The organism is Bacillus sp. J33, from assembly GCF_000518885.1.
Taxonomy (GTDB): Bacteria; Bacillota; Bacilli; order Bacillales; family Cytobacillaceae; genus Cytobacillus.
Window position 1 is genome coordinate 57,672 of the sequence record NZ_JAEL01000004.1, and the last position, 57,671, is coordinate 115,342.

The 57,671-nt window shown below is 40.6% G+C and carries 50 protein-coding genes and 6 pseudogenes (2 of these 56 cut by a window edge); 14 read left to right on the top strand and 42 right to left on the bottom strand.

Annotated features, from left to right (window positions below; all coding sequences use genetic code 11):
- The 3 genes in view from L634_RS0101195 to L634_RS0101205 are tightly spaced (at most 11 nt apart) and all read right to left on the bottom strand, a layout consistent with a single transcriptional unit that may run on beyond the window.
- Nucleotides 1-776, bottom strand: partial view of an ABC transporter permease gene (locus L634_RS0101195; protein ID WP_026580863.1) — the 5' portion only. The gene continues 682 nt to the left of window position 1, outside the view; the window shows 776 of its 1,458 coding nt (coding positions 1-776); it begins with the start codon at nt 774-776; the stop codon falls past the left edge of the window.
- A gap of 10 nt (nt 777-786) precedes the next feature.
- Complete coding sequence (locus L634_RS0101200; protein WP_232233681.1) at nt 787-1,665, bottom strand: peptidylprolyl isomerase; 879 nt, start codon at nt 1,663-1,665, stop codon at nt 787-789.
- Between the two features lie 11 nt (nt 1,666-1,676).
- Nucleotides 1,677-2,861: a S1C family serine protease gene (locus L634_RS0101205; protein WP_026580865.1), complete on the bottom strand. Its 1,185-nt coding sequence runs from the start codon at nt 2,859-2,861 to the stop codon at nt 1,677-1,679.
- Between the two features lie 544 nt (nt 2,862-3,405).
- Between L634_RS0101205 and L634_RS0101215 the strand changes: the two genes are divergently transcribed.
- Nucleotides 3,406-4,773 carry a PepSY-associated TM helix domain-containing protein gene (locus L634_RS0101215; protein ID WP_026580866.1) on the top strand — a complete coding sequence of 456 codons (1,368 nt, stop codon included), beginning with the start codon at nt 3,406-3,408 and terminating at the stop codon, nt 4,771-4,773.
- 26 nt (nt 4,774-4,799) lie between these two features.
- Nucleotides 4,800-5,270, top strand: a complete 471-nt coding sequence (locus L634_RS0101220; RefSeq protein WP_034261688.1) for a FixH family protein — start codon at nt 4,800-4,802, stop codon at nt 5,268-5,270.
- Between the two features lie 176 nt (nt 5,271-5,446).
- Here the strand turns inward: L634_RS0101220 and L634_RS0101225 are convergent, their stop codons facing one another.
- The 14 genes and pseudogenes from L634_RS0101225 to L634_RS0101285 all read right to left on the bottom strand — a co-directional run bounded on the left by L634_RS0101225 (nt 5,447) and on the right by L634_RS0101285 (nt 18,504).
- Entirely contained in the window at nt 5,447-6,094 is a 648-nt protein-coding gene (locus L634_RS0101225) for a GntR family transcriptional regulator (protein ID WP_026580868.1), read from the bottom strand.
- A 238-nt stretch (nt 6,095-6,332) separates the two neighbouring features.
- On the bottom strand, nt 6,333-7,082 hold the full coding sequence (locus tag L634_RS30345) for a tyrosine-protein phosphatase (RefSeq protein ID WP_051428134.1): 750 nt from the start codon (nt 7,080-7,082) through the stop codon (nt 6,333-6,335).
- A gap of 18 nt (nt 7,083-7,100) precedes the next feature.
- Complete coding sequence (locus L634_RS0101235) at nt 7,101-7,895, bottom strand: PhnE/PtxC family ABC transporter permease (RefSeq protein ID WP_026580869.1); 795 nt, start codon at nt 7,893-7,895, stop codon at nt 7,101-7,103.
- Nucleotides 7,896-7,919: 24 nt separating this feature from the next.
- On the bottom strand, nt 7,920-8,717 hold the full coding sequence (gene phnE / locus L634_RS0101240; protein WP_084028794.1) for a phosphonate ABC transporter, permease protein PhnE: 798 nt from the start codon (nt 8,715-8,717) through the stop codon (nt 7,920-7,922).
- Nucleotides 8,710-9,561, bottom strand: a complete 852-nt coding sequence (gene phnC, locus L634_RS30350; protein WP_084028795.1) for a phosphonate ABC transporter ATP-binding protein — start codon at nt 9,559-9,561, stop codon at nt 8,710-8,712. Before phnC ends, phnE begins: the two co-directional genes overlap by 8 nt.
- Nucleotides 9,558-10,493 (bottom strand): phosphate/phosphite/phosphonate ABC transporter substrate-binding protein, encoded by a 936-nt coding sequence (locus L634_RS0101250; protein ID WP_051428135.1) that lies wholly within the window; start codon nt 10,491-10,493, stop codon nt 9,558-9,560. The genes phnC and L634_RS0101250 overlap by 4 nt, the downstream gene beginning before the upstream one ends.
- A 681-nt stretch (nt 10,494-11,174) precedes the next feature.
- Nucleotides 11,175-11,411 carry a twin-arginine translocase TatA/TatE family subunit gene (gene tatA / locus L634_RS0101255; protein WP_026580872.1) on the bottom strand — a complete coding sequence of 79 codons (237 nt, stop codon included), beginning with the start codon at nt 11,409-11,411 and terminating at the stop codon, nt 11,175-11,177.
- A 73-nt stretch (nt 11,412-11,484) separates the two neighbouring features.
- A complete protein-coding gene (locus tag L634_RS0101260; protein WP_026580873.1) occupies nt 11,485-12,933 on the bottom strand; it encodes an alkaline phosphatase PhoX in 1,449 nt (482 codons plus the stop codon).
- A gap of 309 nt (nt 12,934-13,242) precedes the next feature.
- Complete coding sequence (locus L634_RS0101265; protein ID WP_026580874.1) at nt 13,243-13,641, bottom strand: (2Fe-2S) ferredoxin domain-containing protein; 399 nt, start codon at nt 13,639-13,641, stop codon at nt 13,243-13,245.
- A gap of 42 nt (nt 13,642-13,683) precedes the next feature.
- Nucleotides 13,684-14,115: a Fe-S cluster assembly sulfur transfer protein SufU gene (gene sufU, locus L634_RS0101270; RefSeq protein WP_026580875.1), complete on the bottom strand. Its 432-nt coding sequence runs from the start codon at nt 14,113-14,115 to the stop codon at nt 13,684-13,686.
- Between the two features lie 138 nt (nt 14,116-14,253).
- Nucleotides 14,254-14,448: pseudogene (locus tag L634_RS34100) on the bottom strand (SDR family NAD(P)-dependent oxidoreductase); the annotation flags it as partial.
- 170 nt (nt 14,449-14,618) lie between these two features.
- Nucleotides 14,619-15,473: a carbon-nitrogen hydrolase gene (locus L634_RS0101275; protein WP_026580876.1), complete on the bottom strand. Its 855-nt coding sequence runs from the start codon at nt 15,471-15,473 to the stop codon at nt 14,619-14,621.
- Entirely contained in the window at nt 15,466-17,136 is a 1,671-nt protein-coding gene (locus tag L634_RS30355) for an amidohydrolase (protein WP_051428136.1), read from the bottom strand. Before L634_RS30355 ends, L634_RS0101275 begins: the two co-directional genes overlap by 8 nt.
- Before the next feature lie 12 nt (nt 17,137-17,148).
- Nucleotides 17,149-18,504 (bottom strand): APC family permease, encoded by a 1,356-nt coding sequence (locus tag L634_RS0101285; RefSeq protein WP_026580877.1) that lies wholly within the window; start codon nt 18,502-18,504, stop codon nt 17,149-17,151.
- Between the two features lie 663 nt (nt 18,505-19,167).
- On the opposite strand from L634_RS0101285, the gene purU reads away from it, so the two are divergent.
- Nucleotides 19,168-20,067, top strand: coding sequence for a formyltetrahydrofolate deformylase (purU, locus tag L634_RS0101290; protein ID WP_026580878.1), 900 nt, complete (start codon nt 19,168-19,170; stop codon nt 20,065-20,067).
- 256 nt (nt 20,068-20,323) lie between these two features.
- Here purU and L634_RS34105 read toward each other — a convergent pair.
- Nucleotides 20,324-20,407 (bottom strand): annotated as a pseudogene (locus tag L634_RS34105) (cupin domain-containing protein); the annotation flags it as partial.
- A gap of 45 nt (nt 20,408-20,452) precedes the next feature.
- Between L634_RS34105 and L634_RS30360 the strand changes: the two are divergent.
- Nucleotides 20,453-21,015: pseudogene (locus L634_RS30360) on the top strand (IS110 family transposase); the annotation flags it as partial.
- Between the two features lie 156 nt (nt 21,016-21,171).
- Here L634_RS30360 and L634_RS0101300 read toward each other — a convergent pair.
- The 9 genes and pseudogenes from L634_RS0101300 to L634_RS34835 all read right to left on the bottom strand — a co-directional run.
- Complete coding sequence (locus L634_RS0101300) at nt 21,172-22,488, bottom strand: MATE family efflux transporter (RefSeq protein ID WP_026580880.1); 1,317 nt, start codon at nt 22,486-22,488, stop codon at nt 21,172-21,174.
- Between the two features lie 89 nt (nt 22,489-22,577).
- Entirely contained in the window at nt 22,578-23,390 is an 813-nt protein-coding gene (nikE, locus tag L634_RS0101305) for a nickel import ATP-binding protein NikE (RefSeq protein ID WP_026580881.1), read from the bottom strand.
- A gap of 14 nt (nt 23,391-23,404) precedes the next feature.
- A complete protein-coding gene (gene nikD, locus L634_RS0101310) occupies nt 23,405-24,232 on the bottom strand; it encodes a nickel import ATP-binding protein NikD (protein WP_026580882.1) in 828 nt (275 codons plus the stop codon).
- Between the two features lie 15 nt (nt 24,233-24,247).
- On the bottom strand, nt 24,248-25,081 hold the full coding sequence (gene nikC, locus L634_RS0101315; RefSeq protein WP_026580883.1) for a nickel ABC transporter permease subunit NikC: 834 nt from the start codon (nt 25,079-25,081) through the stop codon (nt 24,248-24,250).
- A complete protein-coding gene (gene nikB, locus L634_RS0101320) occupies nt 25,081-26,022 on the bottom strand; it encodes a nickel ABC transporter permease subunit NikB (protein WP_026580884.1) in 942 nt (313 codons plus the stop codon). Before nikB ends, nikC begins: the two co-directional genes overlap by 1 nt.
- A gap of 12 nt (nt 26,023-26,034) precedes the next feature.
- On the bottom strand, nt 26,035-27,660 hold the full coding sequence (nikA, locus tag L634_RS0101325) for a nickel ABC transporter substrate-binding protein (protein ID WP_026580885.1): 1,626 nt from the start codon (nt 27,658-27,660) through the stop codon (nt 26,035-26,037).
- A 220-nt stretch (nt 27,661-27,880) separates the two neighbouring features.
- Nucleotides 27,881-28,236, bottom strand: a pseudogene (locus L634_RS30365) (DUF2294 domain-containing protein).
- A gap of 180 nt (nt 28,237-28,416) precedes the next feature.
- Nucleotides 28,417-28,872, bottom strand: coding sequence for a VOC family protein (locus tag L634_RS0101335; protein WP_026580886.1), 456 nt, complete (start codon nt 28,870-28,872; stop codon nt 28,417-28,419).
- Between the two features lie 304 nt (nt 28,873-29,176).
- Nucleotides 29,177-29,371: pseudogene (locus L634_RS34835) on the bottom strand (DUF3888 domain-containing protein); the annotation flags it as partial.
- Nucleotides 29,372-29,933: 562 nt separating this feature from the next.
- On the opposite strand from L634_RS34835, the gene L634_RS34575 reads away from it, so the two are divergent.
- The 6 genes from L634_RS34575 (at nt 29,934) to L634_RS0101380 (ending at nt 35,499) form a co-directional block, all read left to right on the top strand.
- Nucleotides 29,934-30,326: a GerAB/ArcD/ProY family transporter gene (locus tag L634_RS34575; protein WP_026580887.1), complete on the top strand. Its 393-nt coding sequence runs from the start codon at nt 29,934-29,936 to the stop codon at nt 30,324-30,326.
- Nucleotides 30,326-30,664, top strand: coding sequence for a GerAB/ArcD/ProY family transporter (locus tag L634_RS34580; protein WP_026580888.1), 339 nt, complete (start codon nt 30,326-30,328; stop codon nt 30,662-30,664). Before L634_RS34575 ends, L634_RS34580 begins: the two co-directional genes overlap by 1 nt.
- 445 nt (nt 30,665-31,109) lie before the next feature.
- Nucleotides 31,110-31,343, top strand: a complete 234-nt coding sequence (locus L634_RS0101360) for a hypothetical protein (RefSeq protein WP_026580889.1) — start codon at nt 31,110-31,112, stop codon at nt 31,341-31,343.
- Nucleotides 31,344-31,363: 20 nt separating this feature from the next.
- Nucleotides 31,364-32,479 carry a GerAB/ArcD/ProY family transporter gene (locus tag L634_RS0101365; RefSeq protein ID WP_026580890.1) on the top strand — a complete coding sequence of 372 codons (1,116 nt, stop codon included), beginning with the start codon at nt 31,364-31,366 and terminating at the stop codon, nt 32,477-32,479.
- Nucleotides 32,480-33,532: 1,053 nt separating this feature from the next.
- Entirely contained in the window at nt 33,533-33,667 is a 135-nt protein-coding gene (locus tag L634_RS34585; protein WP_269521405.1) for a hypothetical protein, read from the top strand.
- Nucleotides 33,668-34,296: 629 nt separating this feature from the next.
- Entirely contained in the window at nt 34,297-35,499 is a 1,203-nt protein-coding gene (locus L634_RS0101380) for an MFS transporter (protein WP_026580891.1), read from the top strand.
- A 103-nt stretch (nt 35,500-35,602) separates the two neighbouring features.
- Here L634_RS0101380 and L634_RS32135 read toward each other — a convergent pair.
- From L634_RS32135 to L634_RS0101395, 3 genes and pseudogenes are all read right to left on the bottom strand, one after another.
- Nucleotides 35,603-35,842: pseudogene (locus L634_RS32135) on the bottom strand (DUF1259 domain-containing protein); the annotation flags it as partial.
- A 92-nt stretch (nt 35,843-35,934) separates the two neighbouring features.
- Nucleotides 35,935-36,480, bottom strand: coding sequence for a methylated-DNA--[protein]-cysteine S-methyltransferase (locus tag L634_RS0101390; RefSeq protein ID WP_034261691.1), 546 nt, complete (start codon nt 36,478-36,480; stop codon nt 35,935-35,937).
- The gene (locus tag L634_RS0101395; RefSeq protein ID WP_026580894.1) at nt 36,470-37,057 is read right to left on the bottom strand and encodes a bifunctional transcriptional activator/DNA repair enzyme AdaA; all 588 of its coding nucleotides are present in this window, start codon (nt 37,055-37,057) and stop codon (nt 36,470-36,472) included. The genes L634_RS0101390 and L634_RS0101395 overlap by 11 nt, the downstream gene beginning before the upstream one ends.
- A gap of 131 nt (nt 37,058-37,188) precedes the next feature.
- Here L634_RS0101395 and L634_RS0101400 point away from each other — a divergent pair, with 131 nt between their 5' ends.
- Nucleotides 37,189-38,118: a DNA-3-methyladenine glycosylase 2 gene (locus L634_RS0101400; protein WP_034261694.1), complete on the top strand. Its 930-nt coding sequence runs from the start codon at nt 37,189-37,191 to the stop codon at nt 38,116-38,118.
- A gap of 24 nt (nt 38,119-38,142) precedes the next feature.
- On the opposite strand, the gene L634_RS0101405 is transcribed toward L634_RS0101400, so the two are convergent.
- The 8 genes from L634_RS0101405 to L634_RS0101445 all read right to left on the bottom strand — a co-directional run bounded on the left by L634_RS0101405 (nt 38,143) and on the right by L634_RS0101445 (nt 48,850).
- On the bottom strand, nt 38,143-38,346 hold the full coding sequence (locus L634_RS0101405; RefSeq protein WP_026580896.1) for a hypothetical protein: 204 nt from the start codon (nt 38,344-38,346) through the stop codon (nt 38,143-38,145).
- 50 nt (nt 38,347-38,396) lie between these two features.
- Nucleotides 38,397-39,953 carry a vanadium-dependent haloperoxidase gene (locus L634_RS0101410; RefSeq protein WP_026580897.1) on the bottom strand — a complete coding sequence of 519 codons (1,557 nt, stop codon included), beginning with the start codon at nt 39,951-39,953 and terminating at the stop codon, nt 38,397-38,399.
- Between the two features lie 230 nt (nt 39,954-40,183).
- Nucleotides 40,184-41,428, bottom strand: coding sequence for an MFS transporter (locus L634_RS0101415; RefSeq protein ID WP_026580898.1), 1,245 nt, complete (start codon nt 41,426-41,428; stop codon nt 40,184-40,186).
- Nucleotides 41,429-42,337: 909 nt separating this feature from the next.
- The gene (locus tag L634_RS0101425) at nt 42,338-44,191 is read right to left on the bottom strand and encodes a nitrilase-related carbon-nitrogen hydrolase (RefSeq protein ID WP_232233683.1); all 1,854 of its coding nucleotides are present in this window, start codon (nt 44,189-44,191) and stop codon (nt 42,338-42,340) included.
- A 144-nt stretch (nt 44,192-44,335) separates the two neighbouring features.
- Nucleotides 44,336-45,661 carry a (Fe-S)-binding protein gene (locus L634_RS0101430; RefSeq protein WP_026580901.1) on the bottom strand — a complete coding sequence of 442 codons (1,326 nt, stop codon included), beginning with the start codon at nt 45,659-45,661 and terminating at the stop codon, nt 44,336-44,338.
- The gene (locus tag L634_RS0101435) at nt 45,654-47,072 is read right to left on the bottom strand and encodes an FAD-binding oxidoreductase (RefSeq protein ID WP_034261697.1); all 1,419 of its coding nucleotides are present in this window, start codon (nt 47,070-47,072) and stop codon (nt 45,654-45,656) included. Before L634_RS0101435 ends, L634_RS0101430 begins: the two co-directional genes overlap by 8 nt.
- Nucleotides 47,065-47,949, bottom strand: a complete 885-nt coding sequence (locus L634_RS0101440) for a DUF6282 family protein (RefSeq protein ID WP_026580903.1) — start codon at nt 47,947-47,949, stop codon at nt 47,065-47,067. The genes L634_RS0101435 and L634_RS0101440 overlap by 8 nt, the downstream gene beginning before the upstream one ends.
- Nucleotides 47,921-48,850 carry an alpha/beta hydrolase gene (locus tag L634_RS0101445; protein ID WP_026580904.1) on the bottom strand — a complete coding sequence of 310 codons (930 nt, stop codon included), beginning with the start codon at nt 48,848-48,850 and terminating at the stop codon, nt 47,921-47,923. The genes L634_RS0101440 and L634_RS0101445 overlap by 29 nt, the downstream gene beginning before the upstream one ends.
- 170 nt (nt 48,851-49,020) lie before the next feature.
- Here L634_RS0101445 and L634_RS30380 point away from each other — a divergent pair, with 170 nt between their 5' ends.
- Together L634_RS30380 and L634_RS0101455 are read left to right on the top strand one after the other, a co-directional pair.
- The gene (locus tag L634_RS30380; RefSeq protein WP_034261700.1) at nt 49,021-50,388 is read left to right on the top strand and encodes a sodium/glutamate symporter; all 1,368 of its coding nucleotides are present in this window, start codon (nt 49,021-49,023) and stop codon (nt 50,386-50,388) included.
- An 87-nt stretch (nt 50,389-50,475) separates the two neighbouring features.
- Entirely contained in the window at nt 50,476-51,207 is a 732-nt protein-coding gene (locus tag L634_RS0101455) for a FadR/GntR family transcriptional regulator (RefSeq protein ID WP_026580905.1), read from the top strand.
- 318 nt (nt 51,208-51,525) lie between these two features.
- Here the strand turns inward: L634_RS0101455 and L634_RS0101460 are convergent, their stop codons facing one another.
- Nucleotides 51,526-52,137 carry a YitT family protein gene (locus tag L634_RS0101460; protein WP_232233684.1) on the bottom strand — a complete coding sequence of 204 codons (612 nt, stop codon included), beginning with the start codon at nt 52,135-52,137 and terminating at the stop codon, nt 51,526-51,528.
- 79 nt (nt 52,138-52,216) lie between these two features.
- On the opposite strand from L634_RS0101460, the gene L634_RS0101465 reads away from it, so the two are divergent.
- Entirely contained in the window at nt 52,217-52,726 is a 510-nt protein-coding gene (locus L634_RS0101465) for a GNAT family N-acetyltransferase (protein WP_026580907.1), read from the top strand.
- Between the two features lie 550 nt (nt 52,727-53,276).
- Here the strand turns inward: L634_RS0101465 and L634_RS0101470 are convergent.
- The 3 genes from L634_RS0101470 to L634_RS0101485 form a co-directional block, all read right to left on the bottom strand.
- Entirely contained in the window at nt 53,277-54,794 is a 1,518-nt protein-coding gene (locus L634_RS0101470; RefSeq protein ID WP_026580908.1) for an alpha/beta hydrolase, read from the bottom strand.
- 309 nt (nt 54,795-55,103) lie between these two features.
- Nucleotides 55,104-56,984, bottom strand: coding sequence for a Xaa-Pro dipeptidyl-peptidase (locus tag L634_RS0101475; protein ID WP_026580909.1), 1,881 nt, complete (start codon nt 56,982-56,984; stop codon nt 55,104-55,106).
- Nucleotides 56,985-57,346: 362 nt separating this feature from the next.
- On the bottom strand, nt 57,347-57,671 hold the final stretch of the coding sequence (locus L634_RS0101485; protein ID WP_084028799.1) for a YeeE/YedE family protein. Its footprint extends 941 nt past the window's final position; only the last 325 of its 1,266 coding nucleotides appear in the window; its start codon lies beyond the right edge, outside the window — the gene reads right to left on this strand; its stop codon occupies nt 57,347-57,349.

Consider the following 57,671-nt stretch of genomic DNA (forward strand, 5'->3'; position numbering starts at 1 on the left):
AATGCAGCTGCCGCTGTATAGGGAACGTATAGCTTGTTATATGGGTTCAATGCCGTAAAATCCATTGCCTGATCAGGGCCCGCAGAAGCCGTTTGATAGATTCCGATAATTTCAAGCTCCAGCTCAGCAGTTTCATCCCGATTGCTCTTTACTGTAATCTTATCGCCAACAACCAATTCGTTTTCTTCTGCCAGCGTCTGTTCAATCAGGGTAACATTTTCTCCGATGTTCTCTTCTGTTATCCCGCTACCTTCGACAATGGCTGCTGTTCCATCCATGAATTCCGCAGCAGAGTCAGTAAACGCAACCCCTTGCAGGGTAACATCCCCCTGCATCATTCCACCCATTGCAGCTCTGCCGGGGCCTTGTCCTTCACTCTCTTCTCCTGCCGTTTCCTCTCCCGCTGAATCACTTTCGATTGGTTCAAAACCCTCAGCTAATCCTGTTGTAGAGGAATAAATATTATAGCCTTTGATTTGCTCATAGGATGTGAGTTCTTCCGCTGTTTCTACAGGTATTGGTGCAGGCTGGAAACGTACCCTTCCGCCTTCACCCTGCTGGGACATCGCCTGTTCTCGCATCTTCTCCATATCGACCTGCAGCGTAACATCAGCCCCAAGCTTCTGCCTTGCGAGATCGCCAGACTTCTTGGCCGCTGTCTGGATGGATAAGCCTGCCAGTACCAATACGCAAATCACCGTGAACACAAAAATCTGCAAAATGCTCTTCCCTTTGCGCGCCTTCACGCTTAAAAGTGCTCGCTTCAAAAAATTCATATCAGTTTCCTCAGCTCTCTAAATAGTTCTTAATCTCATATTCTTCAAACTTTTCTTCCAGCCATGCGGTATATTCTGTTTGCATTTCTGTTTCCAATAACCTATTTTGGATCTCTTCTTTTACATCCTCATAGACCGCTTCTTTGGCTTCTTTCTTTTCAACTACCTTTATGACATGGTAGCCATACTCCGTCTTGACAGGATCGCTGATTTTTCCTGGCTCCAGCGAGAAGGCGATCTCTTCAAACTCTTCGGCCATGTCTCCCTTGCCGAAAAACCCCAGATCTCCGCCCGCGTCCTTGTTGCTTTCATCTATGGAGTATTCAGCCGCCAATTCTGCAAAGTCCCCGCCATCATTCAGCTTCCCGATGACTTCTTTTGCCGTTTCCTCATCTTCTACTAAAATATGGCTCGCATTTACTTGTTCCTGCTGTGCAAAGCTGTCCTTGTTTTCCTCAAAATAGGCTTTCATATCCTCTTCTGTAATCTCGATTCTTGGTTCAAGCAGCTTTTTCGTTGCCAGATAGGATTCGATATCCTCTTCAAAGTCCGCCATGGTCAGGCCGCTCGTTTCAAGTGTCTGCTTTAAAGCTTCCTCACCGCCGTAGGACTCCGCATAAGCTGCTTTTTCTTCATCAATTTCCTCTTGTGTCACTTTTATGTTTTCCTTCTTTACTTCCTGTTCAATTACTTTGCCGGTGATCAGCGTGTCCAAAAGCTCCTGCCCGTACTGGGCGACGAGCCGCTCATGCAGCTCATCCTCGCTTATTTTTTCCCCGTTCACGGTGGCAACAGCATCCGCTTGTATAGTGAAAAAGATGGCTGCGGCTGCTCCAATTGTCAGCATACTGCCTAATACCCAAAATAGCATTTTCTTGTTTTTCATCATGTTCCCCTTTCCTAATTCGCTTTCTGATTGCTTGTCAGTGTAACCTCAGCTGTCTTTAATTCGCCTTCGCGGTAAAATTTAATTTTCACCTTATCCCCAATCGAAAAATCACTGTATAAATGCTTTCGCAAATCCCCGGAATTCTTAATTTCCTTGCCTCCTATGCTAATGAGAATATCCTCCACCTGAAGCCCGGCCTTGCCTGCTGCCGAATCCGGATCGATATTGGCTACAATCGCACCGCTTGTAACACCCTCAGGCAGATTACGCAGATATTGAGGAGGCACTTCGTCAAAGCTTGCCAGCCCCACTCCGAGATAAGGACGCACCACTTGTCCATTTTCAATCAGCTGATTCACAAGCGCTTTAACTTCATTGCTTGGAATGGCAAAACCAAGCCCTTCTACACCGTTCTCCGCGATCTTCAGGCTGTTGATCCCAACCAGCTGCCCTGCCGTATTAATCAGTGCCCCGCCGCTGTTTCCGGGATTTATGGCAGCATCGGTTTGTATGACATTCAAATTCCACTCTCCTGCAGAAGTGCTGACCTCAATGGACCTGTCAACCGCACTCACAATTCCCTGTGTAACCGTCCTTGATAGATCAAGGCCAAGCGGATTGCCGATTGCCAGCACCTGGTCACCAGCCCTTAGTTTGGAAGAATCACCGAACTCCATCACAGATGCGGAAACATCGCCTGTGATCTTTAACACGGCGATATCTGTCAGCGCATCGGTTCCGGCCAGTTCAGCCGTCACCTTTTCGCCGTCATGCAAGGTCACCTGAATCTCACTGGCATTTTGGATCACGTGATTATTCGTCACAATATAAGCAGTGTCGTTTGTCTTTTTAAAAATAACGCCCGAACCCGTACCGCTTTCTGCTGATTCACCCGATTGGCCGAACGGATTGTTCTGCTGCTGCATATTGACAACACCGACAATCGCTTTTGATGCCTGCTCAATGGTGTCCGCCAAGGAATTTGATGAAGCAGAAACAGGCGTCACATCCAGATTTGCTGAACTTTCAGTTTGTACATTTTCCTCCGTAACAGATGCCTGAGGAGCATCATCCTGGAAATACGTGACTGCTGTCAGCGTAAGCGCCGATCCCAGAACTCCAGCTGCGACTGCAGAAAAAAATCCTTTCCATTTCGGTTTTTTCTTAGCCCGGCTTTCTTCGTAAAAATCACTCATGATATTTACCTTCTTTCTTATATATTTCAATTTGAATCAGTCGTTAATTGCCTTACAAGTCATACTTTAATGGCCCAATGTGTCAGGAAAATGTCAAAGGAAAATATTTTTGCCCAAAAAATGGGCGAGCCTGCATTCAAGCGGCAAGACCAAAAGCGGAAGCACCTGATCATCCCATGACATCGAATCACACAAGAAATCCTCCTTATTGCCTCTCGCTTCTAATCTTGCAGGAAATCGCTAACGAAGCTTTTTACTTTTCAGTAATTTTTTGTCTTATGAACCCGGGGCTGGGTACCGGAGCTAGATGCAGATAACTTTCTTGATTGGATTTAATAACAAAAAATGCTTAGAGATTTTTTCTCTAAGCATTTTTAATCCTTTTATATATAGGCTGTGTTAAAGCTGCTTTGTTGATTTTAGCACCCTGTTGAATCACGAATTACTATACTCCCTTCTAAATTTTTTTTGAAAAACTTCATTTATTTCTCACATTCCTCTTTTAAGATACGATAGGAGATTGAAGAAAAGGAGCATTGATTACGTGGAAACTGTTAAAGAGAATACGATCATACAGAGCCAGCCTAACAGCTCACTTTACAGAACGGTTTGGAGATGGCATTTTTATGCAGGCATTATTTTTGCGCCATTTCTCATTATTCTGGCTGTAACTGGAGCCATCTATTTATTTAAGCCTCAGATCGAAGAAGTTCTATATCAGGACTACTATGAGGTTACGCCTCAAGGCGAAAAAATTCCCGCTTCACAGCAGATTGAAGAAGTTAGGAAGCTATTTCCGGATGCAGCGGTGACAAAATACCGTCCCGGCGAGAGTGCCGACCGCTCAAGCGAGATCAGCATTCTTTCCAATCAAGAAGCGCTTACCGTTTTTATCAATCCTTATACAGGAGAATCACTCGGGGAATTAAACAGCGAAGACCGGATCATGGATAAAATTGAAGAGTTTCATGGCGAACTGATGGCTGGCACGCTTGGAGACCGAATAGTAGAACTGGCAGCGTGCTGGGCGATTGTGCTCATTGTCACAGGAATCTATTTATGGCTGCCGAAAAAGAAACAAAGCATGGCTGGTGTCCTTTTTCCGCGCTTAAATAAAGGAAAAAAAACGTTCAGAAGGGATTTGCATGCTGTCCCCGCCTTTTGGGTCACAGCAGGGATGCTCTTTTTAATCATGACAGGATTGCCTTGGTCTGGTTTTTGGGGCACCAATTTCCAATCTATTGCCACCAATTCGGGGACAGGCTACCCGCCTTCCATCTGGGTAGGAAGCGCTCCAGAATCAACCATTAAAACAAAAGATATTGCCGATGTTCCATGGGCAGCTGAAAATCTCGATGTGCCAGCTTCAGAGATTCAAGGCTTTATACCGCTGTCCATTGATGATGTTGTGTCCATTGCCGACCGCGAAGGCGTGCACCCAAGTTATTCTATCTATATTCCGCAAGAAAAAACGGGTGTTTACACACTATCAGCGTTCCCTCCAAAAGCGCAGGATGAAATCACGATGCACATTGACCAGTATACAGGCGCGGTTCTGGCCGATTACCGTTATGAAGACTACGGATGGGTCGGAAAAATGGTCGCATGGGGAATAACCCTTCACAAAGGCACACAATTCGGATTGATGAACCAAATAATCAGCCTGCTTATTTGTCTGGGCATTATCCTTGTAGCCGTCAGCGGGTTTTATTTATGGCTGAAGCGCAAGCCGAAAAAAGAAATGGGTGCCCCAAAGGCATCTGGCAAAAGGAATACAAAAGGATTCCTTCTTCTGTTAATTGGCTTGGGGATCCTGTTTCCATTAGTCGGTTTAACGTTAATCGCTGTATGGCTAATGGATCTTTTCATCATTCGGAGAATACCTGCCTTAAAAAGGTTTTTAAATGCTTAATTTTATGATAGAGGGTGTCTAATGCCGTGAAAAAGGATTTTGTGTTTTCATGTTTTTTGCTATTGATATCGCTGCTGAGTGCATGCTCCTTAGATGAGAATGCCGGCGAACTATATAAGAAGGAAACGCCGCTGAAATTGGAAATTAACACACCGTCAGCCTTTACAGACGGCGGGCAGGAAACGATAACGGCTATTCTAACGCAAGATGGGAAGCCTGCGGACAATGCAGATTTTGTCCATTTTGAAATCTGGAAGCAGGATGGCACTGTCCAGTATGGTATGGAGGAAGCAGCCGCTGAGGGCAACGGCATTTACAGCATCAGCAAAAGCTTTGACGAGGATGGTTTATATTTTGTAAAAGTACACGCCCAGCAAGGCGATAGCCTGATCATGCCGCAAAAACAGTTTATCGTTGGAGAGCTATCGGAAAGCGACAAGGAATTCCTCAAAAAAGGAACAGGCAAACAGGAACCGGGACAGGGGCATCATCATTAAATGTGCTTCTGCCGCAAACATGCTTAATCTATACGTACGGATATGATGATTCAGGCTGTTATGAGATCGTATCGATTGAAGCAAAGAACCAAAAGGAAAGGATAGATTTTGACAGGAAAGAATAACTGTCTTTATCTATCCTTTTTTGCACATCCAAATTTTGCTGCAAAACAGTTTTATAATACTTCGGACATAATGATTCTTTCCCGGTTTTCTATGAATGATTTTTTACAAATCTGCTTAATGCTTAAATAATTCTCCGAACAAATCGCTTCATAAATTAACTTATTTAATTGATTTGCAGAATAATGCTTCTGGTTTGGGGTTAATTTCCAATTAACCATAGCCATTCGTATAAATTTATCTTTCAATGAATCCATGAATTCTAACATGGTTTTATTGTTTGCAGAGGAAATCATACAGCGAGTAAAAAGAATATGGTTTTGAATATATTTATAATAGTCCATACTCTTTTCTGCTTCAATTTGCTGATCTAAATACATTTTCAATTTATCAACATCGAAGGAGCGGCCTTTTTCCACTACTTCATCTACAGAAAATTCTTGTAAAAATAAAATTACTTGTGCAATGTCCAGCATTTCTTTCATAGAAATGTCTTTCACCATAATTCCACGGTTTTTAATGGATGTGACAAATCCCTCTGACTCTAAACGGGAGAGTGCACCTCTAATTGGGGTACGGCTCATGTTTAGTTCTTTTGCTAATCCATTCTCCGATAGAAGCAGTCCTGGCATATAATTTGCATTAATTAAATTTTCATGGATTTTCATATAGGCTATGTCAACAAGTGAGTGTTGGGTCATTTTACAATTCCTTTCAAGCAGAATTACACCTAAATCCTAAATATACCTAAGGTCATGACTTCCCTCGTTTGCTATTGGAAAGTTAATCCATACAAGTATATCATATTCACCTAATAAATGACCTTTATCAAATTAGAGTATTGAAAGCAGCATGACATTATTATTAGTGAATTTTACCTATTAATAGAACGAAAAAAGAAGTGCTTTAACACTTCTCTTTTAACACCTTCTAAAGTCTCTATGAAGCAGCAGCAGTTTCACCCAGACCTAAAAACCGGCGCTTTATTCGATCAATCACATCCATTTCCACACCTTTTGCCATCAAATATTGATCGAAACTCTGATAGGTATGATAAATGTACTCATAGGCTTTTAAAATATAGTCCCGATTTGAATACAAGAACTCCATTGGAATATTTCCATACAGACTTTCGTTCTGATGCATGGACTCCAAGTTAGTGTAGGTTACTTCATAATTTGAGACAATATCTTTCTTTTCCACTCCCGCTAAGCCTAACAGCAGCATGGCTAAGAGACCTGTCCGGTCTTTTCCGGCCTGGCAATGAAAGACAATGCAGCCTTCTTCAGCTTGTTCAATCACATCAAAAATTCTCTTCACCGCATCGTTTTGCTCCAATAAATCAATATAAAAATCTCCCATCGAAATCTCATATGTTGATAGCGTAATATCTGAAACCCGCTCGGTAATAAACGGGATGTTATAATATTCGCAAAAATCCTCTTCTGCAAGCGGGTTTTTATGGGTTTCGATTTCATCTTCTCCTCGAAGATCAATGACAGTCTTCACCCCATACTCTTTTAAAAAGACGATGTCCTCTCGGGAGAGCCTGCTCATATCACTTGATCTTAAAAAGGTGTGCCACTTTGTTTGCTGTCCATATTCTGTACTGTACCCACCTAACTCCCGACAGTTTTCCAGATTATCAATGGGCAAGCGAACCCAATTTAATTTTGCATTCTTCATCATCTTAGTGTCCTCCTCAGGTTAACTGTTCCCAAATTGTATATTATTTTTAATTTTCGTCATTACCAGTTCAACGGCAAACATAAGTATACAGATCATAATGACAATCGTAGTGGTTTGTCCATAGTTATACGTATTAATCGCTTGTGTTAATAAAAGACCAATCCCGCCGACGCCAATAATCCCTAAACCGATTGATTCGGAAATATTGGATTCAAAACACACGGTAATCCAGGCAACAAAAGCAGTAATACAAAGCGGAATCAATCCGTGATAAACAATTTTGAACCAAGAGGCTCCCGTTGACTTCATCGCTTCTATAATCTCGCTGCCTGTCTCTTCAATACTCCCTGTAAACGTTTTGGTCAGATAGCCGACAGCAGAGATCAAGATCGCAACAAAGCCTGACACATTGCCAAAACCCAGACTCGCAATCACCATTAGCCCCCATACGAGTGAAGGAACGGATCGAATGATCGCAAAAAATCCTTTAATAAAAATGGCCAGCAATCGATTTGGTGCAATATTCGATGCTGCCAGGAAGCTTAAAAGCATGGCTAAAAGAACAGCCGCAACCAATGTTAACAAAGCTAATGCTAAACTGGTCACAATATTCAAAAGAGCATCAGGTACAATTGAAAAATCAACAGTCATCATTCTGCTTAAGACGTCGGGAACATTTTCCAACCGATCATAAAATTTTTTAATATCTAAGCTTATAAGTTTCACAGCTGCAAAAAACACCATTCCCAATATAAGAACAAGAAGAATCGACTTGCCCACACTGCCTTTTGAAGTGACTCGAATGTGCTCCATTTGTATTCAGTCCCCTTACATTAATTAAACGAAACGTTTACGAATCGAATTGGTTACTAACTCCGTTAATAAAATAATCATGACGACTACGGCAATAATGGAAATAGCTTCTCCGTATTTAAACAAATTAATATTTGTATCAATTAAGACGCCAATCCCGCCGGCCCCAACGAGACCTAAAACAACTGAAGCCCTGACATTAATTTCAAAGGCAAATAACGTCCAATTAATCCAGGCTGGAACAAACTGAGGAATGACTCCATGAAACAAGATTTGAAAATAAGAGGAACCATTCGCTCGCAGCGCCTCTAGCTTATCCCCAGAAATTTCATCAATCGATTCTGCATAACTTTTACTTAAAAATCCAATCGTCACAAGAATCAAAGCCAAAATGCCAACAATACCGCCTAGTCCAAAAATATAAACCAATAAGGCTCCCCAAATAATAAAAGGGATATTTCGTAAAACTGATACAAAACCGCGGCTAATCACCCGTAATGTTTTAAACTTATTCGTATTTTTCGAGATTAAAACCCCTAATACAAACGCAATAATCGTAGAAATATAGGTGGAGATGACTGCATAGCCAAGTGTATCGATCACCGCTGGAATATATTGTTTTAAATTCTCTGGGTTCGGCGGAAGGAACTTTTCAAAGAAAAACATCACAAAGCTTGGTAAGCCCATGAGCATCTCTATAAAGGAAATCTCTAAATAATAAACCGAAAAAGTCAGCACAGCAAAGATGGCGGCCACAATAACAAAGGTTCTTTTTGAATCTCTTTGACCGAGCGGAATCTTATGAATGGTTTTATTATTCATCGTTTTGTCCCACAGCCAATGGCATTGTCTTGTTTCCTTCATTTTTCAACTGACTTCCGAACGCATATCCGCTCTCACCCTGATGCTTTATTTGCGATTCTTTTCCTTCATAGATATCTCGAATCATTTCTTCCGTTAATTGAGATGGAGCTCCATCAAAAACAACCGCCCCTTTTTTTATTCCGATAATCCGTGTAGCATACTTTTTGGCGTAGTCCACTTGGTGGAGATTTACAATACATGTTAATTTCTTTTCTAAAGAAATCGAATGAAGCTGCTGCATGACAATATTGGCTGAGAGCGGGTCCAGTGACGCGATCGGCTCGTCCGCTAGCAGCAGCTTGGGTCTCTGCAAGATCGCCCGGCAAATTCCAACCCGCTGCATTTGACCGCCAGAGAGCTCATCTGCCCGTTTATAAATTTGGTCTTGGAGCCCTACTTTTTTAAGAAGTTCAACGGCTTCTTTCCTATCTTCATAGGAATAGAGTCCGAGCAAACTCTTGTATAATGGAATGCTGCTTAATTGGCCATGGAGAACATTTTTAATCACATTTGTTCTGCCAACTAAGTTATAATGCTGGAAAATCATCCCGATTTTGGACCTTTCTTTCCGCAATTTCCGGCCGCTCAGTTTCTCGATATGCTGCCCGTCAAATATAATTTCCCCTCCGGAAGGATCCACAAGGCGATTAATGCATCGGATAAAGGTGGACTTTCCAGCACCAGATGGACCGATGACAACAATAAATTCACCCGGGTAGAAATCTAAAGAAATTCCATTCAAAGCTAGTGTATCTTTACCATAGACCTTAACTAAATTTTTTATTGATAATAATGGATTCATTTTGCCTCTTCCTCTAAAGCATTTATAGCATCCAGCATTTCAATCGTAGGATCATAATAGTTTGGTTCAGTCGCTGTAAAACGAGCCTTTGGATCATTATGGACGGCTTCAAAATATTCCTCATCTTCAAATGATACAAACGCATCCCTTAAGGCCTTTTTAAAATCTTCTGGTAAATCCTCGCGAATAATATAAGAAGCATCAGGAATATCCTGTGTACGTCCGATAATTTTGAAGTCATCTTCCTTAATGGTTCCTGCCTCAATCATACTATCCAGCTGACCAATAGCCACTGCCGCTGCATCAAAATCACCCATTATTACACCCATGACACTATTTGCGTGGGATTCGGAAAAGGTAACATTTTCAAAAAAGTATCCAGACTGCTCGACTAACTTTGGATCTAGATCAAACTCTTGAACCAGGGTTCCCTTTGGATAAAGATAGCCTGAAGAAGAAGCGGCATTAACAAATGCAAAGTTCTTTCCTTTTAAATCCTCCATATTGTTGATTTCTTTATTATCCTTTTTTGTAATAAAAGCAGTGTAATATTCATAGCCCTCTACTTGAGGAGTAACTAACAATTCCGCTCCTGCTTTTTTGTCAGCTTGGTAATAGCTCATTGGACTAGCAAGCATAATATCTAAATTCCCACTTGCGAGGGCTTCAATTCCAACAGCGTAACTGCCGCCTTCAAACTCTTTCACTTCCATTCCTAATTCCCCGGAAAGATGATCTCTCAAAGCTGTGTGCATAGAAGCTGCATTTGGATTGTTTTCATTTGGCATTTGAACCAATGTCAATTCTTCCGGCCACCCCTTATTTTCTGTTCCAACGGATTTGGAGGATGTTGAACTCGCTTCATTTCCACACGCTGCCAAAATGGTAATAAGTCCTACTGTTAGAAAGAATTTTGATAATTTTTTCATCATTTTGTTTGTCTCCTTCTTAGAGTTAATTTAAAAATCATTAGATGGATTAGCTACTGGAATTTGCTGGACACTAAAAATCTTAAAACGCCACTCATTAAACACCCTGCTAGCTGCATTTACTTTTTTAAAATAGAGATTGGGATTTGCTCTCACCTCTCATGGTATTCAACTTGTATACAACTAATAATATACAGATGGATTGTTAATTTAATTTTTACCTTGCGTAAAGATTAAATAGATAATTGTAAAGCCGAAATATAAGGTCCGCCCTATCTGCCCATCATTTTTAAAAATGGGATTCTCGCCAAATAAAATTCTAACCTGCACTACTAAATGCTTATTAAAAATCACCAAAAATAAAAAGGCTAGCCCCTAAAAGTTCGTAATCAACGACCTTTAGGGACAGCCTTAGTCTCTTTTGCTATTTTCTTGCCTGCTTTAGAACAGAGCCGGCAGGTGTAGCACTTTGTGCAAGGGGATTTTTGGCGTGGGGTTCCCTTGTTTTCTTCCGTTCGTTTGAGTGGACTTGTGGCAATCACCGAAAAAACTCCCTTCTTATTAGACAGCAGTTGATGCAGTTTAATCATGTTATGTTCAGGGAGCGGTAAGAAGGCTAACCCTATCTGCCTCCCCGTATTCTTCTGCAAAAGTTCCAATTTCTGAAAACAGTATTTTTGGCGGTTAACTCACAGTCTTGCTTTGCTCTGTTTCTACCGACTTTGAATGAGTTTTCTTTTCCGGCTGTTTCGTTTCTTTTTTCTCCTCATCCCCATTTACTAAATCACTGGCTGATTTTTTGAATTCCTTCAACGTACTTCCAAAGGCTCGTCCGATCTCTGGAAGCTTTGAAGGTCCAAAAATAATCAGCGCAATCACAAGGATTAGAATGAGCCCAGGTATCCCAATATTCTGTAGCATCCTATACCTCCAAAATCCGGATGGCAACAATCACCTTCCAGACAATTTCCAACAACTGATATTTATATAGTAATTATAAAATCGGCATTCCGTGACGTTCTAACGCAGCAACCTCCAGTAAGCTCATTCCTTGCTCTTCGGCAAATGCTGCCACTTTGTCGGACACAACCGGGCCGAGGGTGGCAGGTGGAGCCGCATGTCCCATTGCCCTTTGGCGGGCAGCATTTCGCCGTGCAAATGGTCCCCAAATGGCAAACGTGATGCCTGGGCTTTGAATATTAACAAAGAACGTATTTCCATCAGGTGAGAATGTTGGTCCGGCAAACTCAGAGCCATTCAACGTGTTTTCAGCAAAGGTATACACATTTCCCTCAGGCGTCAGGCCAATGATTCTGTCATTCCCGCCGCCATCTTCAGCAATCCAAAGGTCACCCCAAGGAGTCATGCAAATATTATCCGGCATTTCCAAATCATTTTTATCAGTGGATTCATAGAATAGCTCTAATGTATTCGTAGATGGGAAGTAACGGTAAACACGGCCAAGGCTTCCATCACCAGCACTCGTATCGTCAAACCAGAACACTCCTGCAGAGAAGAACGCACCTTCTAAGCGGCTAAACTGAATGCAGCCTTTATCTTTCGCATCTTGCTGTGCGCGTTCAGGATTGATTTCCTTCCACACGACACCAAACTTTTGTCCTTTTTCAAAAGAGCTTGCTTTAGATGCCGGAAGTTCATCTATTGCCAATGCCTCTAATTTCCCGCCTTTCTGAAGGGAACCGAGGGTCTGGGAGCGGTCATTTGGTGTAAACCGATAAAGGAAGCTTGGGCTTGCATCTTCTGTTAAGTACCATATACCTGTTGCAGGATCTACCGCACAGGCTTCGTGGGAAAAGTAACCCATATCGCGGATTGGTGTTTTCGACATTTCGTTTTCCGGGTCAAGCGGATTGACTTCAAACACAAAACCATGTCCCATTTCACGTGTCTCTTCACACGTTAACCAAGTGCCCCAAGTTGTCGCTCCTCCGGCACAGTTACGGATTGTCCCGGAACTTGTCACATACTCCTTAATAACTTTCCGGTCTGAGCCAACGACTAATGCGGTTGTGCCTCCTGCCGCACCTTTGCTCCAAGGGTTTTTTCCGTTTACAGGGTATTGTGAATTTGTGCTGTTTTCATGATTTCGCACAAGAATGGTCGTGTTTTTCTCTCCCTTATATGCAGCCATTCCATCCAACATTGCAGGCACGAGGTCACCGTTCGACATTTTATCGCCCGTTTTGGAAATGATTTTGTAATGGAACCCTTCAGGAAGATCAAGAATTCCGTTTGGATCTTTCACTAATGGGCCGTATCCGCCAAAACCGCTAGCAGGATTGTTCTCAGGTGATGCAGCCAATGTCTTTGTAATGCCGCCTAAAGAGTAGACACCCGTTGCTCCTAAAGCAACTGCTAATGTGCTTGCTCCTCCGGCCTTCAAAAAGTCGCGTCTGTTCATTCCACCATTGCTCGATCTCATACAATCTACCTCCACCTAAATAATTATGGATAGCTTGTCACTCACAGCCGTTTCCACCCCTCATAAGTTACCAGAATATTCTTAACTGGATGTTAAAAAAGTGTAAACTTTAGTAAAGATGGAATTGCATAACACAATATGTTTGTTCAAGTTTCTTTTTGTAAAAAAACCCCTTTATAAGTAAGTCCAAAAAATGGAAGATTGTATGATGATGAGTTTTATCGGTTCTTGTATAGATTCGTATGTGAATCCATATTTATTAAAGCCCCAAAAAAACCTCCATATTAACAGGAGGTTTTAGCTTCCGTATCAAAACTTGCTCTTTTTAGACACTTTCTTAACTTTCTCTGTTTCTTTTTTCACTCCTTTTACGGATCCCGGCTGGACTATAAATCCTTCACTGCCCGCAATATGGCTGATTTTTCCTTTCAGATCATGATCATTAACCATTGAGTCAACAAAAAGAGAAGCATCTTCCGGCTTCAAGTCGCGATACCAACTTCCCTTTGGATAGACGATAGCCACACATTTATCCTGACATCTTCCATTACAGCGTGTCCTTGTTGTGTGAATCTGCTGATCCAAATTCCGATTGGCTATTTCATCCCTTATTGCCTGAGTTAGTTCTTCACCGCCGGCATTATTACAGCTGCTGCCGTTGCATATTAGAACATGATGAATGGTTCGGCTTAAATCCCATGTTGCCAATTCCAACACCTCCAGATAATCGTTATCATTACGATTTATAGGTTATGTTCTCTCCGCTTTGATCAATTTCTCTAATGCCTGCCATGGCATTAATACACAATTATACCTCGCAGGCAGCTTGTGAATATCTTTAAAGCAAATCATATCCTCCAGCCGTTCATCTTCGGTTTCTTTCCCGTCCAAAATCATTTCATTCATAAGTAAAGATAATTCCTGGATCTCTTTCACCGTTCTTCCCTTCGCGACTATTGTAAACATGGATGAGGATGCCATGCTGATAAAGCACCCCTCGCCTATGAACGAGACATCTTCCAGGGTTTCTTCGTCATTAATCCTGGCATACATCGTCATAACATCTCCGCAAGTAGGATTTTTATAATGAATTTTATGTGTAAAGGCATCCATTTTACGGTGGTTTCTTTTGTTTTTTGCATGGTCAAGAATCACTTTTTTATAAAATTCGCTGAGATTCATTCGCTCCCTCCTTTCATTTAAATAGGAATCATTACGATTTAAATATATAACTTATATGATTTAAATTGCAAGTTATAACCTCTATAACAACTATTCCTTTGCGTTTTTAAAATCAAAACAAGCAGGAATCCGTATGAATAAGGCTCTGATAAACATATTTTGTGCTGCTTTGGCAATCCGATAAGAATACGGAAACTTCCCTTTTGCAATTTCTCCACTGTACATCTTAGATAATGAGCCTAGCCGGGATGATAAATTAATAATACGGGGGTATGCAGATTTACGTAAGTAAGTTATGGTTGCTTGTACAGCCCTAACCCCCCCTAAGCAATGACTTATTATATAAATTAATTTCAAATGTAAACAGACTATAAAGATATAAAAAGAGTATTAACCCCCTAAGGATTAATACTCACTTTCAGCTTTGTAATCTATGTAACTCAATAAAGAATAAATCCTTTTTACTGCATTAATTCACTATGGACTACCCCCTTTACCCTACCTTACTTGATCTTTTCTTTCTCTAGTATTTCCCCGTAGGTGTCTGTGCGGCGGTCTCTTAGGAATTGCAGCAGGTTTCTGGCAAACTCGATTTCTTTTAGATCGAGTTCCTGAATGAGGATGCCTTCTTCTTTATCGAGCGATTGAACAATGTCCCCCATTGGGTTACTTATGAAGCTTCCGCCGTAGAAGTGCATATCTTTCTCTTGCCCCACCCGGTTGACCGCTGCCACGAATACGCCATTATGAATCCCATGGGAGGAAATAGCCTTGGTCCAGGTCGCACGGGTCGATAGCTCCGGATGATCTGGCTCCGATCCAATCGCGGAAGGATAAAATAAAATCTCCGCCCCTTTTAAGGTCAAAATCCGCGCAACCTCCGGAAACCATTCATCCCAGCAGATGCCGATTCCAATCCGGCCAAACTTCGTATCGTATACCGGATACCCTGTATTTCCCGGCATAAAATAATATTTCTCATGGTACTGCGGCCCGTCCGGAATATGATTTTTCCTCGTTGTTCCCAAGTACGATCCATCGGCATCAAACACAGCCGCACTATTAAAATAAACACCTTTTGCCGCCCATTCATAATACGGAACAATCAACACAATCCCCAGTTCCTTTGCCAGCTCCTGCATTGCTGCAATAGCCTCATGCTCCAAAGGAATAGCCAGCCGATAATTGTCAACCGAAACAGTTTGGGCAAAATATTGTGCATGATACAGCTCCTGCAGGCAGACGATATTAGCGCCATTTGCCGCCGCCTCCCTCACATAACCCTTTGTCTTTTCCACATTCACTTCCACCCGCTCATCACAAGCCAACTGTATTAACCCTACCTTTACTTTACTCATACCGAAACCTCCTTTGTATTAAAAGGCCGGTAGAACCGTCCCCTTGGACTTGGTCTTGGTCCCCATGGGCAATCTCATGAACAACCTTCCCATCCACCATAGTAAAAACAACCTTAGCCTCTTTTATTTCCTCGCAAGGCACGGTAAACAAATTGCAGTCTAGGGCAATTATATCGGCCCATTTCCCGGCTTCAATCGTACCTAGTTCTTTTTCACGGAATGAGCCGTAGGCAGGTGCCGCCGTATAAGCAAGCAGCGCATCCTTTAACGAAATTCGTTCTTGCTCACCCCATACAACCCCTTCATCATCCAGCCGCGTCACCGCCCGATGTACCCCCAGAAGCGGATTTAACTCGACTACCGGATAATCCGAACTAAAAACCATCGTTGCTCCCTGATCCATCATTGTCTTTAGTAAAAAATTATAGTTCATCCGCTCGGCTCCAATTAAATCCTCATAGACCGCCCGCTGGGTAACATTGATGTGCTCCGGCTGAACAGAAGCAAGAACCCCTAACTCGTGAAATCTTTTAATATCATCTGGATGAATCATTTCTACATGCTCAATGGAATGTCGGGCGTCCCTTGCCCCATTTTCCTGGCGGGCTGCCTCAAAGCAATCCAAGGCAAATTGAACCGCACCGTCCCCAATACAATGGAACCGGACTCGAAAACCTTCTCTATCTGCCTCGACTGTCCATTTCTTCAAATCCTCTTTTGGAAATACCGTACTTCCGACAACACCGGGATTATTGCTATACTCATCAAGAAGATAGGCGGTATAGCTGGTCGTTACCCCATCGGCAAACTGCTTAAAACCGCAGAACTGCACCATATTGGACGTGAACTTTTCACACAAGCTTCTGGCCTGCGTTAAATCCCCGGTTAACGGAGCAACAAAATGAACTCTTGCCGTCAGCTTGCCCTGTTCTTCATAAGATGCATATAAGTCCGCTTCCTCTACACTCATTTCCGGAACCCGCAGTAAATCATGGACAGAAGTGACCCCAAATTTCGCCGCTTCAGCCAAAAACCGGTCAAGCAGTTTCTCTTTCACCTCAAGACTAATAGGAAGAACTTTCGTAACCAGACCCACGGCATGCTCCACCAGCAATCCTGTAGGCTCTCCATGTTTATCCCTACCTATTTCACCGTACAGAGGATTCTCGGTATTTTTATCTATGCCCGCTAATTCCAATGCCTTCGAATTCACCCAGGCACTATGGAACTCCGCCTGGTATAACAGCACAGGACGATCAGGAATCACCTCGTCCAAATAGGACCGGTGAGGTTCCCCCTCTTCCCATTGGTTCTGTTCCCAGCTGGACCCAATGATGAATGGGTCATTCCCACGTTTATCTGCATACGCTTTGACCATCTGCGCAGCTTCACGAGCCGACCGGGCCGAATGCAGCCGAACACTGTCATTCAAAAGGCCGCCCATAAGTAAATGGATATGAAAATCATGGAAGCCCGGCATGACCAACTGCTCCCCAAAATCATAAATTCTTGTTTTTTCATCAGTGAAGTTTGAACAATCACCATAATCTACGACTTCGACAATTTTATTATCTTTAATTATTATAGATGCCGGAACGGGACCGTCCGTCACTCCAGTGAAAACAGACTTTCCGCTAATTACAACATCGGCTGTAAATGACATTTTGCTTCCTCCTTATACTGAAAGATCCTTACCGGTTTCATCAAACTCCATTTGCGGCGGCTGAACCCGAAACATTTTTGTTTTAAACATGAGATAAACCAAGCCCACAGTAGCCCAAGCCCCCCCTAAAAGCATCGATTTACTATCCAAATCACTCCACAATTTCACGGTAATCATCGCTCCAATCAACGGCAGAATCAGGTACAGAACCGTTCCCTTGAAGGACCGCCGCTTCCCTTTCACATAATAATGGGCAATGACACTGAGGTTGACGAAAGTAAAGGCAAACAAGGCTCCGAAATTAATAAAGGATGTAATCGTTACTAAATCCGTAAACAAAGCAGCTAAGGCAATAATGCTGACAAGAATGATGTTATTCGCCGGTGTCCGAAACCTGGGATGAATAAAGGCAAAAAACTTCTTTGGAATTACCGAATCTCTTCCCATCGCAAACAGGATGCGGGATACACTGGCATGAGACGCCATCGCAGAGGTAAAGCAGCAAACAACCATCGCGGCAATAAAGAGAGCATTAAAAAATGTCCCGCCAATCATTTTTGCCACTTCAATGGCAGCTGTATCAAGATTTTTGTAGGAAGTAAAATCTGGATGAATTAAATGAGCAAGATAGCTAATACCGATAAAGCAAGCTCCGGCAAAAAGGGTAACAAAGATAATCGCTTTTGGAATAGTCTTAGTTGGCTCAATCGTCTCTTCCGCAAACGTGGTTAACGCATCAAATCCTAAAAACGATAAACAGAGAATGGAAGCACCTGCAAAAATGGCCGCCATAGAGGTTTGCTGATTCATAAAAGGCTCGAACGAAACAAGGGCACCTTGTCCAGTACCGCTTAGCAGGGCATTAATGCTTAGAATGCAGAAGAAAATCAGAACAAGGTATTGAAAGCCAAGAAGAATCATGTTCATGGTCACGGTAACCTTCATCCCCATCAAATTTAATACGGTTACGATAACAATCATACTAATAATCCACACACTTAATGGAACGGATGGAAAGTTTTCTGTTAAATAGAGACCCATAATAAGAAAGTTAATCATTGGAATAAACAGATAATCCATTAAAATAACCCAGCCTACCATGAAACCAATATGCGAGCTGATTGACTTTTGGGTATAGGAATAAGCCGAACCCGCGATCGGATAGGCTTTTCCCATCCTTCCGTAACTGTATGCGGTGAACAGCATGGCTACAAGGGCCACAACATATGCGGCAGGCGTGACCCCCTTCGAAACCGACTCAACAATTCCGAAGGTCGAAAAAACAGTCAGTGGTGCCATATACGCAAGCCCCAGCAAAACAAGATGGAAGAAATTCAAAGACCTTTTCAACTGAACGGTGCTTTCCATAAAACACACTCCCCCTTTTGCCATTGTAGAGTGCAATTTTTGTGCCAAGCCTACAAATCAGGGATTATTTTTAATTTTCCGAAAATACGATATTTTCAATGCAAAATATGTAATGCACACTTGCATAATCTATGCCAGAGTGCATAGGAGTAAATTTTTGTTGCAATAGATCCTATATAAATGAATAACGGTATTGAAATGAACTTTTTTGGGGAATAACGAAGCATAATAGCGGAGAGATGATTTAGAGCTGCCTATTAGAAGTTATGCATTTTCTGATTAATAGATATTTTTTCACTAGGTTGCATTAAATTAATTCCACTATTAAAAATACTCAAATTGTTCATTTTTCCTGCTTTTCGCAAAGAAAAGGTCCTTTATAATGGATAAGTCAAGTGATAACCCGTCCAAATCCACTATTAAAGAACACTCACATAGGCAAGATTTCAGGAATAACTGAGGAACGACTATTGCTAGTTTAGTTGAAAATCAGAAGTCCCCAAATCACTAAAAATCCTTAAGTAGTTTTAGGGTGTCCTTTTAAAGATTTCATAGAATTGTGATAAAAGTAATTCCAGATAAGCTTTTAATAAAAATTCCTTAACCATTTAAGCGTACTGTTGTATAATGTTTTTCATTACTTTATAGAGAGGTTTTTATCACATGAATTCCACAATTAATAATCAAATAGCACTATTTCAAGAACGAAATCAAAATCGCGGACGCCTTTTAGTTAGTTGTCCTGACCAGCCTGGGATTGTATCAGCGATCTCAAAGTTTTTGTTTTCATATAATGCAAATATTATTGAATCAAGCCAATATTCAACAAATCCTGAAGGCGGAACATTCTTTATTCGCATCGAATTTGAATGCCCACAATTAAAAGAAAAAGCAAAGGACATGGAGCAGCAATTTACACAAATCGCTGAGGAATTTTCAATGGATTGGACGTTTACACATGTGTACAAGGTAAAAAAGACAGCGATCTTTGTGTCAAAAGAACTGCACTGCCTGCTTGAGCTTTTATGGGAGTGGCAAAGCGGCGATTTAATGACAGACATTGCCCTCGTCATCAGCAATCATGAAGAAGCGAGAGATATTGTCGAAGGATTGAATATTCCTTTCTATTATATACCGGCAAACAAGGATATTCGCGAACAGGTTGAAGAAAAACAACTGCATCTGCTAAAAGAGTATGATATTGACTTAATTATTTTGGCGCGCTATATGCAGATCTTAACACCAGCATTTGTGGAGGCAAATCCAAAGAAAATCATCAATATCCATCATTCCTTTTTGCCTGCCTTTATCGGAGCACGACCATATGAACAAGCATTTAACCGTGGTGTTAAACTAATTGGGGCAACCTCGCACTATGTCACAAACGATCTTGATGAAGGTCCAATTATTGAACAAGACATAAACCGTGTCGATCACCGCGATGATGTCGACAGCCTGAAAAAAATCGGCCGCTCCATTGAACGCAGCGTACTGGCAAGAGCAGTGAAATGGCATTTAGAAGACCGGATTATTGTGCATCAGAATAAAACGATTGTATTTTAATGTGGATCCCCTTTTTGAGAGATTTTTTCATTTATTATGTCATATACAGGTAAATACTTAAGAAAAACGCAGGCGCCTTGCCCAAGTAACGCAGACTATGAACGCCACGTCCCCTGGCAGCCTCTGCATGCCCAGCGTCATCCCCAAAGCAGCCGATTTTGGTCGTGCGATGAATTTGCTGACGAAGCTTCCCTTGTCCTGCGGGCCTCAAGCATAAGACGAGCTTCCCGGGAAGGCGTTTTTTGCCTTTCTGGGAGTCCTCATTTTTATGCTGGTACCAGACAAACTCTCCTTTAAATTTCGCTAGCTTTACATATGAATCATTGAGTTCTCCTACAATTCTTGGATTCCAGTAATCATTAAATAACGTAAACTTTTCAGCTAGCTACTAGACTGGATTAAAGAGCATGATTGTACTCATGTTTCCATGGAAAGCAAAAGTGTTTACTGGAAACCGATTGTGAATTTACTAGGAAGGATTGAATTTTTAGTAGTTAATGCCCAACACATCAAGGCTGTTCCAGAGCGAAAAACAGATGTCAATGATGCCGGGTGGATTGCGAAACTTCTTCGTCATGGATTATTAAAACCGGGTTTTATTCCCGACCGAAATCAAAGAGAGTTACGGGAGTTAGTTCGCTATCGTCGAAGTATCATACAAGTGCGAGCTAGACAACAGAACCGAATTCAAGGGTTGGAAGGGGCAAACATCAAGCTTAGGTCCGTTGCTTCAGAAATTATGGGTGTTTCATCTTTGGAAATGCTTCGTGCAATTGCGGATGGAGAAGGTGATCCTGTTATGCCTGCAGCTTTGCCCGCAAAACGTTAAAAAAGAAAAAGGATGAACTTGAGTTAGCCTTACGAGGATACATTAGTCCTCATCAACGGATGATGCTCAAAACAATCCTTGCACATATGGACTTTCTAACAGCACAAATTGAGATGTTATGGCAAACTGGACCGTTTTTATTAAAGAAATCATGAAAATGGTCTTAGTTTTGTCTGTTTTTTTTCCTGGGCTATAGCACCCATTTGGATAGGACTTATATGTTTGACCTTGTTTGGTATAATTTTTGTTAAATCTACTATACTAAATTGTAACTTTCAGACCCCATCCTCTAGGTGCCATATTTTCTTATTTAATTTAGGAATATACATGACCAAGAAGCCAGATCGGCCAATAGTATAGATAATAAAGGCAAGCCATAGGCCATGATTATGCCAGATTGGGGTTATTGTAATTTGTATAATGATATAGATAATCATTGCGTAAATCATAGAGTTTCGAACGGGGGCAATTTCGGTCGCTCCTGTAAAGACACCATAAATAACAAGGCCAAAACAAGCAGCAAACGGATAGATGATGAGCCATGCTCCATATTTAGCTGCATGTTCGATAACACTAGATAAATTTGTAAACATCCCGATAATAATTTCTTGAAATAATCCATATACACAGGCTGTAACAAAAGCCGTTATCACCGACCATTGCCTAGATAAAGTAAGCGTTTTTTTAAATAATTTATGGTCATTGGATCCTATCGCTTTGCCAGCAAGAATACTAGAGGCATTAGCGAATCCATCAAATAAATAAGCCATTATGTAATGAATTTGAAATAATACAGCGTTGGCAGCTAGAATTTCAGTACCATACGAAGCACCTTTTGCTGTAAACATATTAATAACCACCAATAAACAAATCGTTCGAATAAACAAATCCTTGTTAACGTTAAACATTTTTTTCATAGATTGTGTATCTATAAGTACTTGGATAGATGGTATTCTCCACTCTAACGGTGATGCCTTCAAAACGATGAGCAACCCTAATATGAAGGCTGTAATTTCAGCAATTAAAGTGGCCGCAGCGACCCCTTTTACGGCAAAAGAAAAGACATGGACAAAAAGAATAGCCAAAGTCATATTCAAAACATTCATTAACACTTGTAAATATAAAGATTCTTTAATCTTAGCCATCCCCATTAACCAGCCAAGAATAACATAATTCATCAATACAAATGGGGCTCCCCATATTCGAATGCGAAAATATTCAACTGCAAACTTACTTACATCAGAATCAGGTGAAATCAATATGAGAGTTGTATATTCAATCGGCCATTGTAAGAGAATAAAACACATCCCTACAATTAAAGCTAATAAAAATGGGCGTGATAAAGCAAGTACTTCTTGAGTTGAATCGCTTGCCCCGTTAGCTTGTGCGGCAAAAGCAGATGTGCTGACCCTTAAAAAACCGAATACCCAGTACAAAGTGTTAAAAATAAGGGTCCCAACGGCAACACCTCCAATATAAGCAGGATTAGGCAATTGCCCGGCTACGGCTGTATCTACAGCCCCTAATAATGGCTGTGTCATCGTGGAAATCGTTAGAGGGATCGCCAAAGCAAGATATGCACGATGATTCATCCAACTTTCCTCCTTCTAAAACCAAAGCCCCGATTATAGGAAGAGATCGGGACTTGGAATAAAAATAAATACGATTATCTTAAGTATTGCTAATCATTTGTTCTAATAGAACGAAAGCGCGGGTGCTCGGCAAGTATGGAGCCTCTCATTTCTTTAACAACAGGATGATCTGAAGCAAAAAACTGATTTTTTGAATCGTATAGCTCGACTAATTCTCCTTTTTCTAGAACAGCTAATGTATCACTAATCGTATAGGCAGCTTTAATATCATGTGTAATAAAAAGATAAGACAACCCGAGCTCTTCTTTTAGCTCCCTTAATAATTCTAAAATAAGATTTTGATTTACCATATCCAGACTGCTTACAGATTCGTCTAAGACGATCAGCTTTGGCTTGAGTGAGATTGCTCTGGCAATATTGATCCTCTGCAATTGCCCGCCGCTAAATTGATGCGGATATTTTTTTAAATCCCCTTCACTTAACCCTACCCTCTCCAATAATTCAACAACGGTTCGTTTTTGTTCAGCTGCTGTTAGCTTTTCATAGTTTTCTAACGGCTCTGCAATAATACGTTCGGCCGTCATGCGGGGATTGACCGATGAGTATGAATCCTGAAAGACAGCTTGAAGATCACGGCGGATTTTTTGGCGAGCATGCTTATCAGCGGTATAAATATCATGCCCTTGAAACAGAACTTGGCCATATTTTGGCCGTTCCAAACCAAGAATTACTTTTCCTAAAGTACTTTTACCAGCTCCGCTCGTACCCAGCATTCCTAAGCATGTTCCTTCCTCGATAGAGAGTGATATATCAGAAAGTACTTTTTTAGAACGGTCTTTCCAATTGAAAACCTTTCGGGATCCGTAGCTATGAGTTACTTCATTTACTAATAATAAACTCATTTGTTCACCCCTTATCAAGCCAAATGGATGATCGTTTCATCTAAATGTAATATTGAGCGTGCATTTAATAGTTTCTTCGTATACTCATGCTGTGGCTTATCAAATAACTGAAACACATCCGCTTTTTCTACTATTCTGCCATTCTGCATGACGGCTACGTCATCTGCCATTTCAGAAATGACTCCAAGATCATGGGAGATTAATAAAATAGCTGACCCATATTCAGAGCGAACTTTATCTAAGTGGTGCAGCACTCTCTTCTGATTATTTACGTCAAGTGCAGTTGTCGGTTCATCGGCAATAATGACAGCTGGATGCAAGCATGCCGCAATAGCGATCATCACCCGTTGAAGCATGCCGCCGCTCAATTGAAAAGGATAGTTTTTCAAAATCCTAGCGGGATTTGGCAAGTTCACATGATGCAACGCCTCGATGGCAAGTTCAGCTGCTTGTTTTTTATTCCATTGCGTATGTGAACGGATGGTTTCAATAAATTGATGGCCAATAGTAAAAACGGGCGTAAAAGCATTCATCGGGTTTTGCATAATAAAGGCTATATCCTTGCCACGGACCTTGCGCATTTCTTTTTCGTCCAATCCGTTCAATTTGCGTCCTTGTAATACTATACTTCCTTCAACATTTGATGTTTTCCGATCAAGCAGTTGAAGAATGGACATACTTGTGACGGTTTTACCGCATCCGCTTTCTCCAACAAGACCAAGTACTCTCCCCCGCTTTAGTTCAAAATTGATATCTTGAACGAGGGTGGTACTACCATTTATCGAGTTTACCTCTACATGTAAATTTCTAACTTCTAACACATTCGACTGTTCAATTCCCATTACTCTCATCCTCTTTTAAAATCGACGCTTCACACCGTAACGTTCTGATAACGCTTCGCCAAGTAAATTGAATGTTATAATAACGAGCATAATCATTAAACCTGGATAGAGCATCAATTCTGGATTTGTCCGAATATACGATTTTCCTTCGTGAATCATCGCTCCCCATTCTGGTGTAGGCGGCTGTACGCCTAACCCCAAAAACGACATAGCTGATATATCCATAATGGCCCAGCCCATTTCTAAAGTACCCATTACGACAAGTGGAGGGAGCACATTTGGAACAATATGATTTTTAATAATCTTCCACTGAGATGAGCCGCTTATTTTTGCAGCTGCAATAAAGTCTTGTTCTTTCAGACTAAGCACCATTCCCCGGAACATCCTTGCGTAATAGACCCATTGCACAAGCATTAACGCTAAGATAACTTGCGGAAGTCCAGGTCCGAATATTCCAACCAGTCCAAGAATAAGGATAAGATTTGGGAAAGCCATAATACCATCACAAAACCTCATTAAAATATGATCAACTAGGCCGCCTTTATATCCTGAAAAGGTTCCAACAAGTAAACCAATGGCTAATGATGAAATGAAAATAAGCATCGCAAAGCCTAACGAAATACGTGTCCCATATAAGATGCGTGATAAAATACATCTGCCTAAATGATCGGTTCCTAATGGAAATTGCCATGATGGGGAATGCAGTTTATAAGCTAAATTAACAGCAATGGGATCATTTGGAGCAATCCAGGGAGCAAATATAGCAAGGATAAAAAGAATACCTAATATCATGGTACATATGGGAATCACTATTTGGCTACTGAATATCTTTCGTATACTTATGATCATCACTGCTGCCCTTCTTTCCTTGAAATGCGCGGGTCAATACACATTTGAATAAGATCAACAAAAAGGCTGCTAATAATAAATAAGCTAGCTGCAATTAATACATAGCATTGAATGACAGGTAAATCACGATTAAAAATAGCTTCAATAAAATACCGGCCAAACCCGGGCCAAGAAAAAACCGCTTCAACAATAATCGTTCCCGTCAGAAGTTTCCCAAGGTTCATTCCAAGTCCAGTAATCATCGGAGAAATCGCAATCCTCAAAACATGTTTCGCCATAATGGTCTTTTCTTTAATTCCTCGCGTTCGTGCAAATAATACATATGGCTCTGTCAAATTTTCAAGAACGCTGGCACGCAGCAATCTTGTATACATTGCGATTAAGGGAAGAGCCAATGTTATGGAAGGCAAAACAAGATGCTGCCATGTCCCAATTCCCTCAACTGGGAAAAGGTCAAGTTTAACAGAAAAGAAAAAAATGAATATGTAACCTAGCCAAAAAGAGGGGATGGATGCCCCTAAAAACGAAAGAAAACGGCTAAAATGGTCAATTAAACTATTTTTCTTTACTCCAGCAAGAAAGCCTAGAGGGATACTTACGAACACTGCTATTAATATACTCCCAAGAGCTAGCTGAATGGTAGCTGGCATTCGGTATGTAACCTCGTCCCAAATTGGCTTATTCGAAACATAAGATATGCCAAAATCAAGTTGGCATATCTTAATAATAGAATTTACATATTGAATAAGGAATGGTTCGTCTAAACCAAACTCATGTCTTTTCTGAGCCAAAATCTCATCGGTCGGCTGGATATGGGCTGCTGTTAAATAAGCCTCAGCTGGGTCCACCGGTGAAAGATGAATCATTCCAGACGTTAAGAATGTGGCCAAAAGAAAAACCGGAATTATGGACATAATTCGTTTCATTATATAGGTGCCCATGAAAACCTCCTGCTACTTATGCTCGATGCTAATTCCTGTGAATGGATGTTCGTCACGATTAGCAGGGAAAGTAAACTTCGTAATATCCTTTTGATAAATTGCTGTTTTCTTAAGATAAGAAATAGGAATAATCGCTCCTTGGTCTTGGATTGATTTTAAAATAGACGAGTAAAGCTGTTGACGTTGTTCCTCATCTCTTGTTTGGGGGACCTCTGCCATTTGTTTGAGTAATTCATCTTTGTTCGGGTATGCTGAAATTGCCTCATTAAATCCAAACCCTTCTGAAGCAACAATGTTTAAGAACGTATGGGGATCATAAGGCGCTCCATAGTTACTAAAGAAATTGATATCAAATTTATTATCTTTGAATCGCTGAACTTGCTCTGTTAATTCAACCCCAACAATGTTTAATTTAACACCAATGGCTGCCCACTCAGATTGAAGTGTTTCTGCCATTACTTTCTGAATTGATTCTGCTGAATTATACATCATCTCGATTTCAAGTAACTGTCCATCTTTTTCACGAACAGTTTTCCCTTTAGGAAGCGTCCAGCCTGCTTCATCTAATAACGTTTTCGCTTTTTCTGCATCATATCCAATTGACTTAACATCAATGTCTTTCGTGTAAGGGAGGTTTGCTGGTAAAATATGATCTGCTTTTTCTTCATATCCAGAAGTGATTCCATTAACCATTGCTTCTTTATTAAAACCATAATGCAGCGCTTGTCGTACGCGTTCATCGGAAAGCTGGGCTTTCTTCGTATTTATAACAAGCTGCCTTGTTGCGACTGGTTCAGAAATGCTAGTTTTATAATTATCAGTGGATTCTAGTTGTTTAAAAGCATCTATACTGATGACACCCTCTCCATAAATAAGGTCTATGTCACCTTTTTCAAAAGCAAGCACCCTCGTTTCCGCATCAGGTATAATTTTCACCTTGATTTTTTCTACTTTTGGGAGCTCACCCCAATAATTTTCATTGCGTTTGTAAATAGTATATTCATCAGCTTTATGCTCTTCTAAAATCCACGGACCTGTACCGATTGGTTCAACGACACCTTTTGCGGTATCACCATCTTCAGGGAATCCAGCTTCACCTAAAAAACGTACTGGCCGAACAACAGCTAATTCCTGAATAGTTGGATAATATGGTTCAGTTAAAGTCAGTTTAAAAGTATTTTCGTCAATTACTTCCGTGCGATCTATTTTCGTAATAAAGCCTAACCAACTATGTAATTCAACATTATTTAAAATAGCATCAAAGTTCTTTTTTACAATTTCTGCATTAAAATTTGTTCCGTCTGAAAATTTCACATCTTGACGCAGATGAAACGTATATACTTTTCCGTCATCAGATATTTCCCATGACTCAGCCAGATGCGGTTTTAACTCGCCTCCATCTTGGTAGCTTACTAACGGTTCATACATCATCGACTGAGCAAATAATTGTGATGGATTATAAACATGCGGATTCATTTCACCTACATCTCTAGGCCAGGCTATCACTAATATGTTGTCATCTTCGCCTTTGGGCATAGAAGCATCGCTAGCATTTGTGCAGCCAAATAAAAGTGTTGATAATACTAGAATAAATGCAATTAAAAATAACTGTCTTTGCCTATTTCCTCCATTAATCATACTATCTCCCCTTCAGTTGCAAATGATAATCATTTTCAAATTCTAATCAGTTTCCATGATACTGTCAAGTCCTAGTTCCATCTGGATATTGAGAGTTTATTTGGACTCTCGGAGAATGAAACTTCTAATTCAGAATATGGATTAATCGATAATGGTTCTGACGCCTATATATACTACATTTTGATAAAGAAAAAACGAGGCAATGCCCTCGTTTTTTCTTTTATTGATATTTCGCTATAAATAATTTAAATACCATCATTCGTTCACCTGTACGAGTGCTTATATCAGTATAAAAATTTTTCACTTTTTCTCCAGTTATCGTTAATATAATATCCTTAAGACCTTCTTTACCTGATTCAACCAATTCCGAACGAGTTTTCTTTATAGTTAACATTCCCTCTTTTGTTTTACAAACGGTATATGCAGCTGGTGTTAAAATACCTTTTAGATTTACAATTATCATTTCCCTTAATAGATCTGTCTTAACTGATACAGACCCACGCCCAAGAAAAGCTTTTCCCAATGAGTTACTGCCTTACTTATCTCAGATTCATAAGAACCTTTAGATCTTTTCATAAAATAGAGTACTAAAGAAAAGAAGTGCAAATTGCACTTCTTTTAACATTTCTTATTACACAAACTTGCCCCGTTTGTTGAACATAATAGTTCCCCTGTTTGGTAGCTGATATTGAACATAAATACCCTTTACTTTTAATGCATTATATAACATCCATTTTAAGGAGCTCTTAAATTAGTTCAATTAATGCCTTTGAGTTTTTCCCACTCACTTAAGTACATATCTGGTATGTTCTCAGGTTCTGAAGGGAGTTTACAGATAAATTCTAATGAATTTCCATCCGGATCATGAAAATACACCATAGCATGGGCTTGATCTGGCATTACAATTGGTTCAGCAGGTTTAAAACCGAACTCTTCACGTATATCAATGCCCCTTTGCTTTAACCATTGCTTTGCATTTTTTAAATCCTCAAAATCTACCTTAAACGCTATATGTCTTAAGGATGGGTGGTATTTTGTATTAACACCCTGGTCACTTTCCCATAAACCAATCCAGCTATCATTCTCTACTATCCAAAAAAACGCTGTCTTTTCATACCTAATTGCTAACTTTAAGCCTAAGCCTTTGTAGAATTCAATCGACTTTTTTAAATTACTTACTGGTAAATGCGCTTCATATAATCCTCTAATCATCTATTTCCCCTCCTTTTATAATGTATAGCATACAATTTAGTAAAGGAGTCTACGATGGAGCATAGTTTGAACTAACCTGCGACTTTTGAAGTATTTATATCTACATTCTCTTATACTAAGCTACCCCTTTAGCAAAATAAGAAAAAGGCGCCTAATTTAGCAGCTGAACTTGAGCATAAGCACCTTTATGTTAGAAACGACTAGGCTGGACTTCGACATTCCTATTTTTCATTCGGGTCAAATTTTCTTACGTGATATTCTTGCATTACCCATTTACCTTCTGTTCCCCAATCTTTTTTTAAGGTTACTGGAAAATGTCCAAAAAATTATGGGCACCTGTAAATGTAACGAATTCAATCATAACTTCGAAATACCGAGAACCAGAGTGACGAAGTTTTTTAACTTTTATAACCCTTTCACAAAATGAACCTATATTAAAGGCTGTTCCGTAATAATCATCTACTGCCGCAAACATTGGTTGCGTTAAAAGGTCAATTACTGCATCCTCTAATAAATTAAATTAGCATAAGTGGTAGTTGTTGTATTCATTAAAACAGCAAAGATAAGGATGGCAAGTAACCTTTTCATTAAATCACCTACAAAATGTTTTTGAAGGTATTTTCCCCTGACAAGAAGACTATATTCTTATTCCACTACCTCCCTTTAGTTCAAAAAGAAAACAGCCGCCTGTTTGGCAGCTGGTCTTAAACATAAGGTATTAACTGCATGCAGAAATTTTTCTAGACCATCCCGTTTTAAACAAAATGGAATATGAAATTACCAGACTAAATATAAGCGACACAAAATTCCGATAAAATAAAAATATCATTCTGAAGGATTTAGGGCTCTGGGATTTTTTTAATAATTCTGACATGAACTAACTGAAGCATTAATAAGGAATTTATTTTTGTTACATAATATACCTAGTTGGTTTTTTTGGGAGGCTCAAAAATGGAAAAATCAAAAATTAACCCTTGGCAGTTATTTTCATTAATTGTTTTATTTGAGCTGGAAACCCCCTTATTGTCCCTTTGGGAGTAGAGGCGAAGCAGGACGCTTGGTTGGCGGAATTATTAGGATTAACAGGCGGTATCGTTTTATTGCTCCAATATTATTACTTATATCACCATTTTCCGAATTTGCTATTGACAAGTTACACCCAAAATTTTTTTAGAAAATATATAGGCTGGATAATAGCTTTGTCATACTTTTTATTTTTTATCTATGGGGCATCAAGAGATTTAAGGGAATCTAGTGAACTTTTTTTGCTCGAATTTAGTGAAACCCCCATGGATGTAATGAGCGCGATAATGATAATGCTCGTTTATTATGCTTTGCATCATGGAATAGAAGTGATAGCAAGAATAGGGGGACTTTATTGTTGTAGTCTTAACGATAGGGGTTTTGCATTTTTTTATCGATTAGTTCAAATATTTTTCAGTTTGAGAACTTGATGCCTGTATTAGAAAATGGGTGGGGCCCCGTTTTCACAACTGCATTTCCTGATCGCGTTTTTTTCCCTTACGGTGAATTAATTTGTTTTACTGTGATTCTTCCATACTTAACTAAACCGGTTGATGGGATGAAATTAGGAATGGCTGCTACTATTTTAAGCGGTTTAATTTTAACTATGAACATTGTGCTTGAAATCTCTGTTCTTGGTGTAAATGGATTATCAAACACTGTGTTTCCTTTGTTGGATATGGTCGAAAAAGTAAATATAGGCGGATTTATACAAAAGCAGGACGCTTTGACGATGGCTGTTTTAATTATTGGCGACTTTTTTAGGTAACTGTATTTGCTTATGCAGCAGTGATAAGTGCAGCCGACTTATTCAAAGTTAAAAATCACCGCATGCTTGTGTTACCTATAGGGGGGATGATTATTTATACTTCCATGGTCGATTGAGCATGCAGAACAGTGGAAAATGGTTCTTAGGTCTGTCTTTCCCCTGTTTGAATTTGCCATCCCATTGCTTTTAATCATCCTCGCTTCTATTCGTATACTTTTTAGCAGCAGTAATATGGATTAACTTACTATGATCTAATGCTCCTCCTATAGAGGAGCCTATAACATTCCCATAAGGCTAGGATTGCATCGTGCCTGATAACCGCACTTTCGTCTTTACCAATTTTTAAATTTGTGGAATTTCCCGTACATGTGAATGTAGTGTCAAAATAAGACACATAGGTTCAGTAGGCCAGTCCTTCCTAAAAGAAGGAAAGGAGTAAATCTATATGATTGTAATTTTAGGAATTCTTTTAGTCGTTATGGTGATTGCGCTTATTGAAGTTCCTTCCCTGTTGAAAAAAGGATTAAAACGGGAAATATGGGTATTGGGGATTCTGCTCCTTTTTGGGACTGGGTTAAATATCGCCCAGGGATTGCAGATAAATATCCCAAATCCTTTGGATTGGATCAATGTTGTTTATAAGCCATTTAGTGATTTTCTATTTGGTTTATTCAAGTAGAATGGAAAGAGGGAAAGAGAATGCTGGAAAAAGGAAAAATTAATGGCAGGCAATTTACAGTATTGGTCATTATGTTTACGACAGGAAGCTCTCTCTTATTGGCCCCCTCCATGCTATCTTCCGAAGCCAAACAGGATGCTTGGTTAGCTGCAATACTTGGAGTGGTAGTAGGGGGATTATTAGCATGGTTATATCAATCACTCGGAAATTTATATTCCGATATGACTTTGGTTGAATATAGCGAGAAAATACTTGGAAAATGGATAGGAAAAGCCGTCTCTCTTTTGTTTTTTACTTTTGCATTTCTCCTGGCAGCACTCGTTCTTCGCAATATAGGAGATTTCATTACAACCCAATTCATGCCAGAAACGCCGATCCAATCCATCCATATCATATTTCTCATCATTGTCATGATGGGAACACGCCATGGGCTTGAAACGATCGCGCGCTCTGGAGAAATTTTATTTCCATTGTTTATCGTGTTTTTTCTTTTGCTTGTCCTCTTGACTTCTCCTCAAATCGAGGTGGAAAAAATACAGCCGATTCTTGAAGATGGAATAAATCCAATACTGCGTAGTACCCTTCTATTTATCGGTTTTCCTTTCCTAGAGCTGGTTATTTTCTTGATGATTTTCCCCTACGTGAATAAACCAAAAGAAGCTGGAAAGGCTCTTTTCATGGGAACTTGGATGGGGGGAGTGATTTTAATCCTACTGACGGCTCTGGCTATCCTGGTTGAGGGTCCAGATTACACATCGAGAAATTTATATCCAAGCTTTTATCTGGCCCAAAAAATAAACATAGGGAACTTTTTACAGAGGATAGAAGCCATCGTAGCAATCATGTGGTTTATTGCTATCTATTATAAACTGACTATTTGTTTTTATGTATCTGCTTTAAGTCTTGCCCAAATATTGAACCTAAAAGAGTATCGGATGCTAGTATTTCCTTTAGGGATGATTCTTATTGTGCTTTCCATTGTAATTAGTCCTAATATCGTTTATTTAGTTAGCATTATCATAGATATATGGACAACTTATGCTTTAACATTTGGGCTTTTTCTTCCACTGCTTTTGTTGGGAATAGTTGCAGTTCGAAGATATGTTAAACCTATAGGTGATGACAAGGAAGGATAAACTGGGATCCAAATCCTCTTGGAAACACAGAGTTAAGTTTGACCCAATGGCACTTAAATCTTCTCCCGTTCATAAATATGGAGTTCTAGCTATTATATCCATACTTTTACACTAAGTTTTTAGAAAGCTGCAGAGTTTAAGAAAGACTACAAAATCAATTAAATGCTATAAATACCAATTAAATACAGAATTTAACATGTAAATAAAGAGGCTGACTCAAAAGGTCGTTGAACGACGACTCTTTTGAGTCAGTTATTTATTTTGAGATCATTTTAGCACATATAAGAACCAGCGCGTTGTAATGTCGGATGCGACGTTCGTCCTTTTTCCCTTACTGGGATTGGTCAGCCTTAGACCACTTCACAACTGACGTGCAATTAATCAGTGTAATCGAAAACGAACCTACAATTATTTCGTTTCCTTTGGCTGTATAACGTTTATAACTATCTTCCGTTATAGGTCGGCCATTAACCCCCTCGGACTGTCGTTCAGGCAGTTTAGCTTTCATCCTTGTTTACAATTTCTCGTCTTGCCATTCAGTCGTATCGTGGTAATTCGATAACTTATGGCTTTCCCAACATGCTACACTCCCCGATATTTGGTTTCCCTCACGGATAAGTTGGGTGACGACAGGCCATTGTGGTCTAGCCTGCTCCTTGCTAATGGAGATTTCTTATATGACCTTATGGCCGCACTTGTAAATGGCCGGTTGCTCCCACGGGAGAAATCATAGGATGAATGGTTGAATGGTTGAAAATCGCGTTTCTACGCGATGATGGGCTGCGAGTAAATTCCATGGCACACCGTATTCTTCTTGAGCTGCCTTATATTCTCTGGAACATCACAAATAATCCATTTTATCAGCATTTGATCACCTCAAAAAATAAGTTTATGTCTTAAACAAAAGCTCACCTTTTCAGGTAGATCTGCTTTTTACATTAGGAACGCTTAAGTATACTTTTTATTTTCCGTGTCATAAAAGCTTACAAACCAATAGCAATATCACTCACTAGTCTATATGATGATAGTAATCATATAAAAGGGGTGTTGAGAATGAGCTTTTTCTACTTGATGTTTCGACTACTAGTTATGGGTGAAAATGATTGTACAGCTGGATTCAATCTTGCTGAATCCTTTACCGGAAATGAAAACTATTGGAATCCAGCCTTGACTTGTATGAAGGAATAGAGGGACGATCTTTGGTGCCTGGTCGTAGATACGTTAATTGATTAACGCACCTACGACCAGGCATTATTATGTCAGATGCATTTTAGTATTGCTCTACAATCGTAACCTAAACATAAGGATAGAGTGTAATTCTTGCTTCAAAATTGCGCCCGATCGCGGAATATACTTTAGTTCGAGCCTGCCCCATATATAAAAACAACCAGAAGCAGCAAAAAGAAAAGAAGAAGCAAAAAAAGCCGAAAAGCAATAGCGCGATGCAATGAAGAAAGCGGAAGTAAATAAGGTTCAAACTAAACAAGACAACAAGGAATAATATAATTTGGCGAGCAGGAAATATACAAATTCCTGCTCTTTTCTATGTTTACGAATCACATAAATGATCCTTACATAGACATCGTGCTTTTCCTTAGATTTTTACGAACGAGCTGTTTATCACAAAATAATCAAGTAGGACTTGTGATACTTTTTATTTTTCATGTTAGATAATCTAACACGTTTGTAGATGCGTTTTTAGATCTTAGCTATAATGGATAGCAGACCATCAAGAAGTTCAAACTCTAAGCCATCCAATTAGATTTTAAGTTGGAGCGAAAAGTACATAAGTTAATCATTTTAGGGAGGTTGGCCTCTTGAAAGGAAAAGGACAAATATCTGCACTAGTTTTATCTACTTTAGCTATGATTACCTCTTTTACCGTCTGGTCGGTTTTCTCACCAATAGCTGCTAATATACAAGAACAATATCAATTTTCAGACGCTGAAAAAAGTCTTCTCATTGTGACTCCTGTTATATTAGGATCTTTAATGCGTATTCCAATGGGCGTTATCGCCGATAAATACGGGGCAAGGAAGGTATATGCCTTAACTATACTTTTCACGATTATCCCTACCATAGCCATCAGCTTTTCAAACACTTACGGATTTCTATTGTTTTGGGCCTTTTTTATAGGGATGTCTGGGACGACATTTGCGATCGCCGTATCGTATGTAACCAAATGGTTTCCAGCAGAAAAACAAGGGGTTGCTCTTGGGGTATTAGGGATTGGGAACTTAGGCACTGCCGTTGCCTCGCTAACCATTCCTTCTATTGTAAATACTTTGGGGATGAACGGAGCTTTTTGGGGATTAGCCCTAGTAAATGGAATCATGGCCTGCATATTTTATTTCGGAACAAAGGATCTCCCTAAGCCGAAAGAAACCAAAACGATAAAAGACGCTTTATCGGTAGCGAAATATAAAGATACGTGGGTATTGTCCTTATTTTATTTCTTAACCTTTGGGGGATTTGTAGCCTTTGGATTTTATCTACCGACATTATTACAAGATACTTTCCAGCTATCGACCGTTACAGCAGGATTGAAGGTTGCAGGTTTTGTTATTGTTGCGACCTTAATCAGACCTTTTGGTGGATATGTTGCTGATAAATTTGGAGCAAAAGTGGTTTTAACTGTTTTGTTTGGTGGGATTATCCTTTTATCATCCCTAATGGCTTATTTTATCAATGATTATCTATTCTTTAGCATTTGTTGTCTTTCGATGGCTTTATTTTTAGGTGCGGGCAATGGCGCTGTTTTTAAACTTGTTCCTAGCGTTTCCCCAAACAATACAGGCGCCGTTACAGGTATTATCAGTGCGGTGGGAGGGATTGGAGGCTTTTTCCCGCCACTTGTTATGGGGCTCTTAAAAGGAATGACGGGAAGCTATAGCTCAGGCTTTATTTTACTGGCATTCTTTGCATTAGCTTGTTTACTCGTTCATATCTTTCTTTATCAAAATAGAGGAAGTGCTGCACATGTCCGCATAGTGAAAAATTTAGAGCAAGGTAAATCATAAGACGGATAAACACCGCCACTTACTGTACCTTTATGTCTAAATATTTTATCAAGCTTCTGTTTAACATGGAAAAGGCATACGAATCATTATGCAGTTTGTTGTTCTATGGTATTTTTGTTAGTTCCCATGCAGATCTAATCGCTATAGCTAATTTAATTGGATGACCATGCCCCTTAATGTGTAAATACATAATTCGAGGTGACTCACCTAGAAAATGATTGTGTAGTGCAGAAACCTGAATTCCTTGATGAAAAAGTTTGCTCATGACAGGCTGAACTGCGTTTTCTGTAAGAACTAAATCACCCATAACCATTGTTTCCTTACCCATTTGTTTAAAAGCCGTCCAGCCCCCTAAAGTTTAACTAGCCCGGATTGGCATTTCATTGACAGTTACTTTCAAATCACTACTCAGAAGACTTTGCCTCAACAAAGCAATTAGGAGCCTTCCAAAATTGAAGCTGCAGACATGTTCTGCTTTTCCAATTGAAGCAGAAATGTTTTCATTTCGATTCCGCCCCGATAGCCGGTCATAGCACCATTTTTTCCAATAACACGATGGCATGGGATCGCAATTAATACAGGGTTGGCACCAATTGCTTTTCCTGCGGCACGGACTGCCAGGGGCCTTTGAATTATCTCAGCAATATCCGAATAGGAGGCCGTTTTGCCATAAGGAATTCGTGTTAACGCCTCCCAGACCTCCTCTTGAAATGGAGTCCCTTTTACATCCAGTGGCATTGAAAAAGCTTGTTTGTTTCCTCGCAGGAACTCTTGCAATTCATTGATATACGGCAGCAGTGAGTCTTTATTTTCAGATAGCTTCAATGATGGGAAATATTTTTTCAGTGAATCTTCAAACTCATCATAGGACTGATTGGGAGAACCAATATAGCAAAGTCCTTTTTCTGTTTTTGCCATATAAAGACTCCACTTCCCCTCCTGCATAGAGGCCCATTCTATCGTTTTTTCATTATGTTTCATGATCAATCCCCCCGCTCCTCAAATAGTTTTTCCGATAAGCTGCAGGTGTTGTACCCAGCTTCTTTTTAAATAACGAAATAAAATAGGGTGTGCTGGCAAATCCAGCAGACAATCCAATTTCCGCTATCGTCTGTTCTGTCGTCTCCAGCATTTGGACCGCTCTTTCCAGCCGGACTTTCTGAATATATTCAGCAGGCGATATACCAGTAACCTTCTTAAATTGCCTCTGCAAATGAAACGGGCTTCCATGAAAAATTTCTCCCAATGAATGTAATGAAATCGGCTGGCTATAATGCTGGTCAATCCACTCTGTCATTTGCTTTATCCATTCCTCCACAGGCAAAATCAGCCCATCCGGTTTACACCGCTTGCACGGCCTGAAATTTTCTTTCAGTGCCATATTGGCATTTCTAAAAATAGTCACGTTTTCGATATTCGGCAGCCTGGATTTGCAGGAAGGCTTGCAAAAAATGCCTGTTGTTTTGACGCCATAAAGAAATGTATCATCATAAGCCTTGTCGCAATCTCTAATTGCTTTCCAAAACTCATCAGGAATAGCTGTCTTTTCATAAGCCACTGCTCTCACCTCTGTAACAAAGTATACACAAAAACATTTCCATTAAAATCATTCCTCAATATAAAAGCAAGATAACGTAATACTGAAGAGTTACAATAGAGAAAAGAAACCGGCATAAAGGAGGATAAAAAATGAGCTCTCACTCTATTAAATGGGAAGTTGATGAAAATGGCCTGGTCATCTTCACACCAAAAGAATTTAGCTTTTCAGAGAACCTGCGTTACCTGTCACGCTCTGCAAATGAATGTCTTTATGAGATTTCTGATCAGAAAATTACCCGGGCCCTATCCATCGAAAATGAAAGGCTGCTGCTCGAAATAAGTGCTGTGTCCGACAAATTCCTCACCATTCGTTTTTTAGGCAATCATGAACCTGGCAATCATCAAGTAAAGGCGGGGGCAGCGGCAACCATTCATGATTGGTTCGATTTAGGCACCAATCTGGCCCCTTTCTATGAGATGGCGCGAAAAGATCCATTATTGCATCAGCCTGCAAGTCAATTCTTCGGGCTGAGAGTTCTCGGGATTCCCGACTTGTTCGAGGCTCTTGCCTGGGGAATCCTCGGCCAGCAAATTAACCTCGCCTACGCTTATACGCTAAAGCGGCGGTTTGTTGAAAAATATGGAGATTACTTGGAGTATCGCGGAAAAAAATTTTGGCTTTTCCCCACACCTGAAAAAATTGCCGGCTTATCCATTGAAGATCTTGCGGACTTAAAAATGACTGTAAAAAAATGCGAATACCTCATTGACGTTGCCCGAAAGATGACAAACGGCGAGCTTGCGAAAGCTGATTTACTTAATGCTGGGGATATGAAGGCAGCTGAAAAAATGCTGACAGGAATTCGCGGAATCGGTCCATGGACAGCCCATTATGTTTTAATGCGGTGCTTGCGCTTCCCTTCAGCATTTCCAATCGATGATGTCGGCCTGCATAATTCAATCAAAGGGATCCTGGGCACCTCAAAAAAACCGTCCAAAGAGGAAATTTTAAAGTATTCAGCAGCATGGGAAAATTGGGAGTCCTATGCCACCTTTTATTTATGGAGATTTCTCTATTGAGTGAACATATTGCCGAATGGAGTGTTAGTTCAAAAAACAGTTTAACAGACTCTTTTTCTGATCAGCGTGCCCAAGAGCTCCTCCCTGCTGCATTTTACCATTAACGGTCGCAGCGGCATCTTCCTGTATGTTGAAAAAGATTGCTGCGCCCAAAGCGCCAGGAAATACTAAAAAGAGTTTTTTTCTCACATAAAAAATACATGGCAATGCCATGTATTTCAGGTTCATTATTCACTCCAAAAGGACCAAAGATTGCAGAGTCAAGCAGAGTCATATTTTTATTTAATTTTAATTTTTTTTCCGTTGAATTTAGTTAATGTGAAACCGCTAAATTTCTCATTGTATGTTGCTCGGTAATCCCGAAGCAGGCCTATAGCTGCTTCTTCCCCAAGCTTTAAACCTTCAATGCCATCTGAACGCCAATGAACGCCTGCTGTGTCCCGCCCAAGGGAGATATTCACCGCCAATTTATTGAGCTCTCCTCCTACAGTAAGAGGATGGTCCGAATAAGGAAGAAGTGAGAGCCCATCAGAACTGGCCTCCACTGGGTCCGGGATAATAAACGCCTCATTAAAAAATGCTTTAAGAATGGTAATTCCGGCACCAGCTATGCATGCATGGCCAGCAGGGTAGGCAGGATGGGTTGGACATCCTTCCGGGTATGCTATGGGCAGAAGATATGTGCCATACTTGCTGAACACATGGGAAATGGCTTTTGATTTAAGAAGCTCTGGGTGGATTGGATAACCTGCAGAACCACTTAGCTGATTATGGACTCGTCCTCCAAATTCCTCAGGGCGCAGTCTCCGGTGAATGAGGAATTTTTGAAACCAGGCAACTTCCAGAGCCAGCCTGCCTGCACGTGTAACCATGTCCAAAATGTGTGCAGCACCGAAGGTAACAAACCCTCCCTGTGTAGCCGATTTATGATAGGGATTGTTTGGATCCAGAGCCTCACGCCCATAACCAAGCAAGATTAAACACGCAGATAACGGGCATTGAAAAGAGAAGTCATAGTGGACATATTCCCCCAAATCCCGTCCATTACGGATATAGCGAGAGATAGGATCTGTCTGGGATGGTGATGAGGGTGCCCCATTTTGAATGGCAAGCCATTTATCATAAGAGGTCAAGTAGTCTGCTCCTGGCAAAGTTGTGCGGTATCGTTGAGTGATCGTTGTGGCACCGCAGGGAATATCCTTCCAAAGGAATTGTGAGATATAGGGCCCAGTGAGATTGCCGGCGAATTCACTGCGGAATAAGGTAGCAGGAGTCACTTTCCCATTGGCTTTCGGCCCGCGAAAATCGGAAAATCCTGATAACTCCTCTGCTGCTTCCTGTATGAGCGGATTCGTGCCATACTCTTGAAAAGGAATGTCCCGAGTTAGCGCCTGCCAGTATAGCTCAGCCATCTCTCCTGCTTGCCAGGCGCTGCTGAATGCTGGAGGCACTGGCATATCCAATTGCTGACAATCCTGTCCTGTAAGATCATAAGCGTAAGCAGCTTGAGGATTTGAAAGTTTAACTGTTCCTCCAATAGGTATGGATTCGAAATCTTCCGGATTGCCGGTCTTTAAGGCTTGGATATAACTGTTATACGCCGGGATATCTGCCTCTCCGAGCGAATTATGCGGCAGTCCCTTTGAATAGTTCCCTATCTTTGCTGGATATCGCTCCTCATCCCCGTTGCATGGATGATCGATGGGAGGTGTAATCAAATGGGCTGCTGCAGACATAAGCCGAATGCAGAAGGATTCCTTCATTCGTGACCATCCAGCTTTAGGTGCGACTAGGCATCCTTTTTTCTTATCATAATAAATTTTCTTTTTTTCCATATTTCTCTCCTTTTCAGACTATCTTTCCTTGCTCTGCAGCTGCAATATTTAGATGGTGTATCCTTCCTGATATACGTTCTTTTCAGTATATTCATAAAATAATTGGAAGTATGGGTCATAAGCCAGGAAACTTCCCATTTTCTCTTCCGTTTTTATAGCACAAAAAAGAGCTGCCGCAATGACAGCTCTAATGCTAATGGGACGAGGGCACAGCCCTCTGTCCCATCAAGTCATGATTCATTCAATACAGGTTTTCCCGCCTCGACAAGCACTTGGTCGCGCCCTAATAAAATGGCTAGTATGATGATAAATGCCCCAGTTCCAATAAGGAGCCATTCGATGGCGATGACATCAGCGATTGGGCCGAAAATAAGCATGCCAATTGGCATCATCGAAGTCGAGATCATACCCATTACGCCAAATACTCTTCCTAAATAATTCTCCTCGATTTTCTCCTGTAATAATACGGTTGTCGGTGTATTAAAAATTGGCATGGCAACACCGAATAAAGCCATGAAAACTAAATAGATCCAAAAGACTGGAACGATGCCAAGCGCAAATGTACAGGCTCCCATAATAAGGCTTGCGAATGTCATCGTTTTAATTTTATTTTGAAAGCCTCCCCAGGAAGCAATAATTCCCCCGCCTGCCATCATGCCTATAGAAAAGGCAATTTCGATTGCGGTCAGTTTCCACACGTCATTGCCAAAGCTGCGTGTAACCTGCAGCGGTGTCAAAAAGGCTGCAGGGGCCATCAAAACAAAAAAGATTGCAAAGAATAGGAAGAATTTCTTCAGAAAACCATGGCTATTGACATATTGCAAACCTTGTTTAAAGTCACTGAAGTAGCTCGTTGTTTGTTTTTCTGAAGCCTTCTCATGCACAGAGATTTTTAAAAAGGCTAACAATGTGACTATCGCAATCGCTGCGGTAATAACATCGATAAAAAAGATGATTTCAATGGATGCCATCGCTAATAGTGCGGCGCTGACCATTGGAGATACAAACATAATGACAGCTTGAATACTTCCATTTGCTCCATTCACCTTTGTCAGCTTATCCTTCGGTACAATTTGCGGTAAAATGGCACCGACAGCAGGTGTCTGAATTCCTGTCCCAAGAGCACGAATTGCTGCCATTACAAAAAGCAGCCAAATCGCGTCATATCCCATTAAAAAGAGAATGGCAAGAATCAGTGTTGACAGCGCAATAAGGCCATCTGCTAATATAATCAGCATTTTTCGGTTATAGCGATCCGCCCAAACTCCTGCAACCGGTGATAAAAGAAAGGTTGGAATAAAACCGCAAATGATGTACAGCGTCATCATCAAACCGGATTCCGTCGTCAAAGTGATATACCACATAATCGCGTATTGAACCAGGGACGATCCAAAAAGTGATATCGTCTGACTGCTTAAAAAGAGAATAATATTCTTTAACCAATTCTCCTTAAGATTGTTATTTACTGTATTCATTGACTAACAACTCATTTCTATTAAATTTTATAAAAATAAGCTTTACCTACATTCATACATCAAACCGTTCTATATTTAAAGACAGCAAAAAAGAGGGGAAGCTCATCCCCTCTTTTTTAAATAACCGATAAATAAAGGTTTCCTTAAAAAATAGACAGACCAATCCCGTTGCTCTGAACATAGGCAGAGCCCTCAAACGTATGAAATTAACGAATGAAAAGCGGGAATCTTAATCTCATTGATGCTGTCAAAAGGAAAACCTCCATTTCACTTATAATTGAATTAATCATAACAAAAAAGGCACCATTTTGGCAAATACTTTCAAAATGCAAAAGGGGGATATTTTTAGGGCGAACATCCTCTTACTTCAGCCGTTTCCCTTATTTTCACCGGGCTATTGCTGAAATGCTGATGACGCGAAGGGACCGATCTATTGGAAAAGGGACCGAAAAAAATGAGTTTTTGACCGATAAATTGAGAAAATTGTTATATCGGATTTTCTTTTAACTTAAACAAATCCCCTCTCGCATACAATCAAGGCACGCTATCAGTTCAAATCCATTCTTTTTTTAAAAAATCAGCTAACCGAATATTACTTTCCTGTATCTTTTCCCTTATCGGGGAGATGAAGGACAATATGGAATAGAAGTACAAATGAAATGTCCTTCATAAAGGGGTTGAAGGACATATTGGATTAGAAGAACAGATAAAATGTCCTTCATACAGACTTTCAAGGCTTTTAATTCATTCTTCAACCCCTTGGCGTGCCCATTCCTTTTTGTTAGCCAATATTTAATAGTACAAACTTTAGGATAACTCATCTACACTTCATACATGAAACATTTGGGGATTCATTCACTTTCTTGATAAACCCGCTTTAAAATAAATCCTTGGAGGAAAAAAATCCACTTACCTCAATTCCTTGTTATACTTTGTCTCAATCAGCGGCAAAAAATAAGGGGTCCGGCGGGATAAAAGCAATAATTCCTGGTTAAACCACCAATCTGATTGTAGAGTTTTGAATTCAGCCACCAATGCTTCCTCTTTATCACTAGATGCTGCTACAGGCTGGTCAAGTCCGTACAAAGGATCTAGAGTGTATAGGCTGCTGCCGCCTAAATAGTTATTTTCTGTCCCCACATAGTTTGCTACTACAGTATAAGCTTGCGCACCGATTGCGACTGCATCCCAGGTCACCATGGCGCGATCTGGATATTTATTTGCTGACATCGTTTTATTAATTTCCATTTCTCCTCCATACTGACCATGCCAAGCAGAAGGAATTGCGATGATATCAGCACGTTTCACAGCTAATACTCCTGCTGCTTCAGGATATTGGGCATCCTCTCCGATAATCATTCCGATTTTCCCCAGATCCTCTGTTTGAAATACAGGTAAGGAATTCCCTTCTTTTGCCCACTTTCGATCACTTTCACTAAGGTGTGTTTTTTGATAGGCACCTGCAAGTTTCCCTTCTTTTGAAACAAGAATGGCAGAATTATATAAGTTATGATTATTTTTTTCTATTAACCCAAATACGATGGATACCTGATATTCTTTTGCAAGCTGTGATATAAATGAAGCAGATTCTCCATTTAAATCCTCTGCAAGCGATTCTATCTCAGTCACCTCTTTTCCATCTACTGGTCCTGTTAATGATAATTCAGGGAGCACAACGAAATTTAAGTCTTGATTCTGCGATTTAGCCTCTTTAAGTAATTTAGAAATTTTCCTCTTGTTTTTTTCCTTATCTCCAATTATAGGTTCATATTGTAAGGGTGCTGCGACAATTTCTTTCGAATCAGTGTTTTTAGTATAATCCCATGGTTCAATATAAAGCATTAGCTCTTGATAAATTTCCGGTCTCCTATTGGATAAATACTCTTTGTTTTTATTGTTATAAAGCTTAGGGTCAATTTCGGCATAGGTAATTGTGGGTTCATCTATGTCCTCCTCTTCTGTCATGACCACTTGTGCTTCTGCAAGCTTTTCGCCATTAGGCGACCAGACTGCGCTTCCGCCGATCATATGAAAATCTTTTTCAGTATTGGACCGGTTCGCACTAACAATATACATCCCATTTTGCTGTGCCCGAGCAGGCAAAGCCGAAATGGTTTGAGCGGATGAGTTCGTAGGAAAAGCTAAGATATCAGCACCTGCAATTCCAGCTAATCTTGCTGTCTCAAAATAAGCAGAATCCATGCAAATGTTTATGGCGATTTTCCCTATTTCTGTATCGAATACAGGCACTCCCAGATCTCCCCAGGCAGCCCAGTGCATCTCCGTTTCCCACAATTGGGTTTTACGATACTTTCCTATGTAGCCATCAGGTCCAACGAGAGCTGCAGAGTTATAGTACATATTGGTTTTTTCATCTACTTCGGGCATTCCAAATACCATGTATCCATTATATTTCTTTGTTAATTTTTCAAATTCTTCTGTTGTTTTGCCTGGAATGGTATCGACAAATGGTTTAATGGATTCCCGGTCGGCATAATAATATCCAGTTGTGGACATCTCTGGTGCTACAACAAGCTTAGCCCCATTTTTAAATGCCTTTTCAGCTACTTTCAATAGCTCCTCTACGTTTTTCTCTCTTTCGTTTAAGATTGGATTAAATTGAATGGATGCAACTTGAAACGGTTTAGCCATTTGCGAATTTTTTTCAGCTGATTCTTCTTTGGATGTGTTGGATGTACAACCTATTAACATAAGTAATGAAACAAATGCAATTACCAGAAAAACCTTTTTTGTGCCTTTCATATAACTACTCTCCCTCTGTTATTGAAATTACTTTTGCCCTGGGGGGTATTTACATCATGAAAAAAAGCCTCGGACATTTACACATTATTCATGTCCGAAAGCTTTTTCTAAGTTGTTTATTCATGTTAGCCATGTCTAAGAGTATCAGGTCCCAGCTGTCATTCCGCACGCTCTTGCCAGCAATTCGACAAGATGAATGGATTCAGGCTGCGCCTCACCAAAGGTATTGATGCCATGTGTCATTTGAATCAGGCATCCTGGGTTGGATGTTACAACAATATCCGGTTTAATCTGATTGACTTCACTCATTTTTCCATTCAGTATTTTCATGGATTCGTCGTATTGTTGAATATTATAGACGCCTCCTGATCCGCAGCATGAGTTTTTGCTTGGCAATTCTATATACTGGACTCCTGGAATACGTTTAATCAGCTTTTCCGGGTAAGCTCCCGCTTTTTGTACATTCGTTAAGTGACAAGAGGGCTGATAGGTGACGACCTTGTTTAATGGTTCAGTAAACGGCAGTGAATCCAGGGAATAAAGAACTTCCGTTATGTCTTTGACTTTTTTCGAAAAGCTCTTCGCCTTTGATTCCCATTCTGTACCGATTTCTTCCTCCAATAAATGGTCGTATTCTTGAAGGAGTGCCCCGCAGCCTCCTGCATTTGAAATAATCGAATCCACGTCGAATCGGTCAAATGCCTTAAGGTTTTCCTTGGCTAATTGCCGTGCTTGCTTCATCTGGCCCTGATGAGCATGAAGGGCTCCGCAGCAAGTTTGTTCTTCCGGAACATATACATCACATCCGGAAACCCGCAGAAGCTCGAGTGTATAATAGTTTACGTGATAGAAGACCGCATCATTAATACAGCCAAGGAATAAAGCCACTGTTTTTTTGGCCGTTTCCGTTTTCGCTTTATATAGTTTGCCTCTTTTAATCTGGTATTTCTTTGCAGGCACTTCAGGCAGAGCTTTCTCAAAGCTTCCGATCTTTTTAACGATTTTCTCTGGCAGATTGGCGGACCGGACCGCCTTCTGAAGACCGCTTTTTTGATAGAGGTAATAGGAATTGCTTAAAAGCTTCATCCTTTTTGGCTTCATAAACAGCTGGCTTAAGGCAAAATCCTTAAAGACATGGTTTTCTTTAACACTGACCTCCATATCGTGAATGGTTTCCTTCGCCTTTTCCAATATAGAACCGTATGGGACATTGACAGGACACGCCACTTCACAGGCTCGGCAGCCTAAACAAAGATCAATTGGTTCCTTTAAATCTTCCAAGATATCAATTTTTCCTTCAGCAGCCATTTTGACTAAGTTGATCCTTCCTCTGGGGGAGGCACTTTCCGTTCCCATCGAAGCATAAGTAGGGCAGGCTGGAAGACAATAGCCGCATTGGATACATTGGTTGACTTCATCATAAGCTTTCTCATAAAGCGTGTTTGCCTTTGTTGCCTCTGCATTAAGCATTATGCGTCAGCACCACCTTATTTTGCCCTTTTTTCGGAAACATCTTGCCAGGGTTGAGGACATTATTTGGATCCCAGGCTTCCTTTATTTTTTTCATTAAATCCAAGCTGAAACCGAGCTCATTACGCATATAGGGAGCCTTTAAAATTCCGATGCCATGTTCGCCTGAAAGCGTGCCCCCTAAATCAATCGCTGCCTGAAAAATTTCCCCGACAGCAAGCTCAACTTTTTTCATTTCCTCTATATTTCGTTTATCCGTAATAATATTTGGGTGCAAATTCCCGTCTCCTGCGTGCCCGAATACGACTAAATTCAATTCGTATTTTTCACGAATCGCATGCAGCTTCTCGATCATTTCCGGAATCTTGCTTCGCGGTACGGTTGCATCCTCTGAGATTTTCGTCGGGCCTAATTGGGTAATTGCCGGAGACACCATTTTGCGTGCCTTCCATACCTTTACCCGATCTTCTTCTGACTTGGCTACCTTTACCTTTGCCCCAGGGAAGGTTTGACAGATTTTTGAACATTTATCGATTTCTTCATTTACAGATGCTTCATGACCATCCAATTCAATAATGACAATCGCTTCAGCATCCAGTGGAAGACCTGAAGGCTGGTAATGTTCAACTGCTTCAATGCAGTATTTATCCATGAGCTCCATGGCTGCCGGCAGAACCCCGGATGATAAAATATTGGTTATGGCTTTTCCGGAATCCACCACACTTTGAAAGGAAGAAAGCAAGGTCATTTTGTGGGCTGGTTTCGGTATTAAGCGCAAAGTGATTTCAGTGACGACTCCAAGCAGTCCCTCTGAACCCACGATTAGTCTTGTCAAATCAAAGCCTGTCACATTTTTAACGGTTTTGCCGCCTGTGCGGACAATTTCCCCCGTTGGCGTAACCAGCTCCAATCCAATGACATATTCCTTCGTTGTCCCGTATTTTAAGCCTTTGGGCCCACTGGAATTTTCGAGAATATTCCCGCCAATTGTGGATACATGGGAACTGCTTGGATCGGGAGGATAAAATAGCCCCTCTTTTTCCGCCTCTTCATGTATCGTTGAGGTAATGATACTAGGTGTTACAATGGCGAGCATATTTTCTTTATCGATCATTAAGGATTTGGGATACTGAGACATATCAAGAACGATTCCCCCCATAGTAGGTAAAGGTCCGCCACTTAAAGAAGTAGCGGATCCTCTAGGATAGACAGGAATCTGATAGGTATTTGCCAGCATAATTATTTTACTTATTTCCTCTTTGGATTGAGGCTGAAGCACAACATCAGGCAAATATTCACCGAATGAGGCATCGAAGCTAAATGAATACAAATCGGTCTTCTTGGTAAGAATCCTTTTGTCTTGGACGATTCCCTTTAGCTCATTCAGGATTTGTTCATTTATCTTACCCATTTTTATCAACACCCAATAAGGTTCGTGGATTTTCATTGATCATTCGTATTACTTGGTCTTCCTTTACTCCATGTAAAAGAAGTTCTTCTACAAAGCGGTTTAAGGCATGGACAGGAGCCTCATGATGCGGCTGGCCATAATCAGTGACTAAAATACAGGACTCATATCCGATTATTTCAATCGTTTTTGCCATTTCTTCTATCGTTAAGTCGTGAAAATCCGAACTGCAGGCTAAGAAACATTTTTCGATTATGCAGCCTTGCGAGGCAAAATATTTCTGATCCTCCAGGGGAATTTTCGATATTCCCATATCCGCATGCTGGATTATTATTTTTTCCACACCTGCTTCTTTAGCTGCCCGGACGATTTCATGTTGCTCTTCTAAAGACAAATGACCTGTTGCCAATACCGCATCGTAGTCTTTAATTAGCTGAAAAATGTCTCTTACTTCATCAATCAGGCGGCCATTATCCCCAATCGATACGGTTTTTTCAGACAAAAGGGGATTCCCATTGAACAGTTTCGTATTTTTCTTTTTGAAGTACTGCTGATGCTGTCCGGCAGAAAGCGTGGGAAACCATACAACCTTTCCCCCCATTTTCAAAGCTGTTTCAACCGCATATGGATTAAGTCCCCCTACATGCTGGTTTAAAACTATTCCTCCAAAAACATGGATAGAGGGTTCTTTTTCCTTTATAAGAAAGGCGCGCTCAACGGTTGATGACTCATGGCTTTTTAAGACTAATCCGCCCATCTTTGCCATCTTCGCATCTTCTACAAGCTGCCAGTCCGTTTGCTTTCGGCTGAAAATGCTTGGTGCACTATGAACATGGAATTCATAAGCACCCTCAAGCAAGGGATGAAATTGATTTTTCATGTATACAGTTACCACCTTTGAACGCTTCTTGTAAGAATTTATCGAGCTGGTCGTTTAAGCGGATAAACTCAGCATGGTCTCCAAACATAAAATCATTATGTTTCCCGTCAATCCAATAGAATGTTTTTGGAGAGTTCGCCTGCTGGTAAAGCGAAACAGATTCTGACTTTGGATGCAGAAGATTATCTTTTCCATGGCCGATAAATAAAGGCACTGGAGAAATCTTCCCGACAACATCCTCTGCATTTGTCTCTAAAATAGAATCGGTAAATAGTAACTGTGTCTCATGCCCAAAGCCATAAACGGAAGACAGCTCATTTTCGACATAATCCTTTGTGGCAGGATCAAGCGGATAGTGAATAAAGGTTGCTTCTAATCGGGATTTTCCTGTAGTAGCCCTTAATTTTCGATCTTCCTCCAGCACTTTTTCAATTTCGGCGAATTCTACATATGAATGAATCGATTTCAGCCATCTTTCTCCATTATAGAATCCATTTAACCCAGCTACTGCTTTAACTCTTTTATCTTTCGCTGCCACATGGATGACGTTGCAAGCCCCCATTCCCCAGCCAATAAGTCCAATTTTTCCTGTATCTACGCTCTCGTGAGCCGATATGTAGCTAATCGCATGCTGGATATCCCGTACTTGCTCCTCTAATAGGACTCTTCCTTTCTCCCCTTCACTATCAGCAAAACCGCGATAGTCAAAACCAAAGCAAAGGTAGCCTTTTTGTGTTAATTTTTCCGCAAAAAGTTTCGGATAAAATTCATTAAAGCCTTGATATCCAGAGTTAATGATTACAGCCGGATATTGTTTCCGATCGTCAAATTGATCAGGGAAATAATAGCTTCCCTTCAACTTTAATCCATCACTATAAAACTCTACCTTTTTTTCTAACATACTATTCACCTCTTAAATTAATGATTTAAAAATGGAAGCGTTTAATCAAAGAACTTGTAATACAAGTATACTACTTGACGAACTTTTTTCAATAGATAATTGTAATTTTCGAAAAATATTGTATACTTGTAATACAATGTTAACGCTTACTATACATAAGGGGGAGAAATATGAACAATTTTTCGATTTGGTCTTTAATGGTGGACATCAGTATTATTTCTGGATTGCTTTTAGCGGGAACGATTTTGCGTGCAAAAATAAAATGGATTCAATCGCTGTTTTTACCTGCAAGTATGCTCGCAGGCTTTATAGGACTAGCCTTAGGTCCGAGTGGAGCAGATATACTCCCATTCTCTGATCAGCTATCCTCCTATCCAGGATTATTAATCGCCGTTATCTTTGCCTCCATTCCAATTGGAGCAGCAAAAGCTAACCTAAGGGATATTATTCACCGTGTAAGAGAAATGTGGTCTTACTCCATGCTGCTTACAGTACTAATGTGGGGCGGTGGTGCCCTTTTTGGTCTAATCGCTATTAATCAAGTATTTAAAGACTTGCCAAGTGGATTTGGCTTGATGCTGGGAGCTGGATTTTTAGGGGGGCACGGAACAGCAGCTGCATTAGGCGAAGGATTTAGCAAATATGGCTGGGATGAAGCAATGACTCTCGGCATGACATCTGCTACAGTCGGAATCTTAGTAGCGGTTTTAGGCGGATTGTTTCTGGTTAAAAGTAATACAGAAAAAGGGCATACACAATTTATATCCAATTATAAGGATTTACCTGCTGAACTGCGCTCTGGATTGATGCAGCCGGATAAACGAGTTGCAATGGGAAAAGAAACGGTTTCACCAAGTTCCATTGATCCATTAGTGATGCACCTGTCAATCATTGCTTTTGTTGTAGGTGTTTCCTATTGGGTAACAGGATTATTGGAATCCATTTTGCCGGGAATCTCAGTCCCTTTATTTAGTGTCGGCTTTATCGTAGCCTTACTCTTCCAAAATAGTATCAGGAAAATAAAAGCCGACTCTTATGTGGATCAGCGAATCATGGAAAGAATCGGCGGAAGTGCAACCGATTATTTAGTAGCAATCGGAATTGCATCCATTAATATTACAGTTGTTATGGATTATGCTGTGCCATTAATTTTACTATTTATTTTCGGAATCATTTGGGCATACCTTATTTTCCGATTTATTGGACCTAACATTTTCAAAAATTTCTGGTTTGAGAAATCTTTATTTGGCTGGGGATGGAGTACAGGAACTGTTGCAATGGGATTAGCTCTTCTTCGCATCGTTGACCCTGAGCTGAAAAGTAAAACAATGGACGATTATGCGCTTGCATACATTGGTATGGTCCCCGTTGAAATTGCTATCATCACATTTTCGCCTATACTTGTTTCCAATGGATCACCTTGGATAATGCCAATTGCTCTTCTCCTTATAGGTGCTCTCATTATTGCTGTCCATAAATATTTGGGCCTATGGGGCCTCAGTGATAAGGGAAACATCAGCCAAAAAAAAATTAGCTAAGAGTACTAAGAGCCTTTTATCATTGTTGTTAACCATTTCATGGTATAATACTAACAAATAAAAGGCTCTTCTAGTTAAGGAGAATCAATGATGATAGTCAGGAAACGTGTGTCTGATCAAATTATTGAAGAAATTAAAAACAAAATAAAATCCGGTGAATTTCCAGTTAATTCAAAACTGCCTTCAGAGAATGAATTAGCCAAAATGTTTAATGTGAGCCGGGTCCCTATAAGAGAAGCATTAAGTGCATTATCTTCACATGGTATAGTTGAATCCGTTCACGGAGGCGGAAATTGGGTTCGCCCGAAGCCAATAGAAAAACTTTTAGACCAGCCTTTAATAGAGGTAATATCGTACAAACAGATAATGGAGCTACTTGAAACAAGGATTATTCTTGAAACAAAAGCAGCTGCATTAGCTGCAAAACGTCATGACCAAGACGATTTGAATAAAATATACCAAGCCCAGGAAATGCTTTTTAAAGAATTGAATGATCCGGATAAAATTAATGATGAAGCAGATTTCCTATTCCATCGTTCTATTCTTTACTCCACAAAAAATGAAGTTCTCATTAAAACCTTAGAAAACTTATCTGAAATCTACTATAGAGCTTTGAAAGCCACCTTAACCATTAATACAAAAATTAAAGGGAAAAAGAAACAGGTCTATGAAGAACATCAATCCATTTTGAAGGCTATCTCCCTTCGAGATCATGAAAGTGCAGAAAAACTGATGCATACCCATTTATCCAATAGTATGGAGAAGCTAAAAGCATGGCAAGATGATTTTATTGATAGGAATTTAGATAAACAAAACTAAATCATAGAAGGATCTCTCCTAAGCTTGTTCCAGCATGCATTTGCTTTTACAAGCTTTTTTTATTTTCGGGCAAGGCTTTCATTCCCTTCTTCTTTCACCGATCTAAGATCCAATAGGACGGCGCTGCTTAAGCTTCCAGCTTTTCTCCTATTTCCACCTGGCCATTGCTGAAATGCCGATACGACGCGAAGTGACCGATAAAAATGAGTGTTTGACCGATATATCCCGAAACAGGGAGATTTACTAAACCTGTTTTACTTGATATAAGCTAAAAAAGTCATTAAATGATGAAAAAAGGCCGTCTCAAACGGCCTTTTTTCAGTGAACTTTATGATTTTCTGTCATCTTAAGGCGAAGTTCCAATCTGTAAATCACATCAATGATCCTCGTCCCAATCATCTGGCAGATAACCGCATATACAATAACCTTCCAGTCAACGACAATCCCGGTAAGCAGCAGCAAACTCCCATTTATGTAAAACAGCGTTCTGCCAGGCGCACATCCCCTGGCTTTTGAGATGATTAAAGCGAGAATATCCATACCGCCTGAGGAAGCCCCCATCCGGAATAGAATTCCTACACCCACTCCAAACACAACAGCCCCCAGCAAAAGATCAAGGAGGACCGGATTCAGAGGCCCTGTTACAAACGGAGTAAGGAAATCGATTGTAATCGAAGTAACAGACACACAAAACAAGGTCCAAAACACGCTGCTTTTCCCCAGCCACTTGGCAGCTGCCAGCAGCAGGCTGGCATTTAGAACCCATAAGGTAACCGAGTATGGCGTGTCCAATACATAATTTAATAACACAGCTAAACTCGCGGCACCGCCAGACGGGATAAAATGCGGGAATAAAAAGAACGTCATTGCGAGACCCTGAATGGCAGCTGCAATCCCAAGAACGATAGATTTATAGAGTATGGACATCATAAAAAATCTCCTAAACTTTTTTCCTGCCTCTATCTTATACTATTCTTATAAGAGAAGAAACCACGAGGTAGGTGCCATTATGTTAAAACGCTTTGAAACCGAACGCCTCATTCTCCGTACCATGCAGACAGATGACCTGGACGCGATTTTTCAGATTTGGGGAAGTGCCGAGGTAATGAAATATTGCGGCGGTGCCAGTACAAAAGAACGAATCCAGCGCTCTATCGAATTTTACCAGCGTTTACAGGCTGAAAAAGGCTACTCCGTCTATACAGTTTTACTGAAAGAAGCCTTTGCCATTGCCGGAGTTTGCGGATTTAACCCTGGAGAAAATACAGAAGAAGCCGAGCTTCTCTATCATTTTAATCAGCGCCACTGGGGAAAAGGCTACGCTGCAGAGGCTGCGGCCGCCTGCGTAACCGACATAAGAAACAATAATCCGCGAATCAGGAAGATCATCGCTGCTGTTGATCCAGCAAATCCCGCTTCAGGGAAAGTCTTATCGAAAATCGGCATGGCTACGGCAGGAATGAAGTGGTTTGATGATACACAGCAGGAGGAACTCTGCTTTGAATTGGATTTAACGTAAAAAGTGATTGCACTTGTATATTAAAATGAACATAATTGTTCATAACAACATGACATATTTTAATTAATGATTTAAATCTTTACTTAGATCGACTTTCAAACATTCTCTATCCGCCCTGCAATAGATTAAGGGAATCCTGAAGCAACTGCTAAAATGTTTATGTTCCTCATCCACCATTGCTCAATGGAGAGCCTCCCCGGCTTCGCTTCTATTAAAAAATTGTTTTTCTATGTATAAATCTATTAATCCTTGGACATAATCTTATACTGTATTCCCCCTCAACCTGAAAAGCATTTGCCCTAAAAATGGGCAGATGCTTCTTTTTTATTCTTCATCACCTTTTAAATGATAGACTTCTCTCATTAACTCTAGATGACTTTCAAACTAACGATTTGGGTTCCCAATGAAATAATGAGTTTGGTATGGTGTCCAAGGAAATTGCCTAGCCATCCAACCGTAACATGTATCCGTTGTTTGAATGGGGGCTATCGATATTTTTCATAAAACAAATCACCCATCCTGAACCAAAAATGAGTGATTAATAGGTTTTTTATTCACTTTTATATGGCTTAGACTTTACCCACTCAGCTATGTCATTGACTACATATTCTGGAATGTTAGCTGGGATAAGATATTCTTCAGGCATACTCATTTCTCCTTCGCCTTCTGTAAAGAAATGATTCAATTTTGGATATAACCGGTATTCAATATTGTCCCGATGAGAAAGCTCTTCTTTCCATATAGGAATCTCAATGTCTGATACCACCTGGTAATCCCGTCCGCCTTGAATAATAAGCAATGGTTTATTTTGAGCCTTTGCCATCTCTGCTGCTCTAATCCCATTTATAGAATCCCAAAACATTGCCTGACCAAGCTGAAATTCATTAGGAGGATTTTCTCCTGAGAAATCTGGATCATTTAACATTTCAAATTGTCTAGTATAAAACTCATATTCCTGCGGAGGAAGCTGGCCAATTGAAAGAAGGTATCCAAATTGATCAAGAACAACATCCTGAATCGTTCGTGCTGGTCCGCCCATCACGATCGCTCCTGCAATATTTTGTCTCTTGTCTTTATTGATCATTTGAGGCACCATCATACCACCTTGGCTATGTCCAAGAATATAAATTTGCTTATCGTCTATGTTTTTCTCTTTTTCAAGTAAACGTGCTGCAAGAAGAGCATCATCTGTTGTTTCTTTATCAACTGTGTGATTTTGATCTGCCATTGTTTTTGCTGAATGTTCATATGTCCGTTTATTGTACCGCAGTACAGCAATTCCTTTTGAGGCAAGACCATACGCCAAATCACGGAATGGCTTTAACGCATACGCTGCTTCATCCTTATCACTTGCTCCTGATCCTTGAACAAGGACAACTACTGGAAAAGGTCCCTTCCCTTTGGGCACAGTCAGGGTTCCAGGCAGGGCAAAATCTCCTTCTCCTATTACAACGTCTTTTTCCATAAAGGTATCTGGGTTACTGTATACAGGATCTGATGCAGACGGACCCGAATATGCATTTAACAGAAAATCATCTACTTTTCCAGACCGGTTCAATCTAAGTGTAAACGGAAACGCAGCTGCCTCGAATTGAAGTTCAACTTCTACGTTGGTATGGACTCGATTTGACTCCTTGACCTCAGCTGCTCCAAAACCGATGAAAGAACCTAGCTGTGGCTGTAATTGCTGAAGAAGCGAAGTCCAGTAGATTTCTAGCCATTGTTCGGAGATGGATTTCTTCAAAGCACGAGACGATGACTTAAAGGCTTGTCTATAGTTACCCGTTTCCATATCAGTAACAAATTGAACTGCATTCTGTACAAAACGATCTTGTTGTTTATTCGTTTCTACGGTTGGGCCTTTGCCAGCATGCACATCCTGCTCTTTTGGAACAATTGCGGGTAAATTTCGCAGGCTAAGAGAATTAGTTATGCTTACCGCATCCGTGCCACCTAGATTAATAGCTAAGTCTGATGAATATAACCTAGTAACTGGTTCCTTTCCAAATGCCATTGTCGGCACGCACAAAGAAATGATCAGCCCGAAAACAAGCCATTTTGTCCACATTGCATTTTTCAAAAGAAGTCCTCCTATTTATTTTTTTATCCTATGACTCTTATCGTTTCCCATTCTTACCAGCAATTTTTAATCTCTGCCGGAAGCCGCCGGCTTATAGGTAGAGAAGAATTCTAAATCTCCAGGCTTAAATTACCTTTAGGAACGGGTATCGTTTTGTTGTATGGTGATTGGGCAATCTCGTATAGATCAATTCCCGCTTGTACGATAGCATATTCTAGTAATCCCGAACAGAATTCAATAAAAACTCCTAAATAAGGACGAGCCTGCACCTATCGCAGACCCGTCTCTTCTATTCTATTAAAACCCAAGTGCCTTTCTTCCATTTACAACAGGGAGGCTGATATAACTTTGTCCAAGATCCACTTCAAATGTGGCACCCGTTGTTGAAGGGATCGTGCGTCTGCGATCACTGCCGGCAATAATGACACCAATGCGGTGCCCTTTTTTAAACACATAATCCTCAGGCAATGCCTCCCATTCAAACTTATAGCTCTTGCCTTCTTTTAATGAATCATCCAGCTCAATTGTTTTCCAGTTTTGCGGATCGAACCACCCTCTGGTAACAACTTCATATGGAGCAGTGTGAGTGGTTTTCTCCGTTTCTTTGTAGCAAGCATCATCTGTAGAGATGCTTTCTCCCCAGCAGCTTTCCGTGTCCAGTGTCCGGACCCCTTCACCCCGGCTTTCATGGTTGATGCGGGTATCCGTACCATAGTCCACAATTAAAACAGTCAAATTGGAGTCCTCTTTATCCACTTTTGCCCGGAGCGAGATTTCCGGTATCCCGCTAAAACGGACATCCTCATCGAGCGGCTCGGAAAGAAAAGCCAGGCGGTCGCTTTTGACAACCGTTTCGTTTGATACCATTTGCTGTTCCGTTTGTGCCGGATTATCTGTGAACGATTGCTTTACATTGCCCTGTACAGGACCCGTTGTTAATGCACCGTTTGTATTTTCATTTTCTCCTGGAGCTAAGCGGATTTTAACATTTGCTGCATCTTTATCCGGCCATGAAGATTGAGTTTCCCATTGATCTGCTCCTCTTTCGATATCAACAGCCGGCTCGTCCATAATGCCATTTTCAATATCCATCAGCCAATAATCGAACCAGCGGTGGAGGGTATCAACCCACTCTGCCCTTCTGAAATCAAACGGGTCGACATGGCCAGTTTGGGTAAGCCACAGTTTTCGCGGAACATCTTCTTTGGAAAGGGCTGTCCACCAATCGGCAAGGTGATTCATTTTAACATTGAAGTCATTTAAACCATGCACTGCAAACACACTTGCCTTTACATTTTTAACATCCTTAACGTAGTTTCTTTCATCCCAGAACTCATTATAATCGCCTGATTGATCATCCGCTTCCGCATTCAGCCGATCAAAAACAGGCCTGCAGGCGTCTTGGCGGGAGCTGCTGACAACCCTGCTCGCCAAGCCTCCTGGTCCATTGTTGTAATATGTAAGCCCTGCGTAGCGGTAATAATTATACCAGCTGCTAATCGCCCCGATTGGAACAATTGTTTTTAAACCTTCTACTCCTGTGGCCGCCACTCCATTCGCTAACGTGCCATCATAGGATTTCCCAATCATCCCGACATTTCCGGTTGTCCAGTCTGCTTCCACTTCTTGATTGTTCTTATCCCAGGCCTTCGCTCTGCCATTCATCCAATCAATAACTACTCTTATACTTTCAATCTCTTCATATCCGCCCGTTGTAGGACAGCCATCAGAATTATTCGTTCCGACCATTTCGGGCAAAGCCACTGCATAGCCTCTTGGAACAAAATAATTATCATAAAACAGAGGGAACTTCTCGTTCATGCCATCTTTGTCCCGATCTTTCACTTCACTTTCATTTCCTCTTCCAAGGCTTTCATAGTAAGGGCTGGCATCCATGATTACCGGTACCTTAAGGCCTTCTTCCGTTTCTTTCGGACGAATGATATCCACTGCAATCCTGTCTGCTTTTCCGTTTTCATCCGAATCCAGAGTTGACTCGACATAAACAGTCTCACGAATAGCCTCTTCATATGAATAAATCGGCTGAGACTTCAGGTCCTCGATTTGGACTGGTTTTTCTTTTGCAGCTGCATGGTCAGTGGTGTAGGTAATTGATGATAGAGTCATAGAAATGACGGCTAACATAGCTGCAGATCTGAGAAGCCTTTTCTTTTTCATAAAATCCCTCCTCCGCTATTTGTCTCTCATTATATTTCGAGTATTGAAATATTAATAGATTACTTATTCCTAATATTTAGTATTTTTCAAAATTTTTCTATTTGTCTTTTATAGGAAAAAAGTCTTGTTAAATGACTTATGCTCACATTCTCAGGCTGTCTCCGCTTTGAAACGTTGAAACTTGATTTGTTTGCTAATTTTACCGATTTATTCGCCAGTTTCCTGAGCTTGTTCGCAGAATTCCTTGATTTATTCGCTATTTTCATTGGTTTGTTCGCTAAAAATCAAACTTTATTCGCTAACTTCACATTTACTTTCAAACAAAAAAAGCCTGGTACCCATTCCGAGTACCAAGCCTATTTTTAACATACCGAATCGGTAGATTTCGGGTTCTTTAATCCAAACAGCGGACGGATGAACAGTGCCACACCTGTGCCAAGCATCGCCATGATCGCCCATACCCAGCCGTGCAGGCTGAAGGAAGCAATACCGCCGAAGTAGGCGCCGATGTTGCAGCCGAATGCAAGACGCGAACCGTAGCCCATTAGCAGCCCGCCGACTATTGCTGCACCTGCTACACCCGGCTTTATTTTTCCAGGTTTGAAGTTCCCTTGAGCTGCCGCTGAAATGAAGGCTCCAAGGATAATACCGAAGTTCATGACACTCGTTGAATCAGCCAGAACCGTG

Coding starts and splice junctions, on each gene's coding strand:
- L634_RS0101200 (WP_232233681.1), bottom strand. CDS start 1,665: ATGATGAAAAACAAGAAAATGCTATTTTGGGTATTAGGCAGTATGCTG.
- L634_RS0101205 (WP_026580865.1), bottom strand. CDS start 2,861: ATGAGTGATTTTTACGAAGAAAGCCGGGCTAAGAAAAAACCGAAATGG.
- L634_RS0101225 (WP_026580868.1), bottom strand. CDS start 6,094: ATGACCCAACACTCACTTGTTGACATAGCCTATATGAAAATCCATGAA.
- L634_RS30345 (WP_051428134.1), bottom strand. CDS start 7,082: ATGATGAAGAATGCAAAATTAAATTGGGTTCGCTTGCCCATTGATAAT.
- L634_RS0101235 (WP_026580869.1), bottom strand. CDS start 7,895: ATGGAGCACATTCGAGTCACTTCAAAAGGCAGTGTGGGCAAGTCGATT.
- phnE (WP_084028794.1), bottom strand. CDS start 8,717: ATGAATAATAAAACCATTCATAAGATTCCGCTCGGTCAAAGAGATTCA.
- phnC (WP_084028795.1), bottom strand. CDS start 9,561: ATGAATCCATTATTATCAATAAAAAATTTAGTTAAGGTCTATGGTAAA.
- L634_RS0101250 (WP_051428135.1), bottom strand. CDS start 10,493: ATGATGAAAAAATTATCAAAATTCTTTCTAACAGTAGGACTTATTACC.
- tatA (WP_026580872.1), bottom strand. CDS start 11,411: ATGCTACAGAATATTGGGATACCTGGGCTCATTCTAATCCTTGTGATT.
- L634_RS0101260 (WP_026580873.1), bottom strand. CDS start 12,933: ATGAGATCGAGCAATGGTGGAATGAACAGACGCGACTTTTTGAAGGCC.
- sufU (WP_026580875.1), bottom strand. CDS start 14,115: ATGAATCTCAGCGAATTTTATAAAAAAGTGATTCTTGACCATGCAAAA.
- L634_RS0101275 (WP_026580876.1), bottom strand. CDS start 15,473: ATGAGTAAAGTAAAGGTAGGGTTAATACAGTTGGCTTGTGATGAGCGG.
- L634_RS30355 (WP_051428136.1), bottom strand. CDS start 17,136: ATGTCATTTACAGCCGATGTTGTAATTAGCGGAAAGTCTGTTTTCACT.
- L634_RS0101285 (WP_026580877.1), bottom strand. CDS start 18,504: ATGGAAAGCACCGTTCAGTTGAAAAGGTCTTTGAATTTCTTCCATCTT.
- purU (WP_026580878.1), top strand. CDS start 19,168: ATGAATTCCACAATTAATAATCAAATAGCACTATTTCAAGAACGAAAT.
- L634_RS0101300 (WP_026580880.1), bottom strand. CDS start 22,488: ATGAATCATCGTGCATATCTTGCTTTGGCGATCCCTCTAACGATTTCC.
- nikE (WP_026580881.1), bottom strand. CDS start 23,390: ATGAGTTTATTATTAGTAAATGAAGTAACTCATAGCTACGGATCCCGA.
- nikD (WP_026580882.1), bottom strand. CDS start 24,232: ATGGGAATTGAACAGTCGAATGTGTTAGAAGTTAGAAATTTACATGTA.
- nikC (WP_026580883.1), bottom strand. CDS start 25,081: ATGATCATAAGTATACGAAAGATATTCAGTAGCCAAATAGTGATTCCC.
- nikB (WP_026580884.1), bottom strand. CDS start 26,022: ATGGGCACCTATATAATGAAACGAATTATGTCCATAATTCCGGTTTTT.
- nikA (WP_026580885.1), bottom strand. CDS start 27,660: ATGATTAATGGAGGAAATAGGCAAAGACAGTTATTTTTAATTGCATTT.
- L634_RS0101335 (WP_026580886.1), bottom strand. CDS start 28,872: ATGATTAGAGGATTATATGAAGCGCATTTACCAGTAAGTAATTTAAAA.
- L634_RS34580 (WP_026580888.1), top strand. CDS start 30,326: ATGCCTGTATTAGAAAATGGGTGGGGCCCCGTTTTCACAACTGCATTT.
- L634_RS0101360 (WP_026580889.1), top strand. CDS start 31,110: ATGATTGTAATTTTAGGAATTCTTTTAGTCGTTATGGTGATTGCGCTT.
- L634_RS0101365 (WP_026580890.1), top strand. CDS start 31,364: ATGCTGGAAAAAGGAAAAATTAATGGCAGGCAATTTACAGTATTGGTC.
- L634_RS34585 (WP_269521405.1), top strand. CDS start 33,533: ATGAGCTTTTTCTACTTGATGTTTCGACTACTAGTTATGGGTGAAAAT.
- L634_RS0101390 (WP_034261691.1), bottom strand. CDS start 36,480: ATGAAACATAATGAAAAAACGATAGAATGGGCCTCTATGCAGGAGGGG.
- L634_RS0101400 (WP_034261694.1), top strand. CDS start 37,189: ATGAGCTCTCACTCTATTAAATGGGAAGTTGATGAAAATGGCCTGGTC.
- L634_RS0101405 (WP_026580896.1), bottom strand. CDS start 38,346: ATGAACCTGAAATACATGGCATTGCCATGTATTTTTTATGTGAGAAAA.
- L634_RS0101410 (WP_026580897.1), bottom strand. CDS start 39,953: ATGGAAAAAAAGAAAATTTATTATGATAAGAAAAAAGGATGCCTAGTC.
- L634_RS0101415 (WP_026580898.1), bottom strand. CDS start 41,428: ATGAATACAGTAAATAACAATCTTAAGGAGAATTGGTTAAAGAATATT.
- L634_RS0101425 (WP_232233683.1), bottom strand. CDS start 44,191: ATGAAAGGCACAAAAAAGGTTTTTCTGGTAATTGCATTTGTTTCATTA.
- L634_RS0101430 (WP_026580901.1), bottom strand. CDS start 45,661: ATGCTTAATGCAGAGGCAACAAAGGCAAACACGCTTTATGAGAAAGCT.
- L634_RS0101435 (WP_034261697.1), bottom strand. CDS start 47,072: ATGGGTAAGATAAATGAACAAATCCTGAATGAGCTAAAGGGAATCGTC.
- L634_RS0101440 (WP_026580903.1), bottom strand. CDS start 47,949: ATGAAAAATCAATTTCATCCCTTGCTTGAGGGTGCTTATGAATTCCAT.
- L634_RS0101445 (WP_026580904.1), bottom strand. CDS start 48,850: ATGTTAGAAAAAAAGGTAGAGTTTTATAGTGATGGATTAAAGTTGAAG.
- L634_RS30380 (WP_034261700.1), top strand. CDS start 49,021: ATGAACAATTTTTCGATTTGGTCTTTAATGGTGGACATCAGTATTATT.
- L634_RS0101455 (WP_026580905.1), top strand. CDS start 50,476: ATGATGATAGTCAGGAAACGTGTGTCTGATCAAATTATTGAAGAAATT.
- L634_RS0101460 (WP_232233684.1), bottom strand. CDS start 52,137: ATGATGTCCATACTCTATAAATCTATCGTTCTTGGGATTGCAGCTGCC.
- L634_RS0101465 (WP_026580907.1), top strand. CDS start 52,217: ATGTTAAAACGCTTTGAAACCGAACGCCTCATTCTCCGTACCATGCAG.
- L634_RS0101470 (WP_026580908.1), bottom strand. CDS start 54,794: ATGTGGACAAAATGGCTTGTTTTCGGGCTGATCATTTCTTTGTGCGTG.
- L634_RS0101475 (WP_026580909.1), bottom strand. CDS start 56,984: ATGAAAAAGAAAAGGCTTCTCAGATCTGCAGCTATGTTAGCCGTCATT.